Here is a 53740-nt window from a genome sequence, read left to right on the forward strand (position 1 = left end):
CCGCCGTTATGGAAAATCCCCCCGTTTCGGCTATAATGCCCGTTTGCTTTCCCAAAAATATCCGAAAATATGAATATTATCCAAATACTTGCCCAAGAGCTTTCCGCTACTGCCGCCCAGATTACCGCTGCTGTCGAACTGATGGATGACGGGGCGACGGTTCCTTTTATTGCCCGCTACCGCAAAGAGGCCACCGGCGGTTTGGACGATACCCAACTGCGCACTTTGTCCGAGCGTCTGCAATATTTGCGGGAACTGGAAGAGCGCAAGCAGACGGTGTTGAAAAGCATTGAAGAACAACAAAAACTGACGCCCGAGTTGGCGGCGGCGGTGGCGGCGTGCGACAACAAAACCGCTTTGGAAGACCTGTATCTGCCCTACAAGCCCAAACGCCGAACCAAAGCCCAAATTGCCCGTGAAAACGGTTTGCAGCCTTTGGCGGATTTGCTGCTGAACGAGCAGCCGCAGGATACCGAAGCCGCCGCCCAAGCCTATATCGGCGACAATGTTCCCGATACCAAGGCCGCCCTTGACGGCGCACGGGCGATTTTGATGGAACAGTTTGCCGAAGATGCCGCCCTGATTGGCGGTTTGCGTGAAAAATTGTGGCGGGAAGCCGGAATTCATGCCCAAGTGATTGCCGGACAAGAGCAGGCGGGCGAAAAATTCGGCGACTATTTCGACCACAGAGAAGCCGTCTGCACCATGCCCAGCCACCGTGCCTTGGCGGTTTTGCGCGGGCGCAACGAAGGCGTGCTGACCGTTTCCCTGAAATACCAGCCTGATGAAACGCCGATTACCGAACAAAGCGAATACGAACAAATCATCGCCCGCCAATTCCGGATTTCAGACGGCCACAAATGGCTCAAAGACACCGTGCGCCTGACTTGGCGTGCCAAAATCTTTCTCTCGCTGGAATTGGATGCACTCAACCGCCTGAAAGAGCAGGCCGACAGCGATGCCATCACCGTATTCGCCCGAAATCTCAAAGACTTGCTGCTGGCTGCCCCCGCCGGACGCTTGACCACGCTCGGCCTCGACCCCGGCTACCGCAACGGCGTGAAATGTGCCGTGGTGGACGACACCGGCAAACTGTTGGATACGGCGATTGTGTATCTGCACCAAGAAAACAATATGTTCGCCGCCCTGTCTGCCATGATTCGGCGGCATCAAGTCAAACTGATTGCCATCGGCAACGGCACGGCCAGCCGTGAAACCGACAAAATCGCCGCCGAGCTGGTGAAAAGCCTGCCGGAAATGGGATTGCACAAAATTGTCGTTTCCGAAGCCGGCGCATCTATTTATTCCGCCTCTGAGCTGGCGGCAAAAGAGTTCCCCGAATTGGACGTTTCGCTGCGGGGCGCGGTTTCCATCGCCCGCCGCCTGCAGGACCCGTTGGCGGAATTGGTGAAAATCGACCCGAAATCCATCGGTGTCGGCCAATACCAACACGATGTCAATCAATCGCAGCTTGCCAAATCGCTCGATGCCGTGGTTGAGGACTGTGTTAATGCCGTCGGCGTAGATGTCAATACCGCTTCCGCCCCGTTGCTGGCACGCATTTCCGGTCTGAACCAAACCCTTGCCCAAAATATCGTTGCCTACCGCAACGAAAACGGCGCATTTGCCAGCCGCAAACAACTGCTCAAAGTTCCCCGTCTCGGCGAAAAAACCTTCGAGCAGGCGGCGGGCTTTCTGCGGATTAACGGCGGTAGCGAACCTTTGGACGCTTCCGCCGTCCACCCCGAAGCCTATCCGATCGTTGCCAAAATGTTGGAAAAACAGGGGATTACCGCCGCCGAATTAATCGGCAATCGGGACAAAATCCGACATATCCGTGCCGCCGACTTTATTGACGAACGCTTCGGCCTGCCGACCATCATCGACATTCTCAACGAACTCGAAAAACCCGGCCGCGACCCGAGGGGCGAATTTCAGACGGCCTCGTTTGCCGAAGGAATTAATGAAATCAGTGATTTAGAAGTCGGCATGGTTTTGGAAGGTGTCGTGAGCAACGTTGCCAACTTCGGCGCATTTGTCGATATCGGCGTACACCAAGACGGCTTGGTGCATATTTCCGCCCTTGCCAACCGCTTTGTTCAAGACCCGAGGGAGGTTGTCAAAGCCGGCGATGTGGTCAAAGTCAAAGTGATTGAAGTCGATGCCGCCCGCAAACGCATTGCCCTGACCATGCGGCTGGACGACGAAACCGGAAGCGGCTCGCCCAAAAACAGGCCGTCTGAAAACCGCCGTGCCGACAAGGGCGGAAAACCCCGCCAGCAGCGGCAGCAGCAAATCGGCAACACCGCCATGGCGGACGCTTTTGCCAAGTTGAGAAAGTAGTTGCAGAAAAACCAAGCCGTCTGAAAATCGATTTTTCAGACGGCTTGGTTTTGTTTCAAACACTGGCAAATGTTTTAATTTCAATCAAACAATTCGCTTAATTTATCCAAAAACGTTTTCTTGCGTGGCGTTTGGCTGCGTTCGAGGCCGGTGGAGATTTTTTCAAATTCTTCCAGCAGCTCTTTCTGGCGGTCGGTCAGATTGACCGGCGTTTCGACGACGATGTGGCAATAGAGGTCGCCCATGGCGCTGGAGCGCAGGGATTTGATGCCTTTGCCTTTGACCCGCATACGGCGGCCGGTTTGGGTTTCCTGCGGAATGTTGAGTTTGACTTTGCCGTCTAAGGTCGGCACTTCGACTTCGCCGCCGAGGGCGGCTACGGCGAAGCTGATCGGGAGTTCGCAGTGTAAATCTAAGCCGTTGCGTTCGAAGATTTTGTGGGCTTTGACACGGACATTGACGTATAAATCGCCTGCCGGTGCGCCGTGCTGGCCCGGTTCGCCTTCGCCGCTCAAGCGGATACGCTGGCCGTCGTCGATGCCGGCGGGAATGTTGACTTCGACGGTTTTGCTGGTTTTGGTGCGGCCTTCGCCACGGCATTTGATGCACGGGTCTTTGATTTCTTTGCCGGTGCCGTGACAGGTCGGACAGGTCTGCTGCATTTGGAAAATGGCTTGGCGGACGTGAACCGTGCCGCTGCCGTGGCAGGTGGAGCAGGTGGTGGCGGATGTGCCGGGTTTGGCGCCGCTGCCGTGGCAGACATCGCATTCTTCGTAGGTCGGAATGTTGATGCGTTTTTTGAGGCCTTTGGCGGCTTCTTCGAGGGTGATTTCTATGCCGACTTCCAAGTCTGCACCTTGGTAGTTGGGCTGTCTGCCGCCTTGTCCGCCGCCGCCGAACATTTGGCTGAAGATGTCGCCGAAGTCGAAGCCTTGGGCGTTGCCGAAGCCGCCAAAGCCGCCGCCGAACCCTCCGCCGAAGCCGCCCTGTCCGCCGCCTGCCTGTTCGAAGGCGGCGTGGCCGTATTGGTCGTACATGGTGCGTTTTTCTTTGTCGGAAAGGGTGTCGTAGGCTTTTTGGATTTCTTTGAATTTTTCTTCCGCTGCTTTGTCGCCGGGGTTGCGGTCGGGGTGGTATTTCATCGCCAGTTTGCGGTAGGCTTTTTTGATTTCGTCCTCGCCGGCGCTGCGGGCCACGCCGAGGGTTTCGTAATAGTCTTGGTTGCTCATGTTATTCGTTATACAGATGTCGTTAAAACTGAGGTGCAGATATGGGCAAAGTGGGGAAAACTCAAGGGGGTATCTGTGTTGTGCTTGGTGAAAAGAGGGTGGGCGGTGGGCAAGGCCGTCTGAAAATTGGTTTTCAGACGGCTTCATCGGGTGTTATCGGGGGATTTTGCCGGATAAATCGTCCACTATTTTTGAAATTTAGCTGCTATAATTCCCCCTTAAATTTTCTCTTAATATCAGCGATAAAGCAGAAACATCATGCAAGAACAATACCAACCGTCCGCCATCGAACCGGCGGCGCAGCAAAAATGGGAAGCAGCCCGTTTGTTCAATGTATCCGAAGATACGTCCAAACCGAAATACTACTGTTTGTCTATGTTCCCCTATCCCAGCGGCAAGCTGCATATGGGGCATGTGCGCAACTACACCATCGGCGATGTGTTGAGCCGTTTCAAACTGTTAAACGGTTTCAATGTGTTGCAGCCTATGGGTTGGGACGCTTTCGGTATGCCGGCGGAAAATGCGGCGATGAAAAACAACGTTGCGCCGGCGGCGTGGACGTATGACAACATCGAATACATGAAAAACCAGCTTAAAAGTTTGGGTTTCGCCATCGACTGGAATCGGGAAGTGGCGACCTGCAAGCCGGAATATTACCGTTGGGAACAATGGCTGTTTACCAAACTGTTTGAAAAAGGCGTGGTATACCGCAAAAACGGTACGGTAAACTGGGATCCCGTCGATCAAACCGTATTGGCGAACGAGCAGGTGATTGACGGTCGGGGCTGGCGTTCGGGCGCATTAATCGAAAAACGCGAAATCCCGATGTATTACTTCAAAATCACCGATTACGCCGAAGAATTGCTTAACGATTTGGACAAGCTGGAACACTGGCCCGAACAGGTCAAAACCATGCAGCGCAACTGGATCGGCAAATCACGGGGCATGACCGTGCGTTTTGCCGTTTCAGACGACAGCAAACAGGGTTTGGACGGCGATTACGCACAATTCCTGCAAGTCTATACCACCCGTCCCGACACGCTGATGGGCGCAACTTATGTTGCCGTTGCCGCCGAACATCCGCTGGCAACCGCCGCCGCTGCGGACAAACTCGAATTGCAGGCGTTTATCGCCGAATGCAAAGCCGGTTCGGTTGCCGAAGCGGATATGGCGACGATGGAGAAAAAAGGTGTGCCGACCGGCCGCTTCGTGATTAATCCGCTCAACGGCGACAAGCTGGAAGTGTGGATTACCAACTATGTCTTGTGGGGTTACGGCGACGGCGCAGTGATGGCGGTTCCGGCGCATGACGAACGTGATTTCGAGTTTGCCGGAAAATACAATCTGCCGAAAAAACAAGTGATTGCCGTCGGCGACAATGCCTTTGACGTAAACCAATGGCAAGAATGGTATGCCGACAAAGAAAACGGCGTGTTGGTCAACAGCGGCGAATTTGACGGCATGAATTTTCAGACGGCATTTGAAGCGATTGCCGCCAAACTGCAAAGCAGCGGTGCGGGCGAACCGAAAACGCAATACCGCCTGCGCGACTGGGGTATTTCCCGCCAACGTTACTGGGGTTGCCCGATTCCGATTATCCATTGCGACGACTGCGGCGACGTGCCGGTTCCCGAAAAAGATTTGCCGGTGGTGCTGCCGGAAAACGTCGTGCCGGACGGCATGGGTTCGCCGTTGGCAAAAATGCCCGAATTTTACGAAACCCAATGCCCGTGCTGCGGCAAACCCGCCAAGCGTGAAACCGATACCATGGATACCTTTATGGAATCGAGCTGGTATTTCTTCCGCTATATGTCGCCCGAGTTTTCAGACGGCATGGTTGAGCCTGCCGCCGCCGATTACTGGGGTTCGGTCGATCAATATATCGGCGGTATCGAACACGCCATTCTGCATTTGCTCTACGCCCGCTTCTTCACCAAACTGATGCGCGACGAAGGCTTGGTCAAAGTGGACGAACCGTTCGAACGCCTGCTCACGCAGGGCATGGTCGTTTGCGAAACCTATTACCGTGAAAACGAAAAAGGCGGCAAAGACTGGATTAACCCCGCCGATGTCGAAGTACAGACCGACGACAAAGGCCGCCCCGTTTCCGCCACGCTGAAAGCCGACGGCAAACCCGTGATTATCAGCGGAGTGGAAAAAATGTCCAAATCCAAAAACAACGGCGTTGATCCGCAAGAGCTGATTAATGCTTACGGCGCAGACACCGCCCGTCTGTTTATGATGTTCGCCGCCCCGCCCGAACAGTCTCTCGAATGGAGCGACAGCGGCGTAGAAGGTGCGCACCGCTTCCTGCGCCGCCTGTGGCGCACCGTGTTCGAATACCTGAAACAGGGCAAAGCAGCGGCTGCATTCAGCGGCAATCAGGACGGTTTGAGCAAAGAACTCAAAGAATTGCGCCACAAACTGCACAGCACCATCGTCAAAGTCAGCGACGACTACGGCCGCCGCCAACAGTTCAACACCGCCATCGCCGCCGTGATGGAACTGTTGAACCAATACGACAAAACCGATACTTCGGGCGAAACCGGCAGAGCCGTTGCCCAAGAAGTGCTGGAAGCCGTAACCCGCCTGCTGTGGCCGATTGCCCCGCACATCAGCGAAACCCTGTGGAGCGAAATCAACAGCGGCAAACTGTGGGAAGCCGGCTGGCCGCAGGCGGATCAAGCCGCACTGGTGAAATCCGAAATCGAAATCATGGTGCAGGTAAACGGCAAACTGCGCGGCAAACTCACCCTCGCCGCCGACGCTTCCAAAGAAACCGTCGAAGCCGCCGCACTCGCCCACGAAGGCGCAGTGAAATTCATGGAAGGCAAAGCACCGAAAAAAATCATTGTCGTCCCCGGCCGACTGGTAAATATCGTAGTCTAAGCGTTTGAACCGATTACGATAAAATCAGGCCGTCTGAAAATGCCGTTTTCTATAAAACGTATTTTTCAGACGGCCTTTTTGCAGCGTTAGGGGGAATTTGGCGTGTGCCAGAAATGCGGTCAATTCCCCAGATAAAAATCAGATATTCCAGCCATCAATCCGCTTGCCGCCAAGCAAAAAACCAAGCCGTCTGAAAACATGATTTTCAGACGGCTTGGTTTCAGGCAAATCAGTTGATGGTGTAGCCTTTCAGATATTGGATACGCTCACGGGTCATGCGGGTGTCGCATTGCAGGCGCAGGTATTCGGCTTGGGGCTGGCTGTCGGCACCGGCGGCGCTTTGGGTGCAGTTGCGGCTTTTCTGCTTAATCCAGTTGCGCTGTTCTTCCACCAGCGTTTTTTGCACTTCCCGCTCCATACCGTTCCAAACGTGGTTGATTTCGCCTTCGGCCTGACGGTTTTGCTCACGGGCATCGCTCAAGTCGTCGGCATTGAGGGCGGGAACTTTCGGTTTGGCATCGTCGGGGCTGAGGATTTCGGTGTTTTCGTCCATTTCGCTGTCGGGCAGGGGTTCGTCTTCCATTTCCAAACCGGCGGCGTTGTTGTCCAAAATATCCTGCGGGTCGGCTTCGGGCGGCTCGGTGAACGGCTCGCTGCGGCTCATGCGCAGGGCTTCTTCTTTGCTGACGGCTTTGCCGTCTATCATCAGCAGGCTTTTCACGCCGTAGGGCAGCAGGGCGGCGGAAGCGTTTTGGGCAAGCTGGGCGACGGTGTTGTCTTCAAAGCGTACGCTGTCGCCTTCGGGCAGATATTGCAGGGGAACGCTGAAGCGGTTGCCGCTATAATTGAAACGGCTTCCGAGGATTTTTTGGCCGATGATGTCGGCGATGGTGCTGCTACCGTAAATCAGCGGGCTGTTGGCGGCGGCGGTGTCGGCGATGTCGTTGGGAATGCCGACGCTCAATTCGGCGCTGCACAGGCTGCGGTTGCCGTCCTGTATGGTTTGGGCATTGTTCAGACTGATGTCGAGCTGGGTGGCGGCGGCGATGATTTTGTCGGCATCGACAAACTGGCGGCTGTCGTTGCGCATAAAGGCACGGGCTTCGCGGCGGACGGTTTCCTGAAGCTGGTCGCGTATGCTTTGAATCACGGCGGGGCTGTCGCAGGAAAGGGCGGCCGGTTGCGGTTTGTCGTCGCTGCAGGCGGCGAGTGCCAGTGTAATCAGGGGCAGGAAGATGAGTTTGCGGGACATGGCAGCTCCTTGCAGAATATAGTGAATTTAATTTGAAAGTAAGATAAGGCGGCGAGCCGCAGGCAGTATAAATAATACGGCAAGGCGAGCCAACGCTGTCATACTTTCAAATTAAATTTAATTTAGTGGATTTTCAGACGGCTATCATAACAAAAGCACTTGTAACAGTTAAGCCGCTACAAGTGCTTTTTTAGGTTTTTGCGTTTATTAACGCTCGCCGGTTATTTCAGGAAATTCACAAAGCCGGAAAGAATCAGCGCATTGATGATGTCCACGAAGAACGCGCCCACCATCGGTACAATCAAAAATGCCTTGTGCGACGGGCCGAAAGTTTGGGTAACCGACTGCATATTGGCAACCGCAGTCGGCGTTGCGCCCAAGCCGAAGCCGCAATGGCCGGCGGAAACAACGGCAGCGTCGTAGTCGCGACCCATAATCACATAGGTAACAAACGTAGCGTAGATAATCATCACCACAGTTTGCACCGCCAAAATCACGGTTACCGGGCCGGCCAAACCGGTCAGTTCCCACAGTTTCAGGTTCAGCAGCGCCATAGCGAGGAACAGCGACAAGGCAGCATTGCCGAATACGTCAACCGCACGGTCGAACATATCCATTTTGAACACGGCAGTCAGAATATTGCGCAAAATCACGCCGCCGAACAGACACCATACGAATTTAGGCAGATTTAGGAACGCAGGGAAATATTCGGCATCCACGCTGTCCATGATTTGGCCGAACACCAGACAGGCGGCAAACAAAGCCAGCGTTTCTACCGCAGAATCGGCGGTAATCAGGCGGGTTTGTTGAGCTTTTTCAAACACATTGTCGGTGCTGGCAGAGGCTTGGTCGTCCACTTTTACCGCATTTTCCACCGGTTTGCGGCCTTGGCGGTTAATCAGACGGCGTGCCACCGGGCCGCCGATCAGGCCGCCGAATACCAAGCCGAATGTTGCCGAAGCCATGCCCAAAGCAGTGGCACCGGTCAGGCCGTAGTCTTTTTCAAACGCAGGACCCCAAGCACCGGCCGTACCGTGGCCGCCGGTCAGCGTAATTGATCCGGTAATCAGACCAATCAGTGGATCCAAGCCCAACACAGAAGCCAAGCCGACACCGATCACGTCTTGGACGATAATGAATGCACCCACAACCACAGTGAAAATCACCAGCGGCAAGCCGCCCGCTTTCAGGCGGGAAAAGTCGGCACTCAAACCGATGGACGAGAAGAAAATCAGCATAAATGCGTCTTGCAGCGGTTTTTCAAATTTGAAGCTGACACCGTGGGTTTGATACAGCACAAACAGAATAATTGCTGCAATCAAACCGCCGGCCACCGGCTCAGGAATATTGAAATCACGCAGAAAACGGATTTTCTGCACCAAAAATTTGCCCAACAGCAATACCAGCGTTGCGGCAATCAGCGTGTAATAACTATTAACTTCCCATTCCATAATCGTTTTTTCCTAACAAGAGTTGATCGGTGAGAATTGTGTGCAGATATTAGGCGAAGCGGTAAGTTTTGTCAAAAAATTGTGAAATCAGACAAAAAAAGAGGGTTTTATAGTAGATTTGTTGAATTTTTGGCACACATTGTAAATCCACATTGCCGCAATAGCGGTTTTCGCTTTTGCTGAAACCCGCTTCATTCGTTTTCAGACGGCCTGCTTGTTCAAATATGATGCACAATCAGTTTTTTGCCTTGGTAGTCCAACACATCGACTTCCATATCAAACAGATGTTTGATGTTTTCGGCGGTGAACACGGCTTCGGGCGTGCCGGTGAGGGCGACTTTGCCGTTTTTCATGGCGACGATGTGATCGGCGTAGGCGGCGGCCTGATTGATGTCGTGCAGAACGACAACGGTGGTGCGCCGGTATTCTTTGGTCAGGCGACTCAGTTGCTGCATCAGCGAGCGGGCGTAATACATATCGAGATTGTTGAGCGGCTCGTCAAGCAGTACATAATCGGTCTGCTGGCAAAACACCATCGCAATCATGGCACGCTGGCGCTGGCCGCCGGAAAGCTCGGTCAGATAACGTCCGGCAAACGATTGTAGTTGGAACTCTTCGAGTGCAGCGGCAACAATGCGGCGGTCGTTTTCAGACGGCCTGCCTTGGTGGTGCGGATAACGGCCGAACATCAGCAAATCACGCACGGAAATTCGGCTCATAATGCTGTTTTCCTGCGTCAGAATCGACAACACTTTTGCCAATTCTGCAGTCGGCGTGTCGCTGATATTGCGTCCGCCGTAGCAAATGCTGCCTTGGGTCAGCGGCTGCAGGCGTGCCATAAACGAGAGCAGGGTGGATTTGCCGGCACCGTTGGGGCCGATAAGGGCGGTGATGCCGCCTTGGGGAATATCGAGGCTGACATTGTCGAGAATGCGGTTGCCGCCGATGGTATGGCTGACGTTTTTAATCGTAATCATGGTTTCAGCGTTTTTTCCGGAAAATCAGATAAAGGAACACAAAGCCGCCGGCAAATTCGACCACTGCACTCAACACGCCCTGCATACCGAGTAGATGTTCAAACAGCGTCTGGCCGCCAATCAGCAGAATGCCGCCGATACAGAATGCCGTCGGCAGGCGGACAGCGTGTCTGACGGTCGGCGAAAAATAATTGGCAAGCGCCGCAGTGAGCAGCCCGAAAAAGCTCACCGGCCCGACCACGGCGGTGGAAACGGCAACCAACACCGCCACCCACAGCAGCAGACGCAGGCTGAGGCGGGAGTAGGCAATCCCCAGATTCACCGCCTGACTGCGGCCGAGCAGCAACACATCAAGCCGGTGGCGTTCGCGGGCGAGGGCAACGGCGCTCAATGCCGCCACCGCCAAACCGATGCCCACCAAATCCGTGTTTAAGGTATTGAACGAAGCAAACATATTGGCTTGGGCGGCGATAAATTCTTCAGGATCAATCATGCGTTGCAGCAGAGCGGAAATGCTGCGGAAGAAAATGCCGAACACCACCCCGATTAAAATCATGCGGGTCAAATCCCGCCCGCCCTGTTTCATCAGCGTATAAAACAGCAGCAGCGAACCGCCGAGCATCATCAATACTTCAAAACCGAATTTACCCAGAGGCGGCAGCGCCGTATAGCCGATGCCGCCGAGCGCAAATACCATCAATGTCTGCAGAAAAATATACAGACTGTCAAAACCGAGAATCGACGGCGTAAGAATCGGATTATTGGTCAGCGTTTGAAACAAAACCGTGGACACGCTCACCGCATACGCCGCCAGCAGCAGCGCCGCCAGCTTGGTCAGCCGCAGCGTCAGCACAAATTGCCAGTCGCCGCGGACATTGAGCGTCAGAAACAGAACACAACAAACCACCAGCAGCGCAAACGCCGCCCACAGCGGCTTGGCACCACCGCCGAGCCATTCAGAACGATTTTCAGACGGCATGGGCAGGCTTCCTTAACAACAACCACAAAAACAACACCGTTCCCAATACCCCGAACACAGTCGATACCGGAATTTCAAACGGATACACAATCAAACGGCCGGCAATATCGCACAGCAACACCAACGCCGCCCCCGTCAAAGCCACCGCCGGCAGGCTTTGGCGCAGCCGGTCGCCCATCAGACGGCTGATAATATTGGGGACAACCAGACCGATAAACGGAATATTGCCCACCGTAACCACCACCAGCGACGTAATCAGCGCCACAATCACCAAACCCGCCCACAATACCGTGCGGTAATTCAAACCCAGATTCACACTCACCGTTTCGCCCAAACCGAGAATCGTCAGCTGATCGGCAATCAAATACGCCGCCAGCGCCAGAATCCCCGTCAGCCACAACAATTCATAACGCCCGAGCAACACCCCCGAAAAATCGCCCTGTTGCCACACCGAAAGCATTTGCAGCATATCGTTTTCATACGCCAGAAACAGCGTTGCCGACTCAATAATCCCACCGAAAATAATCCCCACCAGCGGCACCATCAACTGCGCCGAAGGCGGCAGGCGGCGGATTAACGCCATAAACACCAACATCCCCGCCAGCGCCGCCAATGCCGACACCGACATCTTCACCATCAGCGCCGCTGACGGCACAAACAACGCCATCAGCAGCAGCCCCAAAGCCGCACTCTGGCTCGCCCCCACCATCGAAGGCTCAACGAAACGGTTGCGCATCAAAATCTGCATAATCATCCCCGCCACCGCCATCGACGCACCGGTCAGCACAACCGCCAGTGTCCGAGGCAGACGGCTGACCCACATCAGCTGCAAATCATCAGAAAATTCCAACAGCTTGCGCCACTGAAAATCCGCCACCCCGACCGACAGACTGACGGCAGACAACACCGCCAGCGCCGCCACAGCAGCCAGATTCAAAGACAAAAGTCGCTTGGTAAACATCATAACAGACGGGTATCCGTGGTGATTGGGGGGAAATCTTCGGGGTTGGTAAAGTGTGATATTTTTTCGGTTAATCCACTATAGTTAAAACACCGAATTTTCCATACAAAAGCAGGCGTAGGTTGAGGTTAGCGAGGCACGAGCGTAACTCAACAAAATCTTATGTTTCAAGGTGTTTTCAATCGTGTTGGGTCTAGACCCAACCTACACCCTGTTTAAAAACCGTATGAATGATTCAGTGTATTTACTATATATTTCACGATATTCAGTTTTTAATGATAAAACCGTCAAACCATCAATGTCCGGCAACCTTGTTCCCTCTCCTGTGGGAGAGGGCTAGGGAGAGGGTAAAATCTTAACAGCTTCAGCAACAAGCAAACCGCATGGCAGAAAAGCCCTCAACGGGAGAGGGAGAAAAAGTGTAGTTGCCGAACAGTTTTGAAAACCACTTGGCAAAGTTATCTTTTCTAAATCCAACCAGCAACTTAACTCAATCCACCAACCTGTCCCCCGTCCCGCTGGCGGGAAGGGGTTAGGGGAAGGGTGGCACGTTGCCTGATATCGTGAATTTACTTTAAAAGTATTACAGCGTTGGCTCGCCCGGCTCAAAGAGAACGGTTTTTGTAACCGGATTAAACAACAATCCGGACAAAACCTGTCCCGTACTACCTGTACTGTCTGCGGCTCGCCGCCTTGTACTACTTTTAAAGTGAATCCACTACAGTAGTTTTAGCTTCTCAAAAAACCTCTTCGCTGATTTTCAGACGGCCTCAATGCCGTCTGAAAACCAACTTCCCATTTCAATCAGGAAAAAACCTACTTCGCCGCTTGAAACGCATCGGTAACCTGTTTCGCCGCATTCAGCAATTCCTGAGCGCCGCCGGCCGCCAGATAGGTTTCCGGCACCAGATACACCACGTGGCCTTTTTTCCATGCCGTGGTTTCGGCGACCAGCGGATTATCCAGCACATCTTTCGCCGCCGTGCCGTCTTCACCGATGGCGGCGGAGCGGTCCAAAACAAACAGCCAGTCCGGATTTTTTTCCTTAATATATTCAAACGTTACCGGTTGGCCGTGGCTACCTTCCTTAATCGACTCGTCTGCCGCAGGCACGCCGATGTCCCGGTGCAGCCAGCCGCCCAAGCGGGATTGGGCGCCGAATGCCGACATTTTGCCGCCGTTGACCAACACCACCAAACCTTTGCCCTTGCCCTCGGCCGCCTGTTTCGCCGCCTCAAACGCCGCATCGATTTCCGCTTTCACCTGTTCCGCTTCGGCCTGTTTGCCGAAAATCTGCGCCAAAGCATCAATCCGCTCTTTGGCACTGTTTTTCAAATCGGCGGTGTCGGCCGTCATCTCAATTGTCGGCGCAATCGCATTCAACTGGTCAAACGCCTTGGCGGCACGGCTTCCGATAATAATCAGCTGCGGCTTGTAGGCATTGAGCGCTTCATAATCCGGCTCAAACAGCGTCCCCGCAGGCTGGGCGTTTTTCAGATATTCCGCCAAATAAGGCAGACGGTTTTGATTGACCGACATCCCTGTCGGCACACCCAATTTGTTTAACGTATCCAGCATACCCAAATCATAAACCGCAATCCGTTGCGGATTTTGCGGCACCGTCGCCTCGCCTCGAGTCGTGTTTACCGTCAGCGACTGCACGGCCGCCGAAGCCGCCGGTTCGGACTGCGTATGATTCTGCGGCGAACATGCCCCCAGCGCCAAAGCGCAGCAAAGTGCCAGCGAACTCAAACGTAACATCATCATCTTTCCTTTCCTGATAGGGGAGATGCCGTCTGAAAAACGCATTTTCAGACGGCATGGTTTATCGGCAAAAGCCTTAGATTAGAAGCGGTAGTTTACGCCCAAGCGGACATCACGGCCGACACCCGGCAGGGTTGTGCTGCGTTGGCTGTGCGGATAGTAGAACTTGTTGAACACATTGTTTACGGACAGGTTCACATTCAGGGTGTCTTTACCCAGCGGTTTCCAGTTGGCGAACACATCGTTCACGCCGAAGCCTTTGCGTTTCACCTCAACTGGATTGCCTCGTTGATCTACTTCGCCTCTCACTAATACTGAGCCGGACGCATTTTCTAAGTAGCGGCCCCGCCAGCCGATTTCCAGATTCGGATTATCGAAGCGGTAAGAGAGCGAAGTCGTCCACGTGCGGCCGGTTTGTACGGCAAACTCAGGATTGCTGCTCAACAGGTTGTCTTTGTGGGTGTCGTAAATGCGGGGTTTGCTGTGGCTTACGCCGACTTTTGCCAGCAGACCGCCGTTGCGGTAAGACGCACCCAATTCGTAACCGCGGTTTTTGATGTAGCCTGCATTGGTAATTTCCTGAACGCCCGGAATAGGATTGCCCGCTTCATCATGGCGGCGTTGCGGACCGGCTACGGCATCTTTGATGGTTTGCCAGAAGTAACTACCGTTGGCGGCGAAGCTGCCGTTGTTGTAGTTGAAACCGATTTCGGTATTGCGTGCGCGCTCGGCTTTGGTGCCGTCGGCAATCGAAATGATGGTGCCGTTGCCGTGGGTACGCAGAGCGTCATACAAACGAGGGCTGCGGGTGGCATAGTTGTGGCTGGCGCTGAAGCTCCAGTGTTCGTGCGGTTGGTAAATCACGCCGAAGCTCGGGTTCACTGAACCATCGGAAACTGATTTGCCGTCGTGGGTTTCGAGATCGAAGTGGTCGTAACGCAAACCGCCGGTCAGAGTGAAGTCGCCGATGTCGTGAATGGCTTCAACATAAACGCCGGTATCCTGTTTGGTCGGATTGGTCAGGTTGTAGCTGCGTACGATGTTTTCTGTACGTCTGTCGTTTGCCAGCTCGGCAGGTGTTTTCGGTACAGTTTGACCATTAACTTGTTTCGTTCTTGATCTGATTGTGTAGTCTTTGTTCAGGAATTTATGCGGTTCGATTTCCTGATGGCGGTAATTGACACCGTATTTCACCACGGTCTTCTCACCGAAATTGCTGTCCAAATTAAGGTTTGCGCCTTTGGTGGTGATGGTGGTTGTGGTCGGACCGGCAATACCACCTGCATAGCCGTTGCCTCTGTCGTCAGCCGAATAACGCTCGTTTTTCATCAGGTAGGCGTTGGCGTTTAATTTGTCGATAAAGCCCAGATTTTTTGCCGTCCATTCCAAATTGGTGTTGGATTGGGTGGTTTCACGATAGGCTGGGGCTTGGCGGTCTAAGGTCAGACGCGGGTTGTCGGCACCGAAGGCAGTAAATTCTTCACGCACAGTACGCAAACCACGGTGTTGGTCCTGCATATGGCTCAATACAAGGCGGTGGTCGCCGAAATTGGCACCGATTTTCGCCAAGTAGTTGCGTTTATCCAATGCACTGTACGGTACGGTTTTACCGCCGTTGCTGTTGCGGTAGTCTTTGCCCGGCTCGTAGTCTTTTTCATCGTTGCGGCTGAAAGAGAACAAGCCGTCGAAGTTGCCTGCTTTGCCGAACACGCTGGCACCGTAGTTTACGCCGTCGTTGCTGGCGTAGCCGCTGTTCAGGCGTACGCCCCAGTCTTTATCCAAACCTTTGAGCAAGTCTTGGGCATCAACGGTTTTGGCAATGATTGCGCCGTTGGTTGCACCGATACCGGCAGAAGCCGAACCCGCACCTTTTTGTACGGATACGATTTTAATCAGGGCAGGGTCGATGATGAAACGGCCTTGATGATACAGAATCTGGCTGTCGGAATAGGCGTTATCGACTTTGATATCAACCGAGTTTTGACCCATGCCGCGCAAAGTCAGAAATTGGGAAGTACCGTTGCCGCCGCCGAAGTCGATGGCAGGTTCGTTTTTCAGCAATTCCCGCAAATCGGTGGCGGTGCTTTCGTCTTTTTGTTGAAGGGTAACGACATTGGTGCGGATTTTGCTACCTTGGCGGTCGCCTTTTACTTCAACCGTATTCAAAGTATGGGTTTCTTCGGCGTGGGCAAAACCGGCGCCGATCATCAGCGACAACAGGCTGAGACGGAAAAACGGAGTGGCTTTCATGCGTAAATCCTTGTGGGAAAGATTAAGGGTTGTCGGATATCAATACCAAAAGATACTAATATCAATTCTCATTACGTTAAATATTATGTTTCATTGCTTAAGAAATGTGAAGTGCTAATAAAATTCAAAATCAGTTAGAAATGGTGGGCAAGTAAATGGGTTGCCGATTTGGTTTTTAGGGCGGCATATGCAAACTGGTTGGTTGAATAGTTTGATATTTGAATGAAAATAAATGAAATATTATTTTGGAATGTTTGGTAATTTTATGTGATTTAAATAGAATATTATTGTGGTTTTGGCGAGATTGACGGTATTTTCGTATGGAATTTTTTGTGTAAAGAAAGTGTAAATCAGGTTTTTATTTGATAATTGTTGTTTATTTGCAACACTGTTTGGGCGGCGGTGTACGGTTGGGCTGATGATGGAACACGGCGGGGCGGGGTGGCGGACTTTTGTCAGCTGATGGCGGTTTGTGCCGCTGATGAAAGGGAAAAATTTTTTGCCGCTGCTCTTGAATTTGCCGCCGCCGACTCCATGTTGCGGACATTGCTCGGCTGTTGCGGCCGGGTCAGTTTTATTGACAATCTATTTGAATATCGGGAGAGAGATATGACCATCCGTCCTTTACATGACCGTGTAGTGGTTAAACGTTTGGAAGCCGAAGAGAAAACGGCTTCGGGTATTGTGTTGCCGGGTGCGGCTGCGGAAAAGCCTGATATGGGCGAAGTGATTGCCGTGGGTGCCGGTAAAGTCGGCGAAGACGGCAACCGCCGTGCGCTGGACGTGAAAGTCGGCGACAAGGTGATTTTCGGCAAATACAGCGGCCAAACCGTTAAAGCCGACGGCGAAGAATTGCTGGTGATGCGCGAAGAAGATATCTTCGGTATCGTGGAATAATTGAACAAGCGGTAAAGCCTATCCTGCTATTGTGAAGGAAAATAGTGATGACAGCTTATGTTGTTTTTATCCGGGACAAGATGAAAGACCAAGCGGCTTATGACGGCTACCTGCAGGCAGCCGTGCCGACGCTTGCGCCCTTCGGCGGGGAAATCTTGGCGGTCAATGGTGCGCATGAGGCCTTTGAAGGTGCGGATTTCGACGGTTCGGTCGTTTTGCGTTTCCCCGATATGGCTTCCGCCCGTGCGTGGTACACAAGTGCTGAATATGAGCAGTTTAAAGCTGTTCGCTTGGGCGCAACCGAGGGCCGTGCCATCTTGTTGGAAGGTGTGGCTTAACCTTAATTTCAGGCCGTCTGAAAAACGGTTTTTCAGACGGCCTCAATCAGATTTTTAGTGATTTTTGGAGAATTTAAATGGCAGCTAAAGAAGTTCAATTTGGTAATGAAGTCCGCCAAAAAATGGTAAACGGCGTGAATGTGTTGGCAAACGCCGTGCGTGTAACCTTGGGCCCGAAAGGCCGCAATGTGGTGCTGGACCGTGCGTTCGGCGGCCCGCACATCACCAAAGACGGTGTGTCCGTAGCCAAAGAAATCGAATTGAAAGACAAATTCGAGAATATGGGTGCGCAAATGGTGAAAGAGGTTGCCTCTAAAACCAATGATGTAGCGGGCGACGGTACGACAACCGCTACCGTATTGGCGCAGGCGATTGTTACCGAAGGCATGAAATACGTTACCGCCGGTATGAACCCGACCGACCTGAAACGGGGTATCGACAAAGCCGTTGCCGCTTTGGTGGAAGAATTGCGCAACATCGCCAAACCTTGCGACACTTCCAAAGAAATCGCCCAAGTGGGTTCGATTTCCGCCAACTCTGACGAACAAGTCGGTGCCATCATCGCCCAAGCAATGGAAAAAGTGGGCAAAGAAGGCGTGATTACCGTAGAAGACGGCAAATCGCTGGAAAACGAGTTGGACGTGGTAGAAGGTATGCAGTTCGACCGAGGTTACCTGTCGCCATATTTCATCAACGATGCCGAAAAACAAATCGCTGCACTGGACAATCCTTTTGTCTTGCTGTTCGACAAAAAAATCAGCAACATCCGTGATTTGCTCCCTGTTTTGGAACAAATCGCCAAAACCAGCCGTCCGCTCTTGATTATTGCCGAAGACGTTGAAGGCGAAGCCTTGGCAACTTTGGTGGTGAACAATATCCGAGGCATTCTGAAAACCGTAGCCGTGAAAGCACCGGGCTTCGGCGACCGCCGCAAAGCCATGCTGCAAGACATCGCCATCCTCACCGGCGGCACCGTGATTTCCGAAGAAGTCGGCCTGTCGTTGGAAAAAGCCACTCTGGAAGACTTGGGTCAGGCCAAACGCATTGAAATCGGTAAAGAAAACACCACCATCATCGACGGTTTCGGCGATGCCGCCCAAATCGAAGCCCGTGTGGCCGAAATCCGCCAGCAAATCGAAGTGGCAACCAGCGACTACGACAAAGAAAAACTGCAGGAACGTGTGGCAAAACTCGCCGGCGGCGTGGCAGTGATTAAAGTCGGCGCAGCCACCGAAGTGGAAATGAAAGAGAAGAAAGACCGTGTCGAAGACGCATTGCACGCAACCCGTGCCGCCGTTGAAGAAGGCGTGGTTGCCGGCGGCGGCGTAGCCCTGCTGCGCGCCCGTTCTGCTTTGGAAAACCTGCACACCGGCAATTCCGACCAAGATGCAGGCGTACAAATCGTATTGCGTGCCATCGAATCACCGCTGCGCCAAATCGTTGCCAACGCCGGCGGCGAACCGAGCGTGGTGGTGAACAAAGTGTTGGAAGGCAAAGGCAACTTCGGCTACAACGCAGGCAGCGGCGAATACGGCGACATGATCGAAATGGGCGTACTCGATCCGGCAAAAGTAACCCGTTCCGCACTGCAACACGCCGCATCTATCGCCGGTCTGATGCTGACCACCGACTGCATGATTGCCGAAATCCCGGAAGACAAGCCGGCCATGCCTGATATGGGCGGCATGGGTGGCATGGGCGGTATGATGTAAGGCCGTCTGAAAATCAGTTGTTTGAATGAAAACCTGCAAAACGTTGCTTTGCAGGTTTTTTTGTGTGGTTGGGGATAAGTATGGTGAATAAAGATTGCAGTTTCAATGATGAAGTAAAGCGGTGCGGTTACCCGCACCCGACGACCGATTTTTAGCTGCGCAGAAACTCGTTACCCTCGTTTTCAGACGGCCTGCTGACATTGCCGGTAAAACGTAATCAGGCCGTTGGTGGAGCTGTCGTGTTCGGGCGTGCCGTTGTCCAATTCGGGTTCGATGGCTTTTGCCAGCACTTTGCCGTATTCCACGCCCCATTGGTCGAATGGGTTGATGCCCCAAATCACGCCTTCGGCGAAGGTTCGGTGTTCGTAGGCGGCCAGCAGCATACCGAGGTTGAACGGGTTGAGGCTGTCGATGAGCAGGCTGTTGCTCGGGCGGTTGCCGGGGAAGACTTTGTGCGGGGCGAGTGCGAGGCGTTTGGCTTCGGGCAGGTGCGCCAGCTCGGCAAGGGCTTCTTCGTAGGTTTTGCCTTTCATCAGCGCTTCGGCTTGGGCGAAGGCGTTGGCAACGGTGAAACGGTGTTGGCGGCCGATGTTGTGCGGCGTGGTCATCGGTACGATAAAATCGCACGGAATCAGGCGGGTGCCTTGGTGCAGCAGTTGGAAATAGGCGTGTTGGCAGTTTACGCCTTCTTCGCCGAACATGATGCCGCCGGTTTTCAGTTCGGCTTCGCTGCCGTCGATGGTGCGGCTTTTGCCGCAGCTTTCCATATCGAGCTGGTTGAGCCAGCTTGGAAAACGGCGCAGGTTGTGGCTGTACGGCACGACGGTATGCCCGTCCGCCTGATAAAAATTGTTGTACCAAACGTGCAGCAGCGCCATTAAAACCGGAATATTGTGCCTAAATCCGGTATGGAAAAAATGCTCATCCATAGCGTGCGCACCTTGCAGCAAGGCACGGAAATGCGCTTCGCCCAAGGCGACCATCACCGGCAGGCCGATGGCCGACCACACCGAATAGCGGCCGCCGACCCAATCGAACATGGCAAACACCCGTTCGGCTTCGATACCGAAACGGCGGGCGGCTTCGGTGTTGCTGGAAATGGCGCAGAAATGCCGTCCGATACCGGCTTCGGGCAGACCGGCGCTGCGGTACCATTCACGGGCGGCCTGTGCATTGAGCAGCGTTTCCGGTGTGCCGAACGATTTGCTGGCAATGCTGAATACGGTGGTTTCGGGGTTGAGTCCGACCAGTTTGTTGGTCATTTCGGCATCATCGGAATTGCCGACAAAATGTACCCGCACCTGCTGCTGATAATTTTTCAGCGCCTGCGTGCAGACTTTCGGCCCCAAATCCGAACCGCCGATACCGATATGGACAAAATCGGTAATCCGCTTGCCGCTGACACCGGTGTGGCTGCCATCGAGAATGCTGCGGGCAAAGGCCAGCGCCCGTTTCAATTCATGATGGACTTTCGGCACGATGTTTTCACCGTCCACATACACTGCTTCTGCATTTTCGGGCAGACGCAGCGCAGTGTGCAGCACGGCACGGTTTTCGCTGGTGTTGATTTTTTCGCCGCAGCGCATGGCGGCCATCTGCTGTGGCAGCCCGGCGGCTTCGGCCAAACGGCAAAGCAGGGTCAGCGCCGTTTCATCGACACGGTTTTTACTGTAATCAAACAGCAGCCCGTGCAGCGTTTCGTGCATCCGGTCAAAACGCTGCGGGTCGGCGGCAAACTGGTCGCGCATGTGAATGGAAACGGTGTTGCGGTAATGTTCGTCCAAAGCCTGCCATAGGGCTGAAAATGCTGGCATAGTGGGGATTTCCTTGAGGGTTTTGATAAAAAGTCGAACCGTTTCAACTTTAAATTTAACTGCTTATTCTACCAAAAAAGCAGCCGCTTGGGAGGCGGGTACTGTTTAAACATAAGGCCGTCTGAAAATACGTTTTGAAGTGTTCCCTAAATTTTAGGCACGACAAAAGTTGCGCCGTTCATCATTGGGAATAGCAGATAGATAGTGGATTCACTATCTTGACATTTACCCGTTTTAAGAAATTACCGTTTCATAGAAAAAATCTTGCGCTCTTCCGTATGATTCCCGGTATTCCAATACGGTGCCGTCGATGCCTTGGGCAAAGCGGCGGATTTTGATAACAGGTTCGTCTGCTTGAGTTTGCAGATAAGGATCGGAATAGTGTGCTAAAAAAGTCAGTTGTTCTCGGGCGGAAAGAATCAGTTGTCCGCAAACGTTGATATACAGCGGATACAGCAAATTTTCAAATTGTTCGGGTACAAGATTGAGTAGGGCTTGGAATGGTTCAAAGGGCAGCCATATTTTTTCGCTGACCATCACGATTCCATCCAAATGGCGCGTGCGTTCGATGTAAATGAGCGGCGCATTTGATTTGCGTTGCAGATAGGCATTAATTTCCGCCTTTCCATCGATAGCAGTGATATTTTCGATGTAACCAGTGGGAATAACCGGTTCTCCGGCTTTGCTGCGGTGGCGGAAAAAGCGGATGAGGGAGCTGTTAAAGTCGGGGTATTTGACAAATGTACCTTTGCCTTGAATTTTGGTCAGTAGTCCGTCTCGAACCAATTGTTCGATGGCTTTGCGTATGGTGCCAATTGATACTTGGTAGGTTTCAGCCAAAATATGTTCGCTTGGAATCGGTTCGCCAATTTGCCATTTTTGTTCGGCTAATTGTTTTTGGATGAGGTGACGTACTTGTTCGTAGCGGGGCAGTTTGCCGAGCCGGTTCTGATTCAGTTCCATTTTTCTGCTTTAAATAAAATAGATTGACAAATATAGCACAAATTGACAATATTCAATTCATCTAGTCATATATATGACTAGATGAATATTCAAAAATACAAAGCGTCAGATAAAGGAGCAGTTTAAGATGATTGGACTTATTTTACTGGTGATTGCGTTCGTTATCGCCGCAGGTTACATCACGAAAATCAATATAGGCTTTTATGCAATTGCCGCAACCTATGTCATCGCCTGTTTTGTTATGGATTTATCGCCGGGTGATTTGATGAAAATGTGGCCGGTAAAAATCTTTTTTGTGATTTTGTCGGTCAGCTTGTTTTATAACGTGGCATTGGCCAATGGCGCATTGGAAAAATTAGCCGGCCATTTGCTTTATCAGTGCCGTAATTTTCCCAATATTTTGCCGTTAGTCATATTTGCGGCGGCAACAATCATTGCAGGGCTGGGTGCAGGATTTTATACCGTGCTGGCATTTATGGCGCCGCTGACACTGCTACTTTGTCAGAAAACCAAAATGAATTTGGTTGTCGGCAGTATGGCTGTGAACTACGGTGCATTGGCCGGCGCCAATTTTATGACTTCGCAAAGCGGTATTATTTTCAGAGGTTTGTTGGAAAACGCAGGCATTCCTAAAGAAACTGCATTTAATTATGCAAGCTCTATTTTTGTTGTAACGTTCTTGGTTCCCATTGCGGTGTTGGGTACATATTCCCTGTGGAGCCACCGGTCATCTGCGGTTCATATTCACGCCGAGAAGCCGGAACCGTTTGATTTGAAACAAAAGCAGTCGATTTATCTGATTATTCTTTTGATGACGATTGTATTACTGTTTCCGATTTTACATTTGCTGTTACCGCAGAATGAATGGATTGCCTCGATAAATCAGAAGATGGACATCGGTTTTTTGGCCATCGTTTTTACATTAATCAGTATGGTAATGAAACTGGCGGACGAGAAAAAAGTGATTGCGTTGGTGCCTTGGAATACCTTAGTGATGATTTGCGGCATGGGTATGCTGATCGGAATCGGTGTCAAAGCAGGCGTTATTGAGGCATTCTCAGGCTGGGTTTCAGGTAATGTGGCTTTTTGGCTTATTCCGGTGGTATTGTGCTGCATTAGTGCGGTTATGTCGGTTTTTTCCAGTACACTTGGCGTTGTTGCCCCGACTTTGTTCCCGATTATTCCTGCGATCGCGGTTCATTCGGGTTTGGAACCTGCTTTGTTATTTACTGCGGTTGTGGTTGGCGCCCAAGCGACAGCCATTTCACCATTCTCTTCGGGAGGCAGCCTGATTTTAGGCTCTGCACCGGAGGGGATTAATAAGAATACATTGTTCAACAGCCTGTTGTTCCGTGCCATTCCGATCGGCATGGCGGCTGCACTGATTGCCGTGGTTTTGGCTCAATCCGTAATGTGATAAAGGAAAAAAGATGTACACCGTTGATACCCATGCCCATATTTTTAATCAACATGATGATTTTATCGAACATGCCCGCTATACGCCGTCTTATACGGCTTCGGTGGCAGAGTTTTTAGACCGGCTCGATACTCATCAATTGCATTACGGCGTTTTAATTCAACCGAGCTTCTACGGTACGGACAACAGTGCAATGCTTCAAGCCGTTGCCGAAGCGAAAGGGCGGTTAAAAGCAGTGATTGTCGTTGATCCTGATATTTCCGCCCAAGAATTGCAGCAATACTGTCAACAGGGTGTTTGCGGAATTAGGCTGAATTTGTTCGGGCAACCCATACCTGATGTGGATACACCGCAATGGGAAAAGCTGACCCAGATCTTGAAAACGCTCGGTTGGCATATCGAATTACATTGCCCGCCGGGTTATCTGTTGGTACTTTTGCCGGCATTTAAACGTCATGGCGTCGATATTGTTATCGATCATTTGGGCAGACCGGCATACGGCCAAGATTTAGACGGCGAAGTGTTCCAACAGTTTATCTCTTTGCTTGACCCGAAATACCATTGGATTAAATTATCGGGCTTATACCGTTTGGCCTGTGCCGATAATGCCGTTGAGTGCGGCAGGCAGATCTATGAAATGCTTAAAGCGCAAGGAATGCTTTCACGTATCGTGTGGGGCAGTGATTGGCCGCATACTCAGCATGAACATGAAACCGATTATTCCCAAAATTGGCAACTGCTTCATGAAATTGTGCAAGATGAAAATGAACGCAGGCAAATTTTAAGTACCAACCCGTGTAAACTGTTTGGGTTTTAAAAAACTCTTCTTAAAACAGGTTTAAAACACAAGGCCGTCTGAAAATCGGATTTTCAGACGGCCTTGCACTTTAAGACGGTTTAATCGGTCTTATTTTTTCAAACGTCCATGTAGCTCTTGAACGCTGTACACGCCCAAGTGGTCTCGGCTTTTTGCGCCTTCGCTCATGGCTTCGCCGCCGGCAACGGTGGTGTATTGCGGCACACGTTGGGTCAGCGAGGTGCGGCGGATACTGTGGCTGTCGGCGATTGCTTGGCTGTCGTTGGCAACGGTATTGACTACCAGCGAGATTTCGCCGTTTTTGAGGGCATCGACGATATGTGGACGGCCTTCCAATACTTTATTGACGGTTTGGACGGTGATGCCCTGTTCCGCCAGATAAGCCGCCGTGCCGCGGGTGGCACACAGGCCGTAGCCCAAGGCTTGGAAGTTTTTCGCTGTTTTGAGAATCAGCGGTTTGTCTTCGTCCCGTACGGCGATAAACACTTTGCCGGTGGCGGGTAAACGTTCGCCTGCGCCCAGTTGGGCTTTGTAGTAGGCTTCACCGAAACTTGCGCCCACGCCCATCACTTCGCCGGTGGAACGCATTTCGGGGCCGAGAATGGTGTCCACGCCGGGGAATTTGATAAACGGGAACACGGCTTCTTTCACGGCATAGAAATCCGGAATCACTTCTTTTTCAATGCCTTGCTCTTTCAGCGAAATGCCTGCCATTGCCCGTGCGCCGACTTTTGCCAGCGGCACGGAAGTGGCTTTGGACACAAACGGTACGGTGCGGGAGGCACGGGGGTTCACTTCCAATACGAATACCACGCCGTCCTGTACGGCAAACTGCACGTTCATCAGACCGACCACGCCCAGTGCATACGCCATGGCTTTGGTTTGGCGGCGGATTTCGTCTTGGATTTCCTGACTCAAGGAATACGGCGGCAACGAGCAGCCGGAGTCGCCGGAGTGGATACCTGCCTGTTCGACGTGCTGCATAATACCGCCGATAACGACATCTTTGCCGTCTGAAACGCAGTCCACATCGACTTCGATGGCGTTGTTCAGGAAGAAGTCGAGCAATACGGGGCTGTCTTCGGAAACCTGCACCGCTTCACGCATATAGGTTTGCAGCTGTTCTTTGCTGTGAACCACCTGCATGGCACGGCCGCCCAAAACGTAAGACGGACGGACTACCAGCGGATAGCCGATTTCTTCTGCTAAAACAAGGGCTTCTTCTTCATTGCGGGCGGTGCGGTTCGGCGGTTGGCGCAAGCCCAAATCGTTCAATACTTTTTGGAAGCGTTCACGGTCTTCGGCGGCATCGATGCTGTCGGCGGAGGTGCCGATGATGTTCACGCCGTTTTCCACTAAGGCATTGGCAAGTTTCAGCGGGGTTTGTCCGCCGTAATGCACAATCACGCCCCACGGGTTTTCTTTTTTCACGATTTCCAACACGTCTTCCAGAGTCAGCGGCTCGAAATAGAGGCGGTCGGAAGTGTCGAAGTCGGTGGAAACGGTTTCGGGGTTGCAGTTCACCATGATGGTTTCAAAACCGCTTTCACGCAGGGCAAGGGCGGCGTGGACGCAGCAGTAGTCAAACTCGATGCCTTGTCCGATACGGTTTGGGCCGCCGCCGAGAATCATGACTTTTTTACGGTCTGAAGGACGCGCTTCGCATTCTTCTTCGTAAGTCGAATAGAGGTAGGCGGTGTCAGTGGCAAATTCCGCCGCACAAGTATCCACCCGTTTGTAAACAGGGTGCAGCTTGAGGGCGTAGCGGTGTTCCCGCACTTCTTTTTCGGAAACGTTTAATAATTGCGCCAAACGCTTGTCGGAGAAGCCTTTGCGTTTCAGACGACGTAAGGCGGCGTAGTCCAAATCGTTCAGGCTGCCTGCGGCAACGGCGGCTTCTTCTTTCATCAAGTCTTCGATTTGCGCCAGGAACCAAGGGTCGATGGCGCAGATTTCGTGGATTTCCGCCAAGCTGAAACCGGCACGGAAGGCATCGGCGACAAACAGCATACGCTCGGGGCCGGGGTTCGCCAGTTCACGGCGGATTTCGGCTTTGTCGAGCGTGCGCGGATTGAAGCCGCACAAACCGGTTTCCAATCCCCGCAGTGCTTTTTGGAAGGATTCTTGAATAGTACGTCCCATTGCCATCACTTCGCCCACCGATTTCATCTGTGTGGTCAGGCGGTCGTCTGCCGCCGGGAATTTTTCAAAGGCAAAGCGTGGAATTTTGGTAATCACATAGTCGATCGAGGGCTCGAACGAAGCTGGCGTGCGGCCGCCGGTGATGTCGTTTTGCAGCTCGTCCAAAGTAAAGCCCACCGCCAGTTTCGCCGCCACTTTCGCAATCGGGAAGCCGGTGGCTTTGGAAGCCAGCGCAGACGAGCGGGACACACGGGGGTTCATCTCAATCACAATCATTTCGCCGTTGGCGGGATTGACGGCGAACTGTACGTTTGAGCCGCCGGTATCCACGCCGATTTCACGCAATACCGCCAACGAAGCGTTGCGCATGATTTGATATTCTTTGTCGGTGAGCGTTTGCGCCGGCGCAACCGTAATCGAGTCGCCGGTATGCACGCCCATCGGGTCGAAGTTTTCAATCGAACAGATGATGATGCAGTTGTCGTTTTTATCCCGCACCACTTCCATCTCGTATTCCTTCCAACCCAAAACCGACTGCTCGATCAGCAGCTCATGGGTTGGCGAAGCATCAAAGCCCCGTTCGCAAATCGCCAAAAATTCATCACGGTTGTAGGCAATGCCGCCGCCCGAACCGCCCATGGTGAAAGACGGACGGATCAGCGTCGGAAAGCCGACCTGCTCCTGCGCCGCCAAAGCCTCGTTCATGGTATGGCAAACAAACGATTTCGGACAGGACAGCCCGATTTTTTCCATCGCCTCTTTAAAGCGGCCACGGTCTTCGGCTTTGTCGATGGCGTCTTCGGTTGCACCGATCAGCTCGACATTGTATTTCGCCAACACGCCGTTGCGTGCCAAATCCAAGGCACAGTTCAACGCCGTCTGCCCGCCCATGGTCGGCAACACCGCATCAGGACGTTCTTTGGCAATAATCTTTTCAACCGTCTGCCACATAATCGGCTCGATATAGGTAACATCGGCCATTTCAGGGTCGGTCATAATCGTGGCGGGGTTGGAATTGACGAGAATGACTTTATAGCCTTCCTCACGCAACGCTTTACACGCTTGCGCCCCGGAATAGTCAAACTCACAGGCTTGGCCGATCACAATCGGACCGGCGCCGATAATTAAAATGGATTTTAGGTCGGTACGTTTAGGCATGGTGGTCTCTTGCTGATTAAAGATGGTTTCATTAAGTGTTAAGTCCATTTTCACAGGCATAGTGAATGAACTGTAATCTGTTAATTTTCCTGTAACCTGTTCCCTCTCCCGTGGGAGAGGGTTAGGGAGAGGGCTTTTGTCTGTTGCAGTGGTTTAAATTCGAGAAGAAAAAAGGTTTTGCCCTCTCCCCAACCCTCCCCCGCAGGGGAGGGAGCGGGTCTGCTGAATATTGTAGATGGTTGGTGTGCATTCAAATATTCGGTAATCCGTTGGATAATCGGGCGTATTGTTGCAATCTGTTAATCAAAACCTTATTTTTCAGTCTGTTCTAAATTCTGCAATGTGTTCAAAATTTCTGCTAATACGTTATCGGTTTGCTGCAAAATTTCGTGATTCCAAAATCTTAATATGGTAAAACCCAAGTTGGTTAAATATTCGCTGCGTTCCCGGTCGTAAGTTTGCTGTTCATTATGTTGCCCGCCGTCAGCTTCGATAATCAGTTTGGGGCTGAGGCACATAAAGTCGGCGATATAGTGTCCGATCGGTTGTTGCCGTCTGAATTTATAGCCGTCTAAACGGTTTGCCCGCAGATGCTGCCATAGCTTCTGTTCTGCTTCACTCATATTGCATCGCAGATTTTTGGCATATTGCTGCAATACAGGGTTGTTGTTGGCGAGCAGTTTTTTCGTCATGCTGTGTTTGTAATTTTTTTATGCCGTGTTTATGGTCGTGCTTGCAATGCAGAAACTTGGTTTTCAGACGGCCTTTCCTGTTCAACAGGCCGTCTGAAAACCGACTTTGCTTACTGTTTTGCCGCTTTGATGCTGTCGATAAATTTGTCGAACAGATAATCCACATCGTGCGGGCCGGGGCTGGCTTCAGGGTGGCCTTGGAAGCTGAATGCCGCTTGGTCGGTCAGTTCGATGCCTTGCAGCGAGCCGTCAAACAGGGAGCGGTGGGTTACTTTGGCGTTGGCGGGTAGGGTGTCTGCGTCCACTTCAAAGCCGTGGTTTTGGCTGGTAATCATGACTTTGCCGCTTGCCAAGTCTTGTACGGGGTGGTTGGCACCGTGGTGGCCGAACGGCATTTTGCGGGTTTTTGCGCCGATGGCCAAACCCAATAATTGGTGGCCCAAGCAGATGCCGAACAGCGGTTTTTTGCTGGCGAGCAGCTCTTTAACGGCGGCGATGGCGTAGTCGCAAGGCTCAGGGTCGCCGGGGCCGTTGGAGAGGAAAACGCCGTCGGGATTCAGTGCCAATACGTCTTTGGCGGGCGTTTGGGCGGGTACGACGGTCAGGCGGCAACCCCGTTCGGCGAGCATACGCAGGATATTGGTTTTTACGCCGAAGTCGTAGGCGACCACGTGATACGGCTGATTTTCAGGCGTGGTGTGGCCTTGACCGAGTTTCCATGTGCCTTCTGTCCATTCGTGGTCTTCTGTGCAGCTGACTTCTTTTGCCAAGTCTTTGCCGACCATGCTGCCGAAGGCGGCGATTAATTCTTGTGCTTTTTCAACGGTGGCATCTGCGCCGGTCAGGATTGCACCGGCTTGTGCGCCTTTATCCCGCAGAATGCGGGTCAGGCGGCGGGTGTCGATGTCCGCGATGGCAACGGTTTGGTTGCGTACCAAATATTCCTGCAGGCTTTCGGTGGCACGGAAATTGCTGTGCAAAAGCGGCAGGTCGCGGATGATTAGGCCGGCGGCGAATACGCTGTGGCTTTCAGTGTCTTCGGGATTGGTGCCGGTGTTGCCGATGTGCGGATAGGTGAGGGTAACGATTTGTTTGCAGTAAGACGGGTCGGTCAGAATTTCCTGATAGCCGGTCATGGAGGTATTGAACACGACTTCGCCGGAAGTCGAGCCGTTATAACCGATAGATGTGCCGTGGAAAACGCTGCCGTCTGCGAGAACCAGAAGTGCTGGGGTCATGGTAATTTCCTGTTTTGATTGATTTATATAGTAGCGAAGGCCACCGGATTTTCGGCAGCGCTTGATATAGTGGACTAAAATAAAAAACTACTGCGTTTGGTATCTTTCTTATTTTATTTCACTATAATGAGGCCGTCTGAAAACGGGTATGCTTCAGACGGCCTGCCGGAATACGGGTAAAAAAAAACACGCACCATGCAAAAATCATGGTATGACGTGCTTTGCGGCAATTTATTCTGCCGTAGAAGCAATGTATTTTAATCGAAACAGCGGCGGCATTCAAGGGGGAAACGGTTTTTCTGTGGCGGAACGGATTTTGCCGCTTGGAGTGTTTGCCATAAAATAGTCGGAATTAAAGAGCAATCAAATATATTATAAAGTGAATCCACGATATAAGGGAGGACGCATGAAACCGAACCATCTGGCAGCCCTGTTGCCGCTGCTTGTTGTCTGTGCCGTTGCAGCGGAAAACAGGCCGTCTGAAAATCCGAATGCGGATATTTTGCCCGCATCGGCAACCGAGAGGCCACAGCCGGAACAGCCGACAGACAAGCGTTGCGTGTTGGCAGGCGTTGCCCGCAAACAAAACACCGCCCAAACCAACGGAGGCAAACAGCGGATATGCGTTTTGCGGCGTTTGTCTTGGCGGGAAATATTTTGATGAGCAGCGTATAAAAAATTGACCGCTCTAAAAAGAGCGGTCAATTTTTTCTGAGTTTTTTAATTACAGCGATTTGCCGCAATTAAGCGATTTTTTTCATTTTGGCTAATTCTTCCTGAATTTTTTCATTCGCCATCATTTTCTTTTCGCCATCAATAAATCGATTTAAAATTTGTTTGATTAATGGCTGGTAACCGATACCATTCAATTCGGCTATATTTTTCAAATCTTGCAATAGTCCTTTAGGTAAACGGATTGAAATCGCTTGCAATGCCAACATCTCATCAATGGCACTTTGGCTCGTTGCATTGGATTTTTGTACAAATCTTTCATCTCTACCAAGTTCGCCATTTTCCCATTGTTCATCTAAGTTAGCCATAACGGTACTCCTATTTGTATTTTTCATAAATACGAATTTCGTCTTCATTCGCAGGGTAAGCTGTTCTAATATGAATTTCTCCATTTTTATTTATAAAACAAACTTTTAATTTTAGCCCTTTATTGGTTTCTGCAACAAACCATTCTGTCGGTGGATCACTTTGATGCTCTTCTCTTATATCGATTAATGTACCACCCGTCATATTGGAAAATGCTTCAATAATATCATTTTCCGGTTCGCATAATCCGTGTTTAGTTTTTAATTTAAAATAAACACTATCCGAAATTTTAAGCATAAAAACCTTAATAATGCGGTGAAATCTTGTATATACAATATCTCTTTTGCTGCTTTTTTGCAAGCAAATCTACAGCATTACCCCAATTTATGCCGTCTGAAAACAGCATATCGATTTTCAGACGGCATGGCGCTGTGTAGAATGGCGGCATTTTATTGTGGAGAAACTTATGTCGGCTGAAAATTGCCCGTGCGGCAGCGGTAAAAAATATGATGACTGCTGTCGGCCGCTGCACCAATCCGAGCGTTTGCCGGAAACGGCGGAAGCCTTAATGCGTTCGAGATACAGCGCTTATGTATTGCAGAAGATTGATTATATTGTAGAAACCACTGTTCCGGCGCAGCAGCATTTATTGAATCGGGCAGACTTGGCGGCATGGAGCAGGGAAACCCGCTGGCTGGGGTTGGAAGTGTTGCGGCATATTCCGAAAATCGGCAAACATCATGCGCAGGTTGAGTTTTGCGCCCGTTTTGCCGAGGGCGGCGAGGTGTGCGAACATCACGAATTGTCGGCGTTTGTGCAGGCGGACGGGCGTTGGTATTTTATCGATCCGACCGTGCCGCTACCGACCATGAAGCAGCCGTGTATCTGCGGTTCGGGCAAAAAATTCAAGGCCTGCTGCGGCGGTTTGCTGGGATAATCGGAGGTTATTTCACTATAATTGTGTCTTCGCATAAAAAAACCATTCATGCTAAGGGAGAAAGCATGAATGGCCAATACATTGCGGGAAAATGTCTTACAGCCGAATGCTTGATGAGACCAACCGGCTGTATGAGCCGCCACCGCCCCAAAGGGATAAAAGAACGGCAGCGACAGGGCAGATTCTACGCCGATGAGTATTAAGTGCGGTTAAGAAGTGCAATGAAAACACCGGCGGCTGCGTAAATTATAGTGAAATAACCCCAAAGCACTACAGCGTTGGCTTCGCCTTGTCGTATTACTCATACTGTCTGCGGCTTGCCGCCTTGTATTGCTTCGGGGTTATTCCACTATATAGTAACGGCGGTTTACTGATTGTCCCGTATCCATTTGAGCCAGCGTTCAAACAGTTTCGGCTCAAGGGCGGCAACGACCGAGCGTTTGAAAATATGTTTTCCGCTCCAAAATTCATCGCCTTCCAATGTCGCCAAACAGCCGCCCGCTTCTTCAAAAATCAGCGCACCGGCAGCATAATCCCACAATTTTTGTCCGCCGTGGACATACACATCATAGCGGCCGCTGGCCAGATAACACCAATCCAGCGTGCTGCTACCCATGCTGCGCAGCGTACCGAACGGAGCGAGAGTACTCATGCGGCTGGAGAGTTTGCCCGAACGCAGATACTTGATTTCTACACCGGCGATGGCTTCGTTCAACTTTTTTTCCGCCAGCCTGAGCGGCAGCGGCGTACCGTTTAAAAATGCCCCCTTGCTGCGTTCGGCAGCAAAACATTCACCGCTGACCGGATTGTAAATCACGCCGAGTTTGGCACGCCCGTTTTCAATATAGGCAACGGAAACGGCAAAATGCGGCAGACCATTGACAAAATTATTGGTGCCGTCGATCGGATCGACCACCCACAGGCCGTCTGAAAACGCATGTTGCTCCCACAACGCCGACTGAAGCGCCGGCGGCATTTCCTCACCCAGCATCGGGCAGTCGATAATCAGCGGCAGCGCAGCGGCAAAAGCCGTTTGCGCCGCCAAATCGGCATCGCTCAAAACCGACCCGTCCGCCTTGCGGTAGGCGGGCGTATTCAAAAAACGGGGCATCACCTCGGTTTGGGCAATATGCCGCACAATATTTTGCAGTTGGTATAACACAGTTGGCACTCGGCAGGAAAGTCGGAGGAAAACAGCACGGCTGCTTGCTATTTCGGCATAAAACCGCCAATATTCACATTTAAAGAGAACTGACTATAGGCAGATTTTCCGTCTGCTGCACATTATATACGTTTTAACGATTCTGAACACCATGCCCCGATTTTATCTGAACACCGATTTACACGCCGGACAAACATTAGAATTGCCCGACAATATCATCCGCCATATCAACGTATTGCGTCTGAAACAAAACGACAGCCTGATTTTATTCAATGGTAATGGCAAAGCCTATCCCGCCCGCCTGAGTGCCGTAGAAAAACGCCGTGCCGCCGCCGAAATCCTCAGCGAACACACCACCGACAACGAATCACCGCTGAACATCACCCTGATACAGGCAGTTTCCAGCGGCGAACGTATGGATTTCACCCTGCAAAAAAGCGTCGAACTCGGTGTCAGCGCCATCCAACCCGTTATCAGCGAACGCTGCGTCGTCCGCCTGAGCGGCGAGCGTGCCGACAAACGGGTCGCACGCTGGCAGGAAATCGTCATTTCCGCCTGCGAACAAAGCGGCAGAAACACCGTTCCCCCCGTATTGCCCCTAATCAGCTATTCACAGGCATTGCAGCAACTACCCGACAACCAAACCAAACTGCTGCTGGGCCTGAACCACGCCTGCAAACTGAACCAAATCACCCCATTTTCAGACGGCATCATCTTTATGGTCGGCCCCGAAGGCGGCTGGAGCGAAGCCGAGGAACAACAGGCCGCCGCCGCAGGTTTCCAAGCCGTTACCTTGGGCAAACGGGTCTTGCGAACCGAAACCGCCTCGCTCGCCGCAATAGCGGCAATGCAGACTTTGTGGGGGGATTTTGTTTAGGTTAATTTGAAGAGGATATTTTCCGTTTATAGCAAATTCACTAAAAAAGAGAACAAGGCGTGGGCTGGGCGAGGCTCAGCATAATGTGAAATTTACCAAACCCGTGCGTGCTGCGGCACACACGCTACATCAATTCAGCGTAGTGTGCATGCCAGAGCATGCACATGTCTTTTAATATATCGTGCATTCACTTTATTTAAAAATATTACGGCGTTGGCTCGCCTAGCCGTACTACCTGTACTGTCTTCGGCTTGCCGCCTTGTCCTACTTTTAAATGGTATTTACTGTATATGCTTCAAAGATAATCAATATTACATCTTGTATCGATTGAATAATAAAAGCCGTCTGAAAACGCATCGAGCATTTTCAGACGGCTTGATTATTTAAAACTAGTCGATTATTCGCCCAACAACGCAATATCTGCTACCGCATTCATCTGCTGCGCCAGTTGGTTGAGCAGGTTGAGGCGGTTTTGTTTGACGGCAGGGTCTTCCGCCATCACCATTACGCCGTCGAAGAAGGCATCGACCTGAGGCTTGATGGCGGCGAGTTCGGACAAGGCCGTCTGAAAATCGTTGTTTGCCAAGGCCGCTTCGATTTTCGGCTGCAGGGCTTGCGAGGCGGCAAACAGGGCCTGTTCTTCGTCTTGCTGCAACAGGTTTTCAGCGACTTTGCCCAATCCGGCATCGGCTTTTTTGAGCAGGTTCTGCACCCGTTTGTTGGCGGCGGCAAGGGCAGCGGCTTCGGGTAGGGCTTTGAAAGCGGCGACGGCGTTGAGTTTGTCGGCAAGGTTGTGCAGGCGGCTCGGCTGTTTGGCGAGTACGGCGGCGACGATGTCCTGCGGATAGTCGTTTTGCAGCAATACGGCCAAACGTGCCTGCATAAATTCGGCGACTTCCGCCGGGGTTTTTTCGTTGAGCAGGCCTTGCGGGAAGGCGGCGAAAGCGGTTTGCACCAGTTCGGCGGCGTCCAAATCATACTGCATCAGCATACGCAGAATGCCCAATGCCGAGCGGCGCAGGGCGTAGGGGTCTTTGTCGCCGGTCGGAATCAGACCGATGCCCCAAATGCCGACCAAGGTTTCCAGCTTATCGGCAAGGGCGACGGCGGTGGCGGTTTTGCCTTCGGGCAGGCTGTCGCCGGCAAAGCGGGGTTGGTAGTGCTGCTCGATGGCGGCGGCGATTTCTTCGGTTTCACCGTCCAAACGGGCATAGTATTTGCCCATCGTGCCTTGCAGCTCGGGGAATTCGCCCACCATTTCGGTTACCAAATCGGCTTTGGCCAAACGTGCGGCACGTTCGGCGGCGGCAGCATCCGATCCCAAGGCTTTGGCGATGTGGGCGGCAAGGGTTTGCAGGCGTTCGATGCGGTCGGCCTGCGAACCGATTTTGTTGTGGTACACCACGTTCGCCAGCTTGGGCAGGCGGCTTTCCAAAGTCGCTTTTTGGTCTTGTTTGTAGAAAAATTCGGCATCGCTCAAGCGGGCGCGCAACACTCGCTCGTTACCTTGGATAATGTGCGACGGATCATCGGTTTGCAGATTGGAAACCAGCAGGAAGCGGTTCATCAGCTTGCCGTTTTGATCGAGCAGCGGGAAGTATTTCTGGTTTTGCTGCATGGTCAGAATCAGGCATTCTTGCGGCACATTGAGAAAATCTTCTTCAAAACCGGCCTCCAAAACTACCGGCCATTCCACCAATGCCGTTACCTCGTCCAGCAGGGCATCATCGGCGGCAACCGTTGCTTTCAGACGGCCTGCCTGCTGGTTTAAGGCCGTCTGAATTTCGGTTTTGCGTTCAGCAAACGAAGCGACAACTTTACCCTCGTTTTTTAATTGGGCGGCATAGCTGTCGGCATTGGCGATAACGATTTCACCGCTGCTCAGGAAACGGTGTCCCAAAGTTTTATTGCTGCTTTGCAGGCCCAACACGCTCACATTCACGATTTCATCGCCGTGCAGCACAATCAGGCTGTGTACCGGACGCACAAAAGTAAAGGTGCTGCTGCCCCAGCGCATCACTTTCGGAATCGGCAGTTTTTTCACCGCCTGATTGATAATGTCTTCCAGCAACCCGCCCAAAGGCTTGCCGGTCTGCGTGTATTCATAGGCATAGACATCTTGTTTGCCGTCATGAATCACTTTCAAATCTTCAATCTTCGCCCCCGCTCCACGGGCAAAACCTTCCAGTGCTTTGGTCGGTACACCGTCTTTCATGGCGTTGGCAACCGCCGGCCCTTTTTTCACAATCTGCTGATCCGCCTGCACGGGCTTCACGTTTTCCACCTGCACGGCCAAACGGCGGGGCGAGGCATAGGCAGTAAATTTTACTTCGCCGTCAATCAGATGGGCTTTTTCCAATCCCTCGGCAACGGAAGCGGCAAAATGATTGCCGAGATTATTCAGGGCTTTCGGCGGGAGTTCTTCGGTGAGGAGTTCGATAAGTAAAGTTTGGGTTGTCATGTTTTTGCTTTCTTAAAAAATAATTGTTTTTTTATTCAGTTTTCAGACGGCCTATTTTTGGGCCGTCTGATAAAAAAGTCATGTTTGGTTTTCTAATTCGGATATTTTTTTATCCAATAAGGCTTGGCTGCGGGCAATCATATCTTTATAAATGGTGTTTTGCTTGCCCCACAAAGTAGAAAACTGTTCTTCTTTGTGGCCGACTAAAAACGGCGAAGTAATCAGCCCGCAGATACCGCCATGTTGTTCGATATAACGGTCGATGGTATTTTGGGTATGTCGGTTTTGTTCATTCCATGTGTAAATCTTCGAATAGGCACGTTGATGATAAATATTGAATACCATGCTGACCAATCGATTGATTTGGTAGAATGATTCATTTCCTCCCTGTATCGGTGAGGCGGTAATTTCGGTTTCTTCAGATAAGTCGGCAATCAGTCCGGAATAAATATCCCAATCTGTTTCGGCATGGTTTAATGTTTGCTTGATTTCTGCATAACGTTGAGCAAATTCTTGATTAAAAAACACATCGTCTTCGCAGATGCTGACATGAGGCATACCTGATTTTTCGGCGATGCGCATCATAAATTTATAACTTAATCCGCAGCCAATCCAGCCGGTATTATGACGCAATCCGGGAAATTTCCAAATACCGTAATGGTTGTCTTGGTCAAAATCACGGCTTCGCAAAACGGATTCAGGCAAGCTCAAGCACCAGAAATCGCCTTTGGGTTTGATGTAATCGTTACACAAATTATAGAACGTTTCGAAATCAATTATGTCTTGCGAGAGTAGGAAACGGTATAAATAAAATTGGAATTTATCCGGCTGTTGGCGGAAATCGGAAATTTCCTGCAAACGGGTTGAAAACGCTTCCTTGTGATTAAGCCAATAATCAATTTGTTTGATCATTGTATCTATATTTCCGATATCGACAAAATCAACAATATTATTTAAATCGGTATGTTCTGGCTGGTCGCTTCCTTGTTCTGAAACAATCAGTTTGTTGAGCGACAGGCATTCGTAGATTCGGGCGGTTTCCAATAAGGCATTTTCATAATCGTGGATATTGACAACGATTTTGGCTTTTTTCAACAAATCGTGTGATTTTTCACCGAATACTTCGGAAATTACTTTAACTGAAAATTGCTCACTTAATTTTTTCAGAAATAACTTTCTGCGTTCGCTGTTCGGGTCGCCATAAAATGCAACATCATATTCAAAATCCTGATTTGTTTGTGTTGCCTGAGAGGTTTCAATGCCGATAGGTAGATAATGCAGCTGTTTGAACGGGAGTTGGCGTTCCTGTAAAAAGGCAATATTTGTCAGTGAGTAGTCAAATACATGGGCGGCTCGATGCAGTTTTTGGAAATAGGCATCGGTAAACCATCTGCTTGAGACTGATTGTTCCATTTGAAAGGCTATGTAATGAGCCGGCATGGTTTCAAACATTTGTGGACAAATGACAATATGCCATTTGTCGTTTTCGTATCCGTTTTGTGGAACGTCAAAAATAATGGAGGATTCTATACCGACTTTTTTTAATGAGTGGGTAAATAGTTTAGCGATATAGTGTGTATGTTTGGCTGTCAGGATAATGAAACCGTTTTGTGGCTGAGGACGAGGGCATAATAGTGCCTTAACAGCGTAAGGTCCGGAAGTTTTATAAACTTGTCGGCAAGTTTGGTAGGCTTTGCCAATACTACCTTTTTCTTGAGCCAGATTTCCAAACTGTTTACAGTATTGATTGACTGTACTGAAAATAGATTTGGTTTTAATGAATGGTTTTACAAGAAAATGGAACGGTAATTTGGGGGTAGGTTTCATTATTTATCAGTACATCAAATTTGATTTAAATGGATTAACTTATGTGGATACTTTAAAAAAGCAAGATAAGCCGATACTGTACTGTTTTAAAGTGAATTCACGATAGCTTCGGCATTTTCTGCAAAGCTGCATAATAGCCGTTTTTATCCATCAATTCCTGATGGCTGCCTTCTTCGATAATTTTACCTTCGTCCATCACGATGATTCTATCGGATTGTTCGATGGTGCTCAAACGGTGGGCGACGATAATACTGGTGCGGCCGGTCATTAGGCGTTCGAGGGCTTGTTGGACGAGGCGTTCGGATTCGTTGTCGAGGGCGCTGGTGGCTTCGTCGAGCAGCAAAATCGGGGCATCTTTTAAGATGGCGCGGGCGATGGAAACCCGTTGGCGTTGGCCGCCGGAGAGTTGGCTGCCGTTGGCACCGATGGGCTGGTGTATGCCTTGCGGATTGTTGTTGATTACGTCTTGCAGGTTGGCGGCTTGAATGGCGGCCGTTACTTCAGCTTCGCTTGCTTCGGGGCGGCTGTAGGCAACGTTGTTGTAAAGTGTGTCGTCAAACAGGAAGACATCTTGCGAAACAAGAGCGAATTTGGTACGCAGGTTGGTTAGTTTGACATCGTTGATGTTGATGCCATCAATGGATACGCTGCCTGAAGTGGCGGTAACGAAGCGGGGTAGAAGATTGACAACGGTGGTTTTGCCGCTACCGGACCGACCAACTAGGGCAACCCGTTCTCCAGGGCGGATATCGAGGTTGAAGTTGTCGAGGGCCTTTTTGCCGTGTTCGTGATATTGAACATCGACTTGGTCGAATTTCAGACGGCCTCTGACTTGGCTTAGGGTTTGTGTGCCGCTGTCTTTTTCGGGTTGTTCGTCTAAAAAACCGCATACGCCATCGGCCGCCAGAAACATGCTCTGCATGGGAATGCTGATGTTGGCAAGGTTTTTAATCGGGGAAAGCATTTGCAGCATGGCAACGATAAAGGCCATAAATTCGCCGATGGTGGTGTAACCCGCCTGACTTTGCCACAGGGCGATAAAGATAACCACGGCAAGGGCAACGGAGGCGATTAATTCGCTGAACGGAGAACGGGCGGCGGTGGCTTGGGTAATTTTCTTGCCCAGTCGGACGATGGTGTTGTTGATGACGGAAAAACGTTGTGCGGCACGTTCCTGTCCGCCGAACATTTTGACGACACGGTGGCCTTGGTGGATTTCACTGATGACATTATTCATCGTGCCGATGCTTTGTTGAGAGCTGGCAATGATGTTTTTCAGGCGGTTTCGGTAGTAGCGGGAGAGCAACGAGAGCAGCGGGAACATCAGGGCGACAATCAGGCTGAGTTGCCAGTTGAGATAAAGCAATACGCATACTAATCCGAATACAATCAGAGTATCTCGGGTCAGAGTAATGAATACGTTGCTGGCATTGCTGATGGAAACTTCAGTCATCTGCACCATGTTCATTAAAACCGTGCCGGACGGGGTTTTTTGGTGGAAATCAGAGGAGAGCAGCAGCATTTTGCTGAACATATCCCGGCGGATATGGCTGATGGCCATCACCGATACCCATGTCATCAGATAGGTGCTGGCAAAACGGCAGATACCCCGAATCAGAATCAGCGAGATAAAAAACAGCGGCACAATCCACACTTTATCCGCCGTTCCCCAAATCATATAGGTAAACTGCGTTTTCCAGTTTTGCAGGGTGGCAATCAGCCCCCCTGCGGCAGAGAGTTCGGGCAGGGCCTGCGGCGCTTCAAAACCGTGGTTTACCAAAGGTGCGATAAAGGCAGCCAGATAGCTTTCGGTAAGCGCTACGCCGAAAATGGCCAATAAAGCGCCGAAAATCCGCAACTTATACGGCTTGATATAAATCATCAGCCGCATAAAATTACGGGTATCTACTTTGGAAAATAAACCAAAGGTCAGTTTTTCTATCATATGGGTATTCTGTTGGGGATATTTTTAAGCCCGTACCCGTTTTCAGACGGCTTGGGCGTGAACCGCAGCCTTAGGCCGTCTGAAAACGGGTAAGCAGGTATTTGGCAACTATGCCGCTTGGTTTTTAATCAGCGGGAAGCCGAGGGCTTCGCGGCTGGCAAGGTATTTTTGCGCCACGCTGCGGGAAAGGGTGCGGATACGGCCGATATAGGTTGCCCGTTCGGTTACGGAAATTGCGCCCCGTGCGTCCAAAAGGTTGAACGTGTGGCCGGCTTTGAGTACCAATTCATAAGCGGGCAGGGCGAGGGCGGCATCTTCGGTTTCCAAAAGGCGTTTGGCCTGCGCTTCGTAGTGGTTGAACTGTTCCAGCAGCCATGCAGCGTCGCTGTATTCAAAATTGTAGGTGGACTGTTCGACTTCGTTTTGATGATAGACATCGCCGTAGGTTACCGTTTGGCCGTCCAATGTTTTGGTCCACACCAAATCATACACATTTTCCACGCCTTGCAGATACATTGCCAGCCGCTCGATACCGTAGGTGATTTCGCCCAAAACCGGAGAACAGTCGATGCCGCCGACTTGTTGGAAATAGGTGAACTGGGTAACTTCCATGCCGTTGAGCCACACTTCCCAGCCCAAACCCCATGCGCCCAGCGTTGGGTTTTCCCAGTCGTCTTCAACAAAGCGGATATCGTGTATTTTCGGATCAATGCCCAATTCACGCAGCGAATCCAGATACAAATCCTGAATATCGGCAGGCGCAGGTTTCAGCGCCACTTGGAACTGATAATAGTGTTGCAGGCGGTTGGGATTGTCGCCGTAGCGGCCGTCTTTCGGGCGGCGGCTCGGTTGCACATAGGCGGCAAACCAAGGCTCGGGGCCGAGCGCACGCAGGCATGTTGCCGGATGGGACGTACCTGCGCCGACTTCCATGTCGAACGGTTGGAGAACGGTGCAGCCTTTGTCGGCCCAGAAAGTTTGCAGTTTGAAGATAATTTGTTGAAAAGTCAGCATGGCTTGTTCGGAATAATCGATAAAAGGCTTATTGTACTGTTTCAGCAGGTTTTTGAACAGAGAGCGCAGGCAAACATGCGTTTTCTGCAACAATGATTGTAAATTTTCTCCATAACTGCTTGCCAAACCAAAAACCAAGGCCGTCTGAAAATACGCAATCCCATTTTCAGACGGCCTTGTTTTGAATGAAATCAAACCATTACGGCATCAGCATACCGCCATTGACATGCAGCGTCTGACCCGTAATATATTTCGCCTGATCCGAAGCCAGAAACAGCACCGCATCGGCAATATCCTGCGCTTCGCCGAAGCGGCCGAGCGAGGTTTGGGCTTCAAACATTTTGCGGGTTTCTTCCGGCAACGCACGGGTCATATCCGTATCGATAAAGCCCGGCGCTACGCAGTTTACCGTAATCCCGCGGCTGCCGACTTCCCGTGCCATCGATTTGGCAAAACCGATCAGCCCCGCTTTCGCCGCTGCATAGTTGGTCTGACCCGCATTGCCCATCACACCGACCACGGAAGTAATGTTGATAATGCGGCCGGCACGCTGTTTCATCATGCCCCGCAGCACCGCTTTGGACGCACGGAACACCGATTTCAGATTGACCTGCATAATCTCGTCCCACTCTTCCTCTTTCATGCGCATCAGCAAATTGTCGCGGGTGATACCGGCATTATTGATCAAAATATCCAGTTTGCCGAACGTTTTTTCAATTTCGGCAATCAGATTTTCAATGCTGTCCGGCTCGGCCGCATTCAGCGCACGGCCTTCGCCGCCCCATTGCGCCAAACGCTCGCCGATGGCTGCCGCACCGCTTTCGGAAGTGGCGGTGCCGATAACTTTCGCCCCCGTCGCCGCCAGTGTATCCGCCACTGCCGCACCGATACCGCGCGAAGCGCCGGTTACCAAAGCAATCTTGCCGCTTAAATCTTGAACACTCATTTTGTTTCCTTTTAACTAAAAATCGAAGTTTTCAGACGGCCTTTATAGCATAAATACAGGTTTTAATCTAATTTCAGGCCGTCTGAAAAGCGGGTTGGGGGCTGTTATTCGATATGCGGCTGAGTGGCTTTGTGGTCAGCCGGTAATTCAATCGGTAAGTAGGGCGGTATTTCTAAAACGTATTTTAGCCAGTTGCTGAAACTGTATTTCCGGTAAATTTGTGAATCCAGCTCATGATAAGGGCGTTGCAGGAAATCATCGACGGCGGAAAAGTCGCAACTGTTGCAGATTAAGATGTTGTCGGGGTGGTAAAAATCGTATTCTCGGACAGTCGGGTTGGTGGTAATCAGTTTTTTCCGGTAGCCGAGTGCTTCAAATACTCTGAACGATAAGCCCGAATGTTCGTCAATGACAAAATCAAGCAGAACGTTGCTGCGTTGCGCTCGGTGCAGGTTTTCTTTAAAACCGATGCCTTGCCGGAGTATGTTGATATTCGGGTAGGGGTAAACGGAGCGGGGTGTTTTGAGTTTTCCTGCCAGCAGATTGAAATCAAGCCGGTAGGGTTTTTGTGCCACATAATCTAAAAATGCAGTAATGATTTTTTGGCGGGAAGGGTGGTGGGTGCCTGCGTAATAGAAATCGCTGCTGATTGTTGTCGATGGTTCGACGGTATGGTTGAAATAAAAATTGGTGGCGGGCAATAGATGTTTGGGATCGGAGGTTAAATCCGCCGGATCAAAGACATAAAAGCGTTTGAATAGGGAAATCAGCCGGTAAATGGCGGGAAAGCGTTTTAATCCGTCAAATTGATAATTCACACAGCCGTGGGTAACGGTTTGGTTGAGGTATGCAATCAATTCTTTTCCGAAAACATCGCCGCTGATAAGCAGAGCATAATCGGCGTGGGGCGGCTGCCCGCTTTGTTTCAGTTGATTTAATGCAGCCAGACTTTTGAGGTTTTTGGCGGTTTCTTTGTCTTTATGGACGATTTTGCGGTATTTGGCGTACAGCCATGCGCCAAACGACGGATAGCCCGCCTGTCGGTACAGTTCGGACAGGCTGGCAACTGTGAAGCCTTCTGCTGCCAAGGCTTCTTCGATTAAATCCGACAGGTCGAATACGGTCGGCATACCGAAAATAATGGTCTGTTTGTTTTGCATAACGGGGTTTCTGCCAATGGCGGACAGGGTATTTTCAGACGGCCTGTTATGGTGAAATAAGCTCAAAGCAAGACAGCGTTGGCTTTATCTTGCCGTATTGTAGTGCTTTGGGTGATTTCACCATAAGATGTCTGACAGTCAGGCCGTCTGAAAAGCGGATCAGGCGTGGGTTTTGATAAAGGCGGCGATGGCTTCGCTGCCGGTCAGGGCGCTGCATACGGCGGCTTTGTTGATGCGTTTGGCCAAGCCTGCCAATACTTTGCCGGGGCCGCATTCGGCGGACTCGGTGAGGCCGTCTGAAACCAGCAGATTAACGGTTTCGGTCCAACGGACGGGGCTGTAGAGCTGGCGGACGAGGGCATCTTTGATTTGGGCGGGGTCGTTGTGGGCGGCGACATCGGCGTTGTGGATCACACGGATTTTCGGGGTGCGGATTTCGGTGTCGGCGAGTGCCTGCGCCAACTGTTCGGCGGCGGGTTTCATCAGGCTGCAGTGCGAGGGGACGGATACCGGCAACGGCAAGGCACGTTTGGCACCGGCTTCTTTGGCGGCGGCCATGGCACGTTCGACGGCGGCGGTGTTGCCGGCAATCACGATTTGGCCGGGTGAGTTGAAATTGACGGCTTCGACGACTTCGTTACCGGCGGCTGCGGCGCAGATGGCTTTCACTTGTTCGTCTTCCAAGCCTAAGATGGCGGCCATTGCGCCCACGCCTTGAGGTACGGCGGACTGCATGAGTTCGGCACGCAGGCGTACGAGGCGGACGGCATCGGCAAAGTCCAGCGCTTCGGCGGCAACTAAAGCGGTGTATTCGCCCAAGCTGTGTCCGGCAACGGCGGCGGGCGCTGCACCGCCTGCTTCGAGGTAGGCACGGTAGGTGGCGATGCCGGCGGCCAGCATAATCGGCTGGGTATTGACGGTTTGGCCGATCAGGTCGGCATCATCGCCGTTAATCATGGCCCACAAGTCTTGGTTTAATACAGCGGAGGCTTCGTCAAACGTGGCTTTTACGGTGTTTTTTCCGGCAAAGCCGTTCATCATGCCGAGGCTTTGCGAGCCTTGGCCGGGGAAAAAGAATGCGAAAGACATATCAATCCTTTGGTATGGGGAGAAATTCTGATGAATATATCAGCAGCGCAATGGTTATGGCAATATTTACGGCGACGGTGAGCCGGAAAACGGCGGTAAAACGGGTTTTGGCGGTTTTGTGGCGGAAGAAGTGCCTGCCGAGCCATGCGCCTGACCAGCCGCCGAAGAGGGCGGTCAGGTGCAGGTATTTTTCGGGAATGCGTCTGCCGTTGCGGCGGGCTTGGTGTTTGTCGAAACCGTAGAGCAGCAGGCCGACGGCGCTCAGGATGAGATACAGGCAACCGAGCGGGCTGTTGAGATGACAGACGGCGGCAAGATAGGCGGCGCTGCCGAGAAGTGCGGCGGATTTCATGCGGATTGGCGGGAAAGATGGGTTTTCAGACGGCCTAGGCCGTCTGAAAACCGAATGCGGTGTTTGTTCGGGAAAGTGTGAAACCCGACGGTTTAATAACGCAGCAGAACAGCGCCCCAAGCGAAGCCGCCACCGATGCCTTCGAGCAGCAGGTGCTGGCCGCGTCGGATTTGGCCGTTTTTAATGCCGCTATCCAGCGCCAGCGGAATGGAGGCGGCGGAGGTGTTGCCGTGGTCTTGCACGGTGAGGATTACTTTTTCCAGCGGCAAGCCCAAATGTTTGGCGGTGGATTCGATAATGCGGCGGTTGGCTTGGTGCGGCACGAGCCAGTCGATTTGTTCGGCGGTGAAACCGGCTTCGCTGATGACTTCTTCGGCGACTTTTGCCAGCATTTTCACGGCGAATTTGAATACGCCGGGGCCGTCCATCGTCAAATACGGTGAGCCGCAGATTTGGCCGTTGGCGATTTGGCCGGGGGTGTTGAGCAGACCGAGATAGTTGCCGTCGGCTTTGAGTTTGCCGTGGATAATGCCGGTTTCTTCCGATGCGCCCAAGACGACAGCGCCGGCACCGTCGCCGAATAATACGCAGGTGGTGCGGTCGTTCCAATCGACAATGCGGCTGAAGGTTTCTGCGCCGATCACCAGCACTTTTTCCGCCATGCCGCTTTTGATGTAGGCATCGGCGGTGTTCAGTGCATACATAAATCCGGCACAGACGGCCTGTACGTCGAAAGCAGGGCAACCGTTGGCGATGCCCAGTTTTTGTTGGACGATGGTGGCGGTGGAAGGAAACTGCATATCGGGCGTGGCGGTGGCAACGATAATCAGGTCGATTTCGTCGGCATCGGTGGCGGCATCGGCCAGCGCACGGCGGGCGGCTTCAACAGCCAGATCGCTGGTTTTTTCGCCATCGTCTGCAATATGGCGGAATTTGATACCGGTGCGGGTGGTAATCCATTCGTCGGAAGTGTCCACTTTTCGGGCCAAGTCGTCGTTGCTGACACGGTTGGCGGGAAGGTAGCTGCCGGTGCCGAGGATTTTGGCATATTGCATAAGAGAACCTTTTTGAAATCGTTGCTTGGACGGCTTAATTGTAAGCGAAAATGCCGTTTATTAGTGGATTAAATTGAAATCAGTGTAAATAGTTGGTGCTGCTTTCCTGTACTGCCCTTGTCATTTTCGGCTTGCAGCACTGGCTGCTTGCGGTATGCAGTGGGTGTTATGCTGTCTTAAAAGACTTAACAGCCGCTGCCATTTTCAATCGTTTTGCTGTCAGGTATAAACGTTACCCATGCACCACAGCCACCATCAGAATCAGATAATTTTGGTAATTTCCTTCCTTTTTTATCGTAAAGAGATTGATTATATGTGTTTTGTCGATCGTCTATTGCCCAAATATAACCCATTTCATTTTGTGCAGTATGGATATCTTCAATAGAGAACATTTTACTTATTTGGGATAGCCCATAGAAAGTTGTGAATTCTACTCCAAAAGCACTTCCTTCATAGTATCCACTGGAATAAAGTGAGCTGATGGGATAGCCAAAAGCCACCGCATCTTTTAATTCTACTTTAGTAGCATAATGTTTACTATCATCAACTATATCATCATCATTATAAAATCGTTCCTCATCTCCTATTTTCATTATATTTACTATACTTCTCCGTTGCTCATCCGTCCAACCTTTCATTAAACTCAGCCTGTGTGAATATTTTTTCCCGCAATCTGCGATCTTTAAGATAGAACAAGCCACAATCTCGGTAAAATCTACCTTACCGTTTTCTACTGTAGCAGTAGGTAACGGCTTATTATGCTGTTTTTCTGATATTTTATCTGTGAGATTTTGAGCAAATGAGCAGCCTGAAGTTGCTATTAATAAAAATACTGTTGTGAAGATTTTTTTCATTTAAGTTATTTCCTTTGCCGATTTAAGAATTCCAACATGATTTACTTTCCGAGCCAATTCTGCGCCTTCAAACGCTTTTCAATCAGGTTGGGGATGTGAATTGCTTCGTCTGGCTTGGAATATCAGTTTGGCACTGTTGTAAATGGTTCGGATAAGATTGTTATAAAAGTACTGATAATTTCTAGAACACGGGCGTAGCGTTGGAGATGATTTTATCAGTATCATTGATTTCATTGGAAAAATTAATTTTACTTTACTTTTTATATTCTAATCTTTATCGGTGCAATTTGAGTAACCAATGCCGTCTGAAAATGGAAATATTCATTTTCAGACGGCATACTTGTGTCGGTATCAGGCTGCTGCGTTGTCGCTGTCGGCGGAGGGGAGGGCGGCGAGTTGTTCGGCAACGCCTTGTTCGATTTTGGCCAGACTGTCGGCTTTGGCTTCGTGGTAGGCTTCTTCCAGTGCAAAGGCGAAACCGGTTTCGTCGGTGCCGCCGTGGCTTTTCACGACCACGCCGCGCAGGCCGAGGAAGATGGCGCCGTTGAATTTGCGGGGGTCGAGCCGGTTTTTGAAGCGTTTGAGCGCCGGTAGGGCGGCGAGTGCGCCGAGTTTGGTCAGTAGGTTGGCCTGAAATTCCTGTTTGATGGTGCTGCCGATAAATTTGACTGCGCCTTCGATGGTTTTCAGGGTGATGTTGCCGACAAAGCCGTCGGCGACCACGACATCGACTTTGCCGGTGAAAATGTCGTTGCCTTCGACATTGCCGATGAAATTCAGTTTGCTGTTTTTCAGCAGGGCAAATGTCTGTTTGACGGTATCCGAGCCTTTGATGTCTTCCGAACCGATGTTGAGCAGGCCGACACGGGGCGTGCGGCTGTGGAGTGCCTGAAACAGTTCGCTGCCGATGATGGCAAACTGGGTCAGTTGCTGCGGTGTGCAATCGACGTTGGCACCTAAGTCCAAAATCAGGGTAACGCTGCCGTCGGCGGCGGGGAGGAATTTGGCAATCGCCGGACGTTCGATGCCGGGAATGGTTTTTAAGACGAAACGGGCGGTGGCCATCAGAGCGCCGGTGTTGCCGGCGGAGACGGCGGCTTGGGCTTCGCCTTCTTTTACCAGATTGATGGCTACCCGCATGGAGGAGTCTTTTTTGTTTTTCAGCGCCAGTTGCGGTGCTTCGTCCATTTCGACCACTTGTGCGGCGTGGCGTACGCTGATGCGGCCGCTCGGTGCGTCGGCATTTTTGAGTGCCTGATGAATGGCGGTTTCGTCGCCGACCAGAATCAGATGGGCGTTTGGTTGTCGTTGCACAAAGGCAACGCAGCCGGGAATGGTAACGGCCAGTCCGGCATCGCCGCCCATGGCATCTACGGCCAGTGTAATCATGTTTTTCTCCGTCGGGTGTTTGGCGGGCTTGCGGATGGTGCGGCTGCTGAAAAGCGGCTGCACCATCCGCCCGTCTGTCCCGTTGCTGTTTTCAGACGGCCTGTGTTCGAGTAGAGGCCGTCTGAAAACGGGGTATGGTGTTTGGCTGTGTTTTGAATCGGTACAAACGCATGATTTCCATGCGGGGCGGCTGCGTGTTGCGGTATGCCCTGCATGGAACATCATTGCGGCTGCGTCAAACAGCGTATCAGTCGTGTTTTTGCGACAGTTGGTTGTGTTCGTCGATGTCCAAAGCGTCCCAAGGGTAGTTGATCCACCAGTCTTCTACGGTAATGCCGCTGAAGTAGGGGATATTTTCGGGAATTTTACCGGCTTTGGCTTTGATTTTTTCATGCAGAACGGCTACGCCGATGGTGCCGAAATCTTCTTTCATCAATTCGGTCAGGCAAAATTCCATGGTTACCCGGCTGTCGTCCACTTCATCGACGACCAATACGTTTTTGCCTTTCAGGGCTTCGGGCAACGGGTCGAGCCATTGGACTTTTTTGACTTCCTCGGTAACCTGACCTTCATTGTCGCTGTCGTAATAAGCGGTGGTTACGGCATAAATCGGGATTTCCAGAAAGCAGCGCAACATGCGTGCGGGAATGAATCCGCCGCCGCCGATGGCAATCATGGCATCGTATTTTACGCCCGATTGTTGGATTTTTTCGGCAAGGCCTTTAATGACACGGTGGATTTCGTCGTAGGTGTACCAGATTTTTTTCTTCATAATGGTTTATCCGTTTCCGCTTTGCTGGGGAAAATGCGGGACGCAATGTCTGAATGATGAAAAATGCGGTACGGGCAAAGGTATGCGGCGTACCGTTTGCAGGTTTGAAATGTATCGGCGCTGGGGCATTGTTCCGCATCGGTTTGCGGTGTAACAAATGCGCCCGACGCTATACAAAAAAGCCAGCATTGCTCCGGCAATATTCTGGCTTTTCAGTCGGTCGAATAAAATTATTCGCCTTTGGCTTTCACCACTTTGCGGCCGCGGTACATACCGTTAGGCGAAATGTGGTGCGGGCGGTGTACTTCGCCGGTGGTGCTGTCGATAGACAGAGAAGGCGCAGTCAGGGCATCGTGTGAACGGTGCATACCGCGTTTTGAAGGGGATTTTTTGTTTTGTTGAACGGCCATTTCAAGCTCCTAAATAAAAATACGGTGTCCTAATTTCCGCTGCTTTTCAAACCTGCCAAAACAGCGAAGGGGTTGGGTTTGTCCCGATTGACCTCATTCAGCGCCCGGTTGCCGCAGTCTTCGTGGCGTGGAGAAAACGGCAAGGCCATCAGGATTTGGTCTTCGATCAGTTGGCGCACGTCCAGCGTTTTCTCAATCACCATGCCTTCCAATTCCTCATCGGAGAGCATGGCTTCGTCGAGCTTTTCCTCATTGTCGAACAATACAATGCGGCCGGCTTCATTGAGCGAAAACGGCATCGGCTGAATACACCTTTGGCAAGTCAAAGGCATCTCGCCGGTGAGTTCCAAATCCAAAAACAGCCGCTGCAGATTATCCCTTCCGCCCTTGAGGGTGAAAGAAACGGTGCTGTTTTTATCGGCCGGAAATTCGTGCGACCAAACACGTTCGTCCAGCTCGGAAAGCATGAAACTGCCTTGCAGAATCTGCTTTTCGGCGGCAAACGTTTCGGGTTCAATCAAATTAGGGTCTAACATAAACCGAGTATGATATAATTTCAGCAGGTTATCGTCAATGTTTTTTAAGCAAATGAGTATGAAACTGCCTTTGGTTTTAGGATCGAGTTCGGTTTTCCGCCGTGCGCAGCTCGAGCGTTTGGGTGTCGTTTTTCAGACGGCTTCGCCCGATTTCGATGAAACGCCGCTTGCGGGCGAAACCGCAGCAGATACGGCGTTGCGGCTGGCGGAGGGCAAAGCCCGTTCGCTGGCTGCCGCTTTTCCCCAAGCGCTGATTATCGGTGCCGACCAGGTGGCGTGGTGTCAAAACCGCCAGCTGGGCAAGCCGATGAGCGTGGCGAAGGCACAACAGATGCTGCATGAACTCAGTGGTCAGGAAATTGAATTTTACAGCGCAATCGTGCTTTTGAATACGGTTACGGGTCGGATTTGCTGCCATGTGGACAAAACTGTTGTGAAAATGCGCTCTTTGAGCAGCGAACAAATCTGCCGTTATCTCGAACGGGAACCCGATGCGGTATATTGCGCCGGTGCTGCCAAGAGCGAGGGTTTGGGTGCGGCGCTGTTGGAACGGATAGACAGCAGCGACCCCAATGCCTTAATCGGGCTGCCTTTGTTTAAGCTGGTTGAGTTTTTGGCGGAAGAAGGTTGGGCGGTGGTGTGAGGCCGTCTGAAAACAGGGCTTTGTGCGAATATGAATAAATAAAATCATACATCAGACAGGAAAAATAATGAAACCGGTTTTATATTTGATTCCCACGCCGCTGGCGGCGCATGATACGCCTTGTCTGCTGCCGCATGAGCAGGCGCAGATTGTGGGGCTGACGGATTTTGTGGTTGAGGCGGAAAAAACCGCCCGCAGCCATCTGAAGCATTTGGGCGTAACTGCGCCGATTCGTGAGTTGAATCTGCAAACGCTGAACGAGCATACCGATCCGAAAACGCTTCCCGAGTTGCTGAAACCGTTGCAGGAAGGGCGCAGCATGGGGATTGTCAGCGAGGCGGGCTGTCCGGCGATTGCCGATCCGGGGGCGGATTTGGTGGCGCTGGCGCACCGTCAGGGTTTTGAAGTGCGGCCGCTGGTCGGGCCGTCCAGCGTATTGCTGGCGTTGATGGCTTCGGGGGCGAACGGTCAGAATTTTGCGTTTAAGGGCTATCTGCCGTCTGAAAAAAACAGCCGGATTGAGGCTTTGAAAAATCTGGAAAAACGCAGCCGCAGCCAAAATGAAACGCAGATTTTTATCGAAACGCCGTACCGCAACGAGGCGCTGTTGGCCGATGCCTTGTCTTGTCTGCACGAGGCAACCCGCCTGTGCGTGGCCTGCGAACTGACTTCGCCGGAGCAGGTGATTGTCAGCAAAACGGTTGCCGATTGGCGAAAAAGCGGTGAGCGGCCGGATTTGAGAAAGCGTCCGACGATTTTTGTGCTTCATGTCGGATGATGCTAAAGATATGGCGGAATGATCCCAAAGTAAAACAAGCTGCAGCCAATACCGTATAGCGGATTAACTTAACTTTCGCTACGGCGTTGCTGCGCCTAGCCGTACTACTTGTACTGTCTTCGGCTTGCTGCCTTGTATCGAAAATTAATTAAATCCGCTATAGAACTTTGAGGTTGTTCCATCATACAAAACAAGCCGTCTGAAAATCTGATTTTCAGACGGCTTGTTGGTTTACGGCTGCGGCTTAGGAAACGACTTCGCCTTGGCTGCGCTGTTTTTCAATGGATTTGTTGATATACCATTGTTGGGCGATGGTCAAGAGGTTGTTGATGATCCAGTACAGCACCAAACCTGACGGGAAGAAGAAGAACATTACCGAGAAAATCAGCGGCATAATCTTCATCATTTTCGCCTGCACAGGGTCGGTCGGCGGCGGATTCAGGTAGGTTTGGACGAACATGGTTGCGGCCATAATCAGCGGCAAAATGTAGTAAGGGTCGGCACGGCTCAGGTCGGTAATCCAGCCCAGCCAAGGTGCTTGACGCAGTTCGACCGAGGCAAACAGCGCCCAGTAGAGGCCGATAAATACCGGAATCTGCAGCAACATCGGTAAGCAGCCGCCCAGCGGGTTGATTTTTTCGTCTTTGTAAAGCTGCATCATGGCTTGTTGCTGCGCCATGCGGTCTTCGCCGTATTTCTCTTTGATGGCCTGCAGTTTCGGCGCAACGGCACGCATTTTCGCCATCGAGCGGTAAGAGGCGTTGGTCAGCGGATAGAGAACGGCTTTGACGATAATGGTCAGTGCGATAATCGCCCAGCCCCAGTTGCCGATAAAGCCGTGCAACACGTTGAGCAGCCAGAACAGCGGCGAGGCGAACCAGTGTACTTTGCCGTAGTCTTTTGCCAGTTGCAGATTATCGGCAACATTGGCAATCACACGGGTGGTTTGCGGGCCGGCATACAGTTTCATGTCGATCGAAGTTTTGCCGCCTGCGGCCACGGGTGCCATCGGTACGCTGACACCTGCGCTGTATAAGTTGTCGTTGCGGCGTTTGAGATCGATACGGCAATCGCCTTGGCTGCAGACGGTTTGGCCGTCTTTAGGCTGCAGAATCCAAGTTGCCATAAAGTGGTGTTCGATCATGCCCAGCCAGCCGGTTTTGGCGGTGCGGCCGTATTCGGCTTCGTTTTTGCCGCTTTTGGCATCGTCGTCCAAATCAGAGAAGCTGACTTTTTGGAATTTGTTTTCAGGGGTGTACACCACCGGGCCGACATAGGAATGAGTGAAGTAGGCTTGGCCTTCAGGTTCGCTTTTGTCGCGGACAACGCTGTAGGCGGCGCTCAGGTTGGCGGCGGCACTGCTGTTGTTGGCAACATCGAAGCGCACGTCAATCACATAGCTGTCTTTGTGGAAAGTATAGACTTTATCCACTTGCAGGCCGTTTGCGGCTGTGGCGCTGAGGCGGACTTCCAGCATATCGCCGTTTAAGGTGTACTGTTTCTGCGGTGCAGTAAAGGCAATATCTTTCAGAATATTGTTGCCTTGGGCATCCAGCAGTTCGGATTGGGCGACGTAGGTATAGTCTTTGCTGTCGTTAAACAGAACAAACTGCTTGGCGGCATCGCCGGTTGCTTCGTATTTGAGCAAGGTCAGTTGGCGCAAATCGCCGCTTTTCTCGTCAATAACGGCTTTCACGGTATCGGTGGTAACCGTAATCGGTGATGCGGGGGTTAGTGCGGCTTCGGTTTTGGCTGCAGCGGCCTGTTGCTGCACCGCAGGCTGTTGCGCCGGATTCGGTTTCGGCGAAGGAAACAGCTGCTCCCAGCCCATCAGGATGGCGAGGGCAAGGGCAAAGAAGATGGTGAGTCTTTTAAAATCCATAAGAAATTCCTGAAATGGCAGGGTCTGTATTGAAAGACTGAGAGTTTATCATATTTATAGTGAATTCACTTTAAAAAGTATGGCGTTGGATGCCGCTGTGTCCTCTTTTAAAGTGAACCCGCTATACACTTAAATTCAAATGAAAAATATGGACTTGCCGGGTCTGAAGTATCGAGCGGGGCCTGGGCTTTGTTGAAATTTGCTTTGCTTGTTTTAGCGTTGCTGAAACTTACAGTTTTAGCTTCGCATAAACTCATTTCATTCGTTTTAGCTTCGCTGAAACCTACGGTTTTCAGACGGCCTTGTTACGGCACGGGGTCGTGGCCGTGTCCGCCCCAAGGGTGGCAGCGGGCGATGCGTTTGGCCGCCAGCCAGCCGCCTTTGAAAGCGCCGTATTTTTTCACCGCTTCCACGGCGTATTGCGAACAGGTCGGCACATAGCGGCAGCGGGGCGGAATCAGCGGGCTGACGGCATATTGGTAAAAGCGGATACAGCCCAGCAGCAGGGCGGCGGCAAGGCGGTTCACGGTTTGACTTTCAACAGTTGCGCCAACTGGCAGCGTGCCTGCGCCGAGCGGCTTTTGTCGAACGGTTTCAATACCCGAACCACATAATCTCTCGGCGGTAAGGCGTTTTTATGAATGCGGAACCATTCCCGAATGACCCGCTTCATATAATTGCGGGCATTGGCACGTTTGGCGGTTTTTTTGCTCACCACCAAACCCAGCCTCGGATAGCCGAGGCCGTTGTCGGGGGATTGGATTAATTGCAGCCATTCGCTGTTTTGCCGTTTCCTGAATGCAAAAACGGATGAAAAATCATCCGTTTTTAATAAGCGATACTGCTTTGCAAAGCCGTAGTTCAAAATCAAACAGCCAGGCGTTTGCGGCCTTTGGCACGGCGTGCAGCCAAAACGGCACGGCCGCCGCGGGTTTTAGAGCGTACCAAGAAACCGTGGGTACGTTTGCGTTTGGTTACAGAAGGTTGATAAGTGCGTTTCATGGTTTTTCCTAAAATTCGGTAGAAATTAAACCCTGAATTACACTCTAATTTTTGGCTTTTGTCAATCAATATAAACGCTTTGCCCGATAATGCGGTATCGGGGTGGGGAATTTTGCGACAGTTTGCCGTCTGAAAACCGAGTGCTTGTGGATAAAAAATAATCGTGCGGTTGTGGATAAAAATCGGTATAATCGCCTCAATCTTATCCGGTATTTCCGTGCCGATTATCTATATAGTAGGGCGGATGAAATGAAATCAGAACAATGTGGCGCAATGCCGCTGCGGTTTCAGTTCATTTGCTGTAATGTGCGGAATGCCGCAGCCATTC

At 51.4% G+C, this 53740-nt stretch carries 46 protein-coding genes; 12 read left to right on the forward strand and 34 right to left on the reverse strand.

The window, feature by feature from the left end; genetic code table 11:
* The first annotated feature begins 69 nt into the window (after window positions 1–69).
* Window positions 70–2343 (forward strand): Tex family protein, encoded by a 2274-nt coding sequence (locus tag PJU73_RS09345; RefSeq protein WP_237090370.1) that lies wholly within the window; start codon window positions 70–72, stop codon window positions 2341–2343.
* A gap of 80 nt (window positions 2344–2423) precedes the next feature.
* Here the strand turns inward: PJU73_RS09345 and dnaJ are convergent, their stop codons facing one another.
* Window positions 2424–3572, reverse strand: coding sequence for a molecular chaperone DnaJ (dnaJ, locus tag PJU73_RS09350; RefSeq protein ID WP_237090369.1), 1149 nt, complete (start codon window positions 3570–3572; stop codon window positions 2424–2426).
* A 258-nt stretch (window positions 3573–3830) separates the two neighbouring features.
* Here dnaJ and leuS point away from each other — a divergent pair, with 258 nt between their 5' ends.
* On the forward strand, window positions 3831–6461 hold the full coding sequence (leuS, locus tag PJU73_RS09355) for a leucine--tRNA ligase (RefSeq protein WP_237090368.1): 2631 nt from the start codon (window positions 3831–3833) through the stop codon (window positions 6459–6461).
* Window positions 6462–6690: 229 nt separating this feature from the next.
* Here leuS and PJU73_RS09360 read toward each other — a convergent pair whose 3' ends face one another.
* From PJU73_RS09360 to PJU73_RS09390, 7 genes are all read right to left on the reverse strand, one after another.
* A complete protein-coding gene (locus PJU73_RS09360) occupies window positions 6691–7713 on the reverse strand; it encodes a lysozyme inhibitor LprI family protein (protein ID WP_237090367.1) in 1023 nt (340 codons plus the stop codon).
* Between the two features lie 221 nt (window positions 7714–7934).
* Entirely contained in the window at window positions 7935–9164 is a 1230-nt protein-coding gene (gene gltS, locus PJU73_RS09365; RefSeq protein ID WP_237090366.1) for a sodium/glutamate symporter, read from the reverse strand.
* Between the two features lie 218 nt (window positions 9165–9382).
* The gene (locus PJU73_RS09370) at window positions 9383–10141 is read right to left on the reverse strand and encodes an iron ABC transporter ATP-binding protein (protein WP_237090365.1); all 759 of its coding nucleotides are present in this window, start codon (window positions 10139–10141) and stop codon (window positions 9383–9385) included.
* Window positions 10142–10145: 4 nt separating this feature from the next.
* The gene (locus PJU73_RS09375) at window positions 10146–11120 is read right to left on the reverse strand and encodes an iron chelate uptake ABC transporter family permease subunit (protein WP_237090364.1); all 975 of its coding nucleotides are present in this window, start codon (window positions 11118–11120) and stop codon (window positions 10146–10148) included.
* Window positions 11110–12081, reverse strand: a complete 972-nt coding sequence (locus PJU73_RS09380) for an ABC transporter permease (protein ID WP_237090481.1) — start codon at window positions 12079–12081, stop codon at window positions 11110–11112. The genes PJU73_RS09375 and PJU73_RS09380 overlap by 11 nt, the downstream gene beginning before the upstream one ends.
* An 816-nt stretch (window positions 12082–12897) precedes the next feature.
* Window positions 12898–13842 (reverse strand): siderophore ABC transporter substrate-binding protein, encoded by a 945-nt coding sequence (locus PJU73_RS09385; RefSeq protein ID WP_237090480.1) that lies wholly within the window; start codon window positions 13840–13842, stop codon window positions 12898–12900.
* Window positions 13843–13926: 84 nt separating this feature from the next.
* Entirely contained in the window at window positions 13927–16095 is a 2169-nt protein-coding gene (locus PJU73_RS09390) for a TonB-dependent siderophore receptor (RefSeq protein WP_237090363.1), read from the reverse strand.
* A gap of 609 nt (window positions 16096–16704) precedes the next feature.
* Here PJU73_RS09390 and groES point away from each other — a divergent pair.
* From groES to groL, 3 genes are all read left to right on the forward strand, one after another.
* Window positions 16705–16992: a co-chaperone GroES gene (groES, locus tag PJU73_RS09395; RefSeq protein ID WP_237090362.1), complete on the forward strand. Its 288-nt coding sequence runs from the start codon at window positions 16705–16707 to the stop codon at window positions 16990–16992.
* Window positions 16993–17039: 47 nt separating this feature from the next.
* The gene (locus PJU73_RS09400) at window positions 17040–17330 is read left to right on the forward strand and encodes a DUF1330 domain-containing protein (RefSeq protein WP_237090361.1); all 291 of its coding nucleotides are present in this window, start codon (window positions 17040–17042) and stop codon (window positions 17328–17330) included.
* A gap of 77 nt (window positions 17331–17407) precedes the next feature.
* Window positions 17408–19042 (forward strand): chaperonin GroEL, encoded by a 1635-nt coding sequence (gene groL / locus PJU73_RS09405; RefSeq protein WP_237090360.1) that lies wholly within the window; start codon window positions 17408–17410, stop codon window positions 19040–19042.
* A 182-nt stretch (window positions 19043–19224) separates the two neighbouring features.
* Here the strand turns inward: groL and pgi are convergent, their stop codons facing one another.
* Window positions 19225–20856, reverse strand: a complete 1632-nt coding sequence (gene pgi / locus PJU73_RS09410; protein WP_237090359.1) for a glucose-6-phosphate isomerase — start codon at window positions 20854–20856, stop codon at window positions 19225–19227.
* A gap of 234 nt (window positions 20857–21090) precedes the next feature.
* Window positions 21091–21819: a GntR family transcriptional regulator gene (locus PJU73_RS09415; protein ID WP_237090358.1), complete on the reverse strand. Its 729-nt coding sequence runs from the start codon at window positions 21817–21819 to the stop codon at window positions 21091–21093.
* Between the two features lie 127 nt (window positions 21820–21946).
* On the opposite strand from PJU73_RS09415, the gene PJU73_RS09420 reads away from it, so the two are divergent.
* Both PJU73_RS09420 and PJU73_RS09425 read left to right on the forward strand, forming a co-directional pair.
* Window positions 21947–23236 carry an SLC13 family permease gene (locus PJU73_RS09420; RefSeq protein WP_237090357.1) on the forward strand — a complete coding sequence of 430 codons (1290 nt, stop codon included), beginning with the start codon at window positions 21947–21949 and terminating at the stop codon, window positions 23234–23236.
* Between the two features lie 13 nt (window positions 23237–23249).
* On the forward strand, window positions 23250–24053 hold the full coding sequence (locus PJU73_RS09425; protein WP_237090356.1) for an amidohydrolase family protein: 804 nt from the start codon (window positions 23250–23252) through the stop codon (window positions 24051–24053).
* A gap of 90 nt (window positions 24054–24143) precedes the next feature.
* Here the strand turns inward: PJU73_RS09425 and carB are convergent, their stop codons facing one another.
* The 3 genes from carB to carA all read right to left on the reverse strand — a co-directional run bounded on the left by carB (window position 24144) and on the right by carA (window position 29283).
* On the reverse strand, window positions 24144–27353 hold the full coding sequence (gene carB / locus PJU73_RS09430) for a carbamoyl-phosphate synthase large subunit (protein ID WP_237090355.1): 3210 nt from the start codon (window positions 27351–27353) through the stop codon (window positions 24144–24146).
* Between the two features lie 311 nt (window positions 27354–27664).
* A complete protein-coding gene (locus PJU73_RS09435; RefSeq protein WP_237090354.1) occupies window positions 27665–28045 on the reverse strand; it encodes an endonuclease domain-containing protein in 381 nt (126 codons plus the stop codon).
* 110 nt (window positions 28046–28155) lie between these two features.
* Window positions 28156–29283, reverse strand: coding sequence for a glutamine-hydrolyzing carbamoyl-phosphate synthase small subunit (carA, locus tag PJU73_RS09440; protein ID WP_237090353.1), 1128 nt, complete (start codon window positions 29281–29283; stop codon window positions 28156–28158).
* A gap of 406 nt (window positions 29284–29689) precedes the next feature.
* Between carA and PJU73_RS09445 the strand changes: the two genes are divergently transcribed.
* Window positions 29690–29944, forward strand: a complete 255-nt coding sequence (locus PJU73_RS09445) for a hypothetical protein (RefSeq protein WP_237090352.1) — start codon at window positions 29690–29692, stop codon at window positions 29942–29944.
* 82 nt (window positions 29945–30026) lie between these two features.
* On the opposite strand, the gene PJU73_RS09450 is transcribed toward PJU73_RS09445, so the two are convergent.
* Together PJU73_RS09450 and PJU73_RS09455 are read right to left on the reverse strand one after the other, a co-directional pair.
* Window positions 30027–30323, reverse strand: a complete 297-nt coding sequence (locus PJU73_RS09450; RefSeq protein ID WP_237090351.1) for a CopG family antitoxin — start codon at window positions 30321–30323, stop codon at window positions 30027–30029.
* A gap of 10 nt (window positions 30324–30333) precedes the next feature.
* Window positions 30334–30618, reverse strand: a complete 285-nt coding sequence (locus tag PJU73_RS09455) for a BrnT family toxin (protein WP_237090350.1) — start codon at window positions 30616–30618, stop codon at window positions 30334–30336.
* Between the two features lie 169 nt (window positions 30619–30787).
* On the opposite strand from PJU73_RS09455, the gene PJU73_RS09460 reads away from it, so the two are divergent.
* On the forward strand, window positions 30788–31258 hold the full coding sequence (locus PJU73_RS09460; protein WP_237090349.1) for a YchJ family protein: 471 nt from the start codon (window positions 30788–30790) through the stop codon (window positions 31256–31258).
* Window positions 31259–31625: 367 nt separating this feature from the next.
* On the opposite strand, the gene PJU73_RS09465 is transcribed toward PJU73_RS09460, so the two are convergent.
* Window positions 31626–32420 (reverse strand): inositol monophosphatase family protein, encoded by a 795-nt coding sequence (locus PJU73_RS09465; RefSeq protein WP_237090348.1) that lies wholly within the window; start codon window positions 32418–32420, stop codon window positions 31626–31628.
* Window positions 32421–32571: 151 nt separating this feature from the next.
* Between PJU73_RS09465 and PJU73_RS09470 the strand changes: the two genes are divergently transcribed.
* Window positions 32572–33297 carry a 16S rRNA (uracil(1498)-N(3))-methyltransferase gene (locus tag PJU73_RS09470; protein WP_237090347.1) on the forward strand — a complete coding sequence of 242 codons (726 nt, stop codon included), beginning with the start codon at window positions 32572–32574 and terminating at the stop codon, window positions 33295–33297.
* A gap of 397 nt (window positions 33298–33694) precedes the next feature.
* Here the strand turns inward: PJU73_RS09470 and glyS are convergent, their stop codons facing one another.
* From glyS to PJU73_RS09540, 14 genes are all read right to left on the reverse strand, one after another.
* On the reverse strand, window positions 33695–35758 hold the full coding sequence (gene glyS / locus PJU73_RS09475) for a glycine--tRNA ligase subunit beta (protein ID WP_237090346.1): 2064 nt from the start codon (window positions 35756–35758) through the stop codon (window positions 33695–33697).
* 78 nt (window positions 35759–35836) lie between these two features.
* Window positions 35837–37585 carry a hypothetical protein gene (locus PJU73_RS09480; protein ID WP_237090345.1) on the reverse strand — a complete coding sequence of 583 codons (1749 nt, stop codon included), beginning with the start codon at window positions 37583–37585 and terminating at the stop codon, window positions 35837–35839.
* Between the two features lie 97 nt (window positions 37586–37682).
* Window positions 37683–39530, reverse strand: coding sequence for a lipid A export permease/ATP-binding protein MsbA (msbA, locus tag PJU73_RS09485; protein ID WP_237090344.1), 1848 nt, complete (start codon window positions 39528–39530; stop codon window positions 37683–37685).
* 108 nt (window positions 39531–39638) lie between these two features.
* Window positions 39639–40544, reverse strand: coding sequence for a glycine--tRNA ligase subunit alpha (gene glyQ, locus PJU73_RS09490; protein WP_237090343.1), 906 nt, complete (start codon window positions 40542–40544; stop codon window positions 39639–39641).
* 199 nt (window positions 40545–40743) lie between these two features.
* Window positions 40744–41490, reverse strand: a complete 747-nt coding sequence (gene fabG / locus PJU73_RS09495) for a 3-oxoacyl-ACP reductase FabG (RefSeq protein WP_237090342.1) — start codon at window positions 41488–41490, stop codon at window positions 40744–40746.
* Between the two features lie 104 nt (window positions 41491–41594).
* Complete coding sequence (locus PJU73_RS09500; RefSeq protein ID WP_237090341.1) at window positions 41595–42650, reverse strand: WaaS/CpsH family glycosyltransferase; 1056 nt, start codon at window positions 42648–42650, stop codon at window positions 41595–41597.
* Window positions 42651–42809: 159 nt separating this feature from the next.
* Window positions 42810–43739, reverse strand: a complete 930-nt coding sequence (gene fabD, locus PJU73_RS09505) for an ACP S-malonyltransferase (RefSeq protein WP_237090340.1) — start codon at window positions 43737–43739, stop codon at window positions 42810–42812.
* Between the two features lies 1 nt (window position 43740).
* On the reverse strand, window positions 43741–44091 hold the full coding sequence (locus PJU73_RS09510; RefSeq protein WP_237090339.1) for a DUF1294 domain-containing protein: 351 nt from the start codon (window positions 44089–44091) through the stop codon (window positions 43741–43743).
* A 92-nt stretch (window positions 44092–44183) separates the two neighbouring features.
* Complete coding sequence (locus PJU73_RS09515; RefSeq protein WP_237090338.1) at window positions 44184–45146, reverse strand: beta-ketoacyl-ACP synthase III; 963 nt, start codon at window positions 45144–45146, stop codon at window positions 44184–44186.
* A gap of 185 nt (window positions 45147–45331) precedes the next feature.
* Window positions 45332–46000 (reverse strand): hypothetical protein, encoded by a 669-nt coding sequence (locus PJU73_RS09520; protein ID WP_237090337.1) that lies wholly within the window; start codon window positions 45998–46000, stop codon window positions 45332–45334.
* A 351-nt stretch (window positions 46001–46351) separates the two neighbouring features.
* Window positions 46352–47389, reverse strand: a complete 1038-nt coding sequence (gene plsX, locus PJU73_RS09525; RefSeq protein ID WP_237090479.1) for a phosphate acyltransferase PlsX — start codon at window positions 47387–47389, stop codon at window positions 46352–46354.
* A 247-nt stretch (window positions 47390–47636) separates the two neighbouring features.
* Complete coding sequence (locus PJU73_RS09530; protein ID WP_237090336.1) at window positions 47637–48161, reverse strand: phosphoribosyltransferase; 525 nt, start codon at window positions 48159–48161, stop codon at window positions 47637–47639.
* Between the two features lie 230 nt (window positions 48162–48391).
* Window positions 48392–48571 (reverse strand): 50S ribosomal protein L32, encoded by a 180-nt coding sequence (rpmF, locus tag PJU73_RS09535; protein WP_237090335.1) that lies wholly within the window; start codon window positions 48569–48571, stop codon window positions 48392–48394.
* Between the two features lie 29 nt (window positions 48572–48600).
* Entirely contained in the window at window positions 48601–49107 is a 507-nt protein-coding gene (locus tag PJU73_RS09540) for a YceD family protein (RefSeq protein WP_237090334.1), read from the reverse strand.
* A 52-nt stretch (window positions 49108–49159) separates the two neighbouring features.
* Between PJU73_RS09540 and PJU73_RS09545 the strand changes: the two genes are divergently transcribed.
* Complete coding sequence (locus PJU73_RS09545) at window positions 49160–49750, forward strand: Maf family protein (RefSeq protein ID WP_237090478.1); 591 nt, start codon at window positions 49160–49162, stop codon at window positions 49748–49750.
* Between the two features lie 67 nt (window positions 49751–49817).
* A complete protein-coding gene (locus PJU73_RS09550; RefSeq protein ID WP_237090333.1) occupies window positions 49818–50528 on the forward strand; it encodes an SAM-dependent methyltransferase in 711 nt (236 codons plus the stop codon).
* A 244-nt stretch (window positions 50529–50772) separates the two neighbouring features.
* On the opposite strand, the gene yidC is transcribed toward PJU73_RS09550, so the two are convergent.
* The 4 genes from yidC to rpmH all read right to left on the reverse strand — a co-directional run bounded on the left by yidC (window position 50773) and on the right by rpmH (window position 53412).
* The gene (yidC, locus tag PJU73_RS09555) at window positions 50773–52410 is read right to left on the reverse strand and encodes a membrane protein insertase YidC (protein WP_237090332.1); all 1638 of its coding nucleotides are present in this window, start codon (window positions 52408–52410) and stop codon (window positions 50773–50775) included.
* A 305-nt stretch (window positions 52411–52715) separates the two neighbouring features.
* Window positions 52716–52937, reverse strand: coding sequence for a membrane protein insertion efficiency factor YidD (gene yidD, locus PJU73_RS09560; RefSeq protein ID WP_237090331.1), 222 nt, complete (start codon window positions 52935–52937; stop codon window positions 52716–52718).
* On the reverse strand, window positions 52934–53275 hold the full coding sequence (rnpA, locus tag PJU73_RS09565) for a ribonuclease P protein component (protein WP_237090477.1): 342 nt from the start codon (window positions 53273–53275) through the stop codon (window positions 52934–52936). Before rnpA ends, yidD begins: the two co-directional genes overlap by 4 nt.
* A 2-nt stretch (window positions 53276–53277) precedes the next feature.
* Window positions 53278–53412, reverse strand: coding sequence for a 50S ribosomal protein L34 (gene rpmH / locus PJU73_RS09570; protein WP_002214728.1), 135 nt, complete (start codon window positions 53410–53412; stop codon window positions 53278–53280).
* Window positions 53413–53740: the final 328 nt, after the last annotated feature.

This window comes from Neisseria lisongii, from assembly GCF_028463985.1.
In the GTDB taxonomy this organism is placed as follows: Bacteria; Pseudomonadota; Gammaproteobacteria; order Burkholderiales; family Neisseriaceae; genus Neisseria; species Neisseria lisongii.

What these genes read in the sequence shown, in the direction of transcription:
- PJU73_RS09455 (WP_237090350.1), bottom strand. Translation starts at nt 30,618, where the DNA reads ATGCTTAAAATTTCGGATAGTGTTTATTTTAAATTAAAAACTAAACAC.
- PJU73_RS09515 (WP_237090338.1), bottom strand. Translation starts at nt 45,146, where the DNA reads ATGCAATATGCCAAAATCCTCGGCACCGGCAGCTACCTTCCCGCCAAC.
- PJU73_RS09425 (WP_237090356.1), top strand. Translation starts at nt 23,250, where the DNA reads ATGTACACCGTTGATACCCATGCCCATATTTTTAATCAACATGATGAT.
- rpmF (WP_237090335.1), bottom strand. Translation starts at nt 48,571, where the DNA reads ATGGCCGTTCAACAAAACAAAAAATCCCCTTCAAAACGCGGTATGCAC.
- yidC (WP_237090332.1), bottom strand. Translation starts at nt 52,410, where the DNA reads ATGGATTTTAAAAGACTCACCATCTTCTTTGCCCTTGCCCTCGCCATC.
- fabD (WP_237090340.1), bottom strand. Translation starts at nt 43,739, where the DNA reads ATGTCTTTCGCATTCTTTTTCCCCGGCCAAGGCTCGCAAAGCCTCGGC.
- PJU73_RS09540 (WP_237090334.1), bottom strand. Translation starts at nt 49,107, where the DNA reads ATGTTAGACCCTAATTTGATTGAACCCGAAACGTTTGCCGCCGAAAAG.
- plsX (WP_237090479.1), bottom strand. Translation starts at nt 47,389, where the DNA reads ATGATTACACTGGCCGTAGATGCCATGGGCGGCGATGCCGGACTGGCC.
- PJU73_RS09380 (WP_237090481.1), bottom strand. Translation starts at nt 12,081, where the DNA reads ATGTTTACCAAGCGACTTTTGTCTTTGAATCTGGCTGCTGTGGCGGCG.
- PJU73_RS09375 (WP_237090364.1), bottom strand. Translation starts at nt 11,120, where the DNA reads ATGCCGTCTGAAAATCGTTCTGAATGGCTCGGCGGTGGTGCCAAGCCG.
- groES (WP_237090362.1), top strand. Translation starts at nt 16,705, where the DNA reads ATGACCATCCGTCCTTTACATGACCGTGTAGTGGTTAAACGTTTGGAA.
- PJU73_RS09360 (WP_237090367.1), bottom strand. Translation starts at nt 7,713, where the DNA reads ATGTCCCGCAAACTCATCTTCCTGCCCCTGATTACACTGGCACTCGCC.
- PJU73_RS09415 (WP_237090358.1), bottom strand. Translation starts at nt 21,819, where the DNA reads ATGGAACTGAATCAGAACCGGCTCGGCAAACTGCCCCGCTACGAACAA.
- carB (WP_237090355.1), bottom strand. Translation starts at nt 27,353, where the DNA reads ATGCCTAAACGTACCGACCTAAAATCCATTTTAATTATCGGCGCCGGT.
- PJU73_RS09420 (WP_237090357.1), top strand. Translation starts at nt 21,947, where the DNA reads ATGATTGGACTTATTTTACTGGTGATTGCGTTCGTTATCGCCGCAGGT.
- gltS (WP_237090366.1), bottom strand. Translation starts at nt 9,164, where the DNA reads ATGGAATGGGAAGTTAATAGTTATTACACGCTGATTGCCGCAACGCTG.
- PJU73_RS09460 (WP_237090349.1), top strand. Translation starts at nt 30,788, where the DNA reads ATGTCGGCTGAAAATTGCCCGTGCGGCAGCGGTAAAAAATATGATGAC.
- PJU73_RS09550 (WP_237090333.1), top strand. Translation starts at nt 49,818, where the DNA reads ATGAAACCGGTTTTATATTTGATTCCCACGCCGCTGGCGGCGCATGAT.
- PJU73_RS09435 (WP_237090354.1), bottom strand. Translation starts at nt 28,045, where the DNA reads ATGACGAAAAAACTGCTCGCCAACAACAACCCTGTATTGCAGCAATAT.
- fabG (WP_237090342.1), bottom strand. Translation starts at nt 41,490, where the DNA reads ATGAGTGTTCAAGATTTAAGCGGCAAGATTGCTTTGGTAACCGGCGCT.
- glyQ (WP_237090343.1), bottom strand. Translation starts at nt 40,544, where the DNA reads ATGCTGACTTTTCAACAAATTATCTTCAAACTGCAAACTTTCTGGGCC.
- PJU73_RS09370 (WP_237090365.1), bottom strand. Translation starts at nt 10,141, where the DNA reads ATGATTACGATTAAAAACGTCAGCCATACCATCGGCGGCAACCGCATT.
- PJU73_RS09510 (WP_237090339.1), bottom strand. Translation starts at nt 44,091, where the DNA reads ATGAAATCCGCCGCACTTCTCGGCAGCGCCGCCTATCTTGCCGCCGTC.
- PJU73_RS09530 (WP_237090336.1), bottom strand. Translation starts at nt 48,161, where the DNA reads ATGAAGAAAAAAATCTGGTACACCTACGACGAAATCCACCGTGTCATT.
- PJU73_RS09470 (WP_237090347.1), top strand. Translation starts at nt 32,572, where the DNA reads ATGCCCCGATTTTATCTGAACACCGATTTACACGCCGGACAAACATTA.
- PJU73_RS09500 (WP_237090341.1), bottom strand. Translation starts at nt 42,650, where the DNA reads ATGCAAAACAAACAGACCATTATTTTCGGTATGCCGACCGTATTCGAC.
- PJU73_RS09450 (WP_237090351.1), bottom strand. Translation starts at nt 30,323, where the DNA reads ATGGCTAACTTAGATGAACAATGGGAAAATGGCGAACTTGGTAGAGAT.
- rpmH (WP_002214728.1), bottom strand. Translation starts at nt 53,412, where the DNA reads ATGAAACGCACTTATCAACCTTCTGTAACCAAACGCAAACGTACCCAC.
- PJU73_RS09345 (WP_237090370.1), top strand. Translation starts at nt 70, where the DNA reads ATGAATATTATCCAAATACTTGCCCAAGAGCTTTCCGCTACTGCCGCC.
- msbA (WP_237090344.1), bottom strand. Translation starts at nt 39,530, where the DNA reads ATGATAGAAAAACTGACCTTTGGTTTATTTTCCAAAGTAGATACCCGT.
- PJU73_RS09445 (WP_237090352.1), top strand. Translation starts at nt 29,690, where the DNA reads ATGAAACCGAACCATCTGGCAGCCCTGTTGCCGCTGCTTGTTGTCTGT.
- PJU73_RS09400 (WP_237090361.1), top strand. Translation starts at nt 17,040, where the DNA reads ATGACAGCTTATGTTGTTTTTATCCGGGACAAGATGAAAGACCAAGCG.
- carA (WP_237090353.1), bottom strand. Translation starts at nt 29,283, where the DNA reads ATGACCCCAGCACTTCTGGTTCTCGCAGACGGCAGCGTTTTCCACGGC.
- PJU73_RS09480 (WP_237090345.1), bottom strand. Translation starts at nt 37,585, where the DNA reads ATGAAACCTACCCCCAAATTACCGTTCCATTTTCTTGTAAAACCATTC.
- leuS (WP_237090368.1), top strand. Translation starts at nt 3,831, where the DNA reads ATGCAAGAACAATACCAACCGTCCGCCATCGAACCGGCGGCGCAGCAA.
- PJU73_RS09385 (WP_237090480.1), bottom strand. Translation starts at nt 13,842, where the DNA reads ATGTTACGTTTGAGTTCGCTGGCACTTTGCTGCGCTTTGGCGCTGGGG.
- PJU73_RS09390 (WP_237090363.1), bottom strand. Translation starts at nt 16,095, where the DNA reads ATGAAAGCCACTCCGTTTTTCCGTCTCAGCCTGTTGTCGCTGATGATC.
- dnaJ (WP_237090369.1), bottom strand. Translation starts at nt 3,572, where the DNA reads ATGAGCAACCAAGACTATTACGAAACCCTCGGCGTGGCCCGCAGCGCC.
- PJU73_RS09545 (WP_237090478.1), top strand. Translation starts at nt 49,160, where the DNA reads ATGAGTATGAAACTGCCTTTGGTTTTAGGATCGAGTTCGGTTTTCCGC.
- pgi (WP_237090359.1), bottom strand. Translation starts at nt 20,856, where the DNA reads ATGCCAGCATTTTCAGCCCTATGGCAGGCTTTGGACGAACATTACCGC.
- glyS (WP_237090346.1), bottom strand. Translation starts at nt 35,758, where the DNA reads ATGACAACCCAAACTTTACTTATCGAACTCCTCACCGAAGAACTCCCG.
- PJU73_RS09520 (WP_237090337.1), bottom strand. Translation starts at nt 46,000, where the DNA reads ATGAAAAAAATCTTCACAACAGTATTTTTATTAATAGCAACTTCAGGC.
- groL (WP_237090360.1), top strand. Translation starts at nt 17,408, where the DNA reads ATGGCAGCTAAAGAAGTTCAATTTGGTAATGAAGTCCGCCAAAAAATG.